Origin of the sequence: Streptomyces sp. 2A115 (assembly GCF_052245575.1) — a bacterium.
Taxonomy (GTDB): domain Bacteria; phylum Actinomycetota; class Actinomycetes; order Streptomycetales; family Streptomycetaceae; genus Streptomyces.
Window position 1 is genome coordinate 1 of sequence record NZ_JBQQCG010000004.1, and the last position, 56,149, is coordinate 56,149.

49 protein-coding genes (1 of these 49 cut by a window edge) are annotated in these 56,149 nt (G+C 70.1%); 14 read left to right on the plus strand and 35 right to left on the minus strand.

Annotated elements, in window-relative coordinates; genetic code table 11:
• From ACTWQR_RS04660 to ACTWQR_RS04685, 6 genes are all read right to left on the minus strand, one after another.
• On the minus strand, positions 1-3,511 hold a 3,511-nt coding region (locus ACTWQR_RS04660; protein WP_443225853.1), incomplete at its 3' end, for a type I polyketide synthase.
• A 72-nt stretch (positions 3,512-3,583) separates the two neighbouring features.
• Positions 3,584-4,414 carry a thioesterase II family protein gene (locus ACTWQR_RS04665; RefSeq protein ID WP_443225587.1) on the minus strand — a complete coding sequence of 277 codons (831 nt, stop codon included), beginning with the start codon at positions 4,412-4,414 and terminating at the stop codon, positions 3,584-3,586.
• Complete coding sequence (locus ACTWQR_RS04670) at positions 4,411-5,535, minus strand: alpha/beta hydrolase (protein ID WP_443225588.1); 1,125 nt, start codon at positions 5,533-5,535, stop codon at positions 4,411-4,413. Before ACTWQR_RS04670 ends, ACTWQR_RS04665 begins: the two co-directional genes overlap by 4 nt.
• Entirely contained in the window at positions 5,532-6,287 is a 756-nt protein-coding gene (locus tag ACTWQR_RS04675) for a 2-oxo acid dehydrogenase subunit E2 (protein ID WP_443225589.1), read from the minus strand. The genes ACTWQR_RS04670 and ACTWQR_RS04675 overlap by 4 nt, the downstream gene beginning before the upstream one ends.
• The gene (locus ACTWQR_RS04680; RefSeq protein WP_443225590.1) at positions 6,284-6,517 is read right to left on the minus strand and encodes a phosphopantetheine-binding protein; all 234 of its coding nucleotides are present in this window, start codon (positions 6,515-6,517) and stop codon (positions 6,284-6,286) included. The genes ACTWQR_RS04675 and ACTWQR_RS04680 overlap by 4 nt, the downstream gene beginning before the upstream one ends.
• 1 nt (position 6,518) lies before the next feature.
• Positions 6,519-7,559, minus strand: coding sequence for a 3-oxoacyl-ACP synthase III family protein (locus tag ACTWQR_RS04685; RefSeq protein WP_443225591.1), 1,041 nt, complete (start codon positions 7,557-7,559; stop codon positions 6,519-6,521).
• A 109-nt stretch (positions 7,560-7,668) separates the two neighbouring features.
• Here ACTWQR_RS04685 and ACTWQR_RS04690 point away from each other — a divergent pair, with 109 nt between their 5' ends.
• On the plus strand, positions 7,669-8,193 hold the full coding sequence (locus tag ACTWQR_RS04690) for a flavin reductase family protein (RefSeq protein ID WP_443225592.1): 525 nt from the start codon (positions 7,669-7,671) through the stop codon (positions 8,191-8,193).
• A 155-nt stretch (positions 8,194-8,348) separates the two neighbouring features.
• Positions 8,349-9,404, plus strand: coding sequence for an LLM class flavin-dependent oxidoreductase (locus ACTWQR_RS04695; protein ID WP_443225593.1), 1,056 nt, complete (start codon positions 8,349-8,351; stop codon positions 9,402-9,404).
• On the opposite strand, the gene ACTWQR_RS04700 is transcribed toward ACTWQR_RS04695, so the two are convergent.
• From ACTWQR_RS04700 to ACTWQR_RS04725, 6 genes are all read right to left on the minus strand, one after another.
• Positions 9,392-10,903: an acyl-CoA synthetase gene (locus ACTWQR_RS04700; RefSeq protein WP_443225594.1), complete on the minus strand. Its 1,512-nt coding sequence runs from the start codon at positions 10,901-10,903 to the stop codon at positions 9,392-9,394. The two genes, ACTWQR_RS04695 and ACTWQR_RS04700, sit on opposite strands and share 13 nt — an antisense overlap.
• Positions 10,904-10,946: 43 nt before the next feature.
• Entirely contained in the window at positions 10,947-11,714 is a 768-nt protein-coding gene (locus tag ACTWQR_RS04705; RefSeq protein ID WP_443225595.1) for a lysophospholipid acyltransferase family protein, read from the minus strand.
• A gap of 236 nt (positions 11,715-11,950) precedes the next feature.
• Positions 11,951-12,721, minus strand: a complete 771-nt coding sequence (locus ACTWQR_RS04710; protein ID WP_443225596.1) for a GNAT family N-acetyltransferase — start codon at positions 12,719-12,721, stop codon at positions 11,951-11,953.
• A 225-nt stretch (positions 12,722-12,946) separates the two neighbouring features.
• Positions 12,947-13,696: a succinate dehydrogenase/fumarate reductase iron-sulfur subunit gene (locus ACTWQR_RS04715; RefSeq protein ID WP_443225597.1), complete on the minus strand. Its 750-nt coding sequence runs from the start codon at positions 13,694-13,696 to the stop codon at positions 12,947-12,949.
• Positions 13,693-15,645: a fumarate reductase/succinate dehydrogenase flavoprotein subunit gene (locus tag ACTWQR_RS04720; protein ID WP_443225598.1), complete on the minus strand. Its 1,953-nt coding sequence runs from the start codon at positions 15,643-15,645 to the stop codon at positions 13,693-13,695. The genes ACTWQR_RS04715 and ACTWQR_RS04720 overlap by 4 nt, the downstream gene beginning before the upstream one ends.
• A gap of 1 nt (position 15,646) precedes the next feature.
• The gene (locus ACTWQR_RS04725; protein ID WP_443225854.1) at positions 15,647-16,318 is read right to left on the minus strand and encodes a succinate dehydrogenase; all 672 of its coding nucleotides are present in this window, start codon (positions 16,316-16,318) and stop codon (positions 15,647-15,649) included.
• A gap of 130 nt (positions 16,319-16,448) precedes the next feature.
• Between ACTWQR_RS04725 and ACTWQR_RS04730 the strand changes: the two genes are divergently transcribed.
• A complete protein-coding gene (locus ACTWQR_RS04730; RefSeq protein WP_443225599.1) occupies positions 16,449-17,333 on the plus strand; it encodes a LysR family transcriptional regulator in 885 nt (294 codons plus the stop codon).
• 110 nt (positions 17,334-17,443) lie between these two features.
• Here ACTWQR_RS04730 and ACTWQR_RS04735 read toward each other — a convergent pair whose 3' ends face one another.
• The 3 genes from ACTWQR_RS04735 to ACTWQR_RS04745 all read right to left on the minus strand — a co-directional run bounded on the left by ACTWQR_RS04735 (position 17,444) and on the right by ACTWQR_RS04745 (position 21,871).
• Entirely contained in the window at positions 17,444-19,588 is a 2,145-nt protein-coding gene (locus ACTWQR_RS04735) for a putative bifunctional diguanylate cyclase/phosphodiesterase (RefSeq protein ID WP_443225600.1), read from the minus strand.
• Positions 19,585-20,397 (minus strand): SAM-dependent methyltransferase, encoded by an 813-nt coding sequence (locus ACTWQR_RS04740; protein WP_443225601.1) that lies wholly within the window; start codon positions 20,395-20,397, stop codon positions 19,585-19,587. Before ACTWQR_RS04740 ends, ACTWQR_RS04735 begins: the two co-directional genes overlap by 4 nt.
• Positions 20,398-20,860: 463 nt before the next feature.
• On the minus strand, positions 20,861-21,871 hold the full coding sequence (locus ACTWQR_RS04745) for an SCO0930 family lipoprotein (RefSeq protein WP_443225602.1): 1,011 nt from the start codon (positions 21,869-21,871) through the stop codon (positions 20,861-20,863).
• 721 nt (positions 21,872-22,592) lie between these two features.
• Here ACTWQR_RS04745 and ACTWQR_RS04750 point away from each other — a divergent pair.
• From ACTWQR_RS04750 to ACTWQR_RS04760, 3 genes are all read left to right on the plus strand, one after another.
• Positions 22,593-22,721 carry a hypothetical protein gene (locus ACTWQR_RS04750; RefSeq protein WP_443225603.1) on the plus strand — a complete coding sequence of 43 codons (129 nt, stop codon included), beginning with the start codon at positions 22,593-22,595 and terminating at the stop codon, positions 22,719-22,721.
• Positions 22,722-22,736: 15 nt separating this feature from the next.
• Positions 22,737-23,501, plus strand: a complete 765-nt coding sequence (locus tag ACTWQR_RS04755; RefSeq protein ID WP_443225604.1) for a bestrophin-like domain — start codon at positions 22,737-22,739, stop codon at positions 23,499-23,501.
• Positions 23,502-23,729: 228 nt separating this feature from the next.
• Positions 23,730-24,251, plus strand: coding sequence for a hypothetical protein (locus ACTWQR_RS04760; RefSeq protein WP_443225605.1), 522 nt, complete (start codon positions 23,730-23,732; stop codon positions 24,249-24,251).
• A gap of 147 nt (positions 24,252-24,398) precedes the next feature.
• Here ACTWQR_RS04760 and ACTWQR_RS04765 read toward each other — a convergent pair whose 3' ends face one another.
• Positions 24,399-24,890 (minus strand): hypothetical protein, encoded by a 492-nt coding sequence (locus ACTWQR_RS04765; RefSeq protein WP_443225606.1) that lies wholly within the window; start codon positions 24,888-24,890, stop codon positions 24,399-24,401.
• A 332-nt stretch (positions 24,891-25,222) separates the two neighbouring features.
• On the opposite strand from ACTWQR_RS04765, the gene ACTWQR_RS04770 reads away from it, so the two are divergent.
• On the plus strand, positions 25,223-25,882 hold the full coding sequence (locus tag ACTWQR_RS04770; protein WP_443225607.1) for a class F sortase: 660 nt from the start codon (positions 25,223-25,225) through the stop codon (positions 25,880-25,882).
• Positions 25,883-25,956: 74 nt separating this feature from the next.
• On the opposite strand, the gene ACTWQR_RS04775 is transcribed toward ACTWQR_RS04770, so the two are convergent.
• Positions 25,957-26,805 carry a polysaccharide deacetylase family protein gene (locus ACTWQR_RS04775; protein WP_443225608.1) on the minus strand — a complete coding sequence of 283 codons (849 nt, stop codon included), beginning with the start codon at positions 26,803-26,805 and terminating at the stop codon, positions 25,957-25,959.
• 299 nt (positions 26,806-27,104) lie between these two features.
• Between ACTWQR_RS04775 and ACTWQR_RS04780 the strand changes: the two genes are divergently transcribed.
• A complete protein-coding gene (locus ACTWQR_RS04780) occupies positions 27,105-27,563 on the plus strand; it encodes a universal stress protein (RefSeq protein WP_443225609.1) in 459 nt (152 codons plus the stop codon).
• A 68-nt stretch (positions 27,564-27,631) separates the two neighbouring features.
• Here the strand turns inward: ACTWQR_RS04780 and ACTWQR_RS04785 are convergent, their stop codons facing one another.
• Complete coding sequence (locus tag ACTWQR_RS04785) at positions 27,632-28,801, minus strand: CapA family protein (RefSeq protein ID WP_443225610.1); 1,170 nt, start codon at positions 28,799-28,801, stop codon at positions 27,632-27,634.
• Between the two features lie 290 nt (positions 28,802-29,091).
• Between ACTWQR_RS04785 and ACTWQR_RS04790 the strand changes: the two genes are divergently transcribed.
• From ACTWQR_RS04790 to ACTWQR_RS04800, 3 genes are all read left to right on the plus strand, one after another.
• Entirely contained in the window at positions 29,092-29,637 is a 546-nt protein-coding gene (locus tag ACTWQR_RS04790; RefSeq protein ID WP_443225611.1) for a sigma-70 family RNA polymerase sigma factor, read from the plus strand.
• A 135-nt stretch (positions 29,638-29,772) separates the two neighbouring features.
• Positions 29,773-30,288: a hypothetical protein gene (locus ACTWQR_RS04795; protein ID WP_443225612.1), complete on the plus strand. Its 516-nt coding sequence runs from the start codon at positions 29,773-29,775 to the stop codon at positions 30,286-30,288.
• 230 nt (positions 30,289-30,518) lie between these two features.
• Positions 30,519-31,175, plus strand: a complete 657-nt coding sequence (locus ACTWQR_RS04800; RefSeq protein WP_443225613.1) for an anti-sigma factor family protein — start codon at positions 30,519-30,521, stop codon at positions 31,173-31,175.
• Positions 31,176-31,222: 47 nt separating this feature from the next.
• Here ACTWQR_RS04800 and ACTWQR_RS04805 read toward each other — a convergent pair whose 3' ends face one another.
• From ACTWQR_RS04805 to ACTWQR_RS04815, 3 genes are all read right to left on the minus strand, one after another.
• Positions 31,223-32,086 carry an Fpg/Nei family DNA glycosylase gene (locus ACTWQR_RS04805; RefSeq protein WP_443225614.1) on the minus strand — a complete coding sequence of 288 codons (864 nt, stop codon included), beginning with the start codon at positions 32,084-32,086 and terminating at the stop codon, positions 31,223-31,225.
• A gap of 47 nt (positions 32,087-32,133) precedes the next feature.
• Positions 32,134-34,209 carry a SpoIIE family protein phosphatase gene (locus tag ACTWQR_RS04810; protein WP_443225615.1) on the minus strand — a complete coding sequence of 692 codons (2,076 nt, stop codon included), beginning with the start codon at positions 34,207-34,209 and terminating at the stop codon, positions 32,134-32,136.
• A gap of 71 nt (positions 34,210-34,280) precedes the next feature.
• Positions 34,281-35,561: a DUF6777 domain-containing protein gene (locus tag ACTWQR_RS04815; protein ID WP_443225616.1), complete on the minus strand. Its 1,281-nt coding sequence runs from the start codon at positions 35,559-35,561 to the stop codon at positions 34,281-34,283.
• Positions 35,562-35,657: 96 nt separating this feature from the next.
• Here ACTWQR_RS04815 and ACTWQR_RS04820 point away from each other — a divergent pair, with 96 nt between their 5' ends.
• The gene (locus tag ACTWQR_RS04820; RefSeq protein WP_443225617.1) at positions 35,658-37,079 is read left to right on the plus strand and encodes a lipase maturation factor family protein; all 1,422 of its coding nucleotides are present in this window, start codon (positions 35,658-35,660) and stop codon (positions 37,077-37,079) included.
• Here the strand turns inward: ACTWQR_RS04820 and ACTWQR_RS04825 are convergent.
• From ACTWQR_RS04825 to ACTWQR_RS04860, 8 genes are all read right to left on the minus strand, one after another.
• Positions 37,067-37,933 carry an amidohydrolase family protein gene (locus ACTWQR_RS04825; protein ID WP_443225618.1) on the minus strand — a complete coding sequence of 289 codons (867 nt, stop codon included), beginning with the start codon at positions 37,931-37,933 and terminating at the stop codon, positions 37,067-37,069. The genes ACTWQR_RS04820 and ACTWQR_RS04825 overlap by 13 nt on opposite strands.
• The gene (locus ACTWQR_RS04830; RefSeq protein WP_443225619.1) at positions 37,918-38,232 is read right to left on the minus strand and encodes an L-rhamnose mutarotase; all 315 of its coding nucleotides are present in this window, start codon (positions 38,230-38,232) and stop codon (positions 37,918-37,920) included. The genes ACTWQR_RS04825 and ACTWQR_RS04830 overlap by 16 nt, the downstream gene beginning before the upstream one ends.
• The gene (locus tag ACTWQR_RS04835) at positions 38,229-39,215 is read right to left on the minus strand and encodes an aldo/keto reductase (RefSeq protein WP_443225620.1); all 987 of its coding nucleotides are present in this window, start codon (positions 39,213-39,215) and stop codon (positions 38,229-38,231) included. Before ACTWQR_RS04835 ends, ACTWQR_RS04830 begins: the two co-directional genes overlap by 4 nt.
• A gap of 8 nt (positions 39,216-39,223) precedes the next feature.
• Positions 39,224-39,979, minus strand: a complete 756-nt coding sequence (locus tag ACTWQR_RS04840; protein ID WP_443225621.1) for an SDR family NAD(P)-dependent oxidoreductase — start codon at positions 39,977-39,979, stop codon at positions 39,224-39,226.
• Positions 39,976-41,319 (minus strand): L-fuconate dehydratase, encoded by a 1,344-nt coding sequence (locus ACTWQR_RS04845; protein ID WP_443225622.1) that lies wholly within the window; start codon positions 41,317-41,319, stop codon positions 39,976-39,978. Before ACTWQR_RS04845 ends, ACTWQR_RS04840 begins: the two co-directional genes overlap by 4 nt.
• 141 nt (positions 41,320-41,460) lie before the next feature.
• On the minus strand, positions 41,461-42,498 hold the full coding sequence (locus ACTWQR_RS04850; protein ID WP_443225623.1) for an ABC transporter permease: 1,038 nt from the start codon (positions 42,496-42,498) through the stop codon (positions 41,461-41,463).
• On the minus strand, positions 42,491-43,990 hold the full coding sequence (locus tag ACTWQR_RS04855) for a sugar ABC transporter ATP-binding protein (RefSeq protein WP_443225624.1): 1,500 nt from the start codon (positions 43,988-43,990) through the stop codon (positions 42,491-42,493). The genes ACTWQR_RS04850 and ACTWQR_RS04855 overlap by 8 nt, the downstream gene beginning before the upstream one ends.
• On the minus strand, positions 43,987-45,072 hold the full coding sequence (locus ACTWQR_RS04860; protein WP_443225625.1) for a sugar ABC transporter substrate-binding protein: 1,086 nt from the start codon (positions 45,070-45,072) through the stop codon (positions 43,987-43,989). Before ACTWQR_RS04860 ends, ACTWQR_RS04855 begins: the two co-directional genes overlap by 4 nt.
• 166 nt (positions 45,073-45,238) lie before the next feature.
• Between ACTWQR_RS04860 and ACTWQR_RS04865 the strand changes: the two genes are divergently transcribed.
• Positions 45,239-45,961, plus strand: coding sequence for a FadR/GntR family transcriptional regulator (locus ACTWQR_RS04865; protein ID WP_443225626.1), 723 nt, complete (start codon positions 45,239-45,241; stop codon positions 45,959-45,961).
• Between the two features lie 103 nt (positions 45,962-46,064).
• Here the strand turns inward: ACTWQR_RS04865 and ACTWQR_RS04870 are convergent, their stop codons facing one another.
• The 6 genes from ACTWQR_RS04870 to ACTWQR_RS04895 all read right to left on the minus strand — a co-directional run bounded on the left by ACTWQR_RS04870 (position 46,065) and on the right by ACTWQR_RS04895 (position 55,647).
• A complete protein-coding gene (locus tag ACTWQR_RS04870) occupies positions 46,065-49,082 on the minus strand; it encodes an alpha-mannosidase (RefSeq protein ID WP_443225627.1) in 3,018 nt (1,005 codons plus the stop codon).
• Positions 49,083-49,150: 68 nt separating this feature from the next.
• Positions 49,151-51,169 carry an endo-beta-N-acetylglucosaminidase gene (locus ACTWQR_RS04875; RefSeq protein ID WP_443225628.1) on the minus strand — a complete coding sequence of 673 codons (2,019 nt, stop codon included), beginning with the start codon at positions 51,167-51,169 and terminating at the stop codon, positions 49,151-49,153.
• A gap of 50 nt (positions 51,170-51,219) precedes the next feature.
• Complete coding sequence (locus ACTWQR_RS04880) at positions 51,220-52,458, minus strand: glycoside hydrolase 5 family protein (protein WP_443225629.1); 1,239 nt, start codon at positions 52,456-52,458, stop codon at positions 51,220-51,222.
• Between the two features lie 33 nt (positions 52,459-52,491).
• A complete protein-coding gene (locus ACTWQR_RS04885) occupies positions 52,492-53,403 on the minus strand; it encodes a carbohydrate ABC transporter permease (RefSeq protein WP_443225630.1) in 912 nt (303 codons plus the stop codon).
• On the minus strand, positions 53,400-54,356 hold the full coding sequence (locus ACTWQR_RS04890; protein WP_443225631.1) for a carbohydrate ABC transporter permease: 957 nt from the start codon (positions 54,354-54,356) through the stop codon (positions 53,400-53,402). Before ACTWQR_RS04890 ends, ACTWQR_RS04885 begins: the two co-directional genes overlap by 4 nt.
• A 7-nt stretch (positions 54,357-54,363) precedes the next feature.
• Positions 54,364-55,647 (minus strand): ABC transporter substrate-binding protein, encoded by a 1,284-nt coding sequence (locus ACTWQR_RS04895; RefSeq protein ID WP_443225632.1) that lies wholly within the window; start codon positions 55,645-55,647, stop codon positions 54,364-54,366.
• A 267-nt stretch (positions 55,648-55,914) separates the two neighbouring features.
• Here ACTWQR_RS04895 and ACTWQR_RS04900 point away from each other — a divergent pair, with 267 nt between their 5' ends.
• Positions 55,915-56,149 carry the beginning of a LacI family DNA-binding transcriptional regulator gene (locus tag ACTWQR_RS04900; protein ID WP_443225633.1) on the plus strand. It continues 809 nt past the right edge of the window, so 235 of the gene's 1,044 nt are visible here — the first part of the coding sequence; the start codon lies at positions 55,915-55,917; its stop codon lies beyond the right edge, outside the window.

Genomic DNA, 56,149 nt, shown 5'->3' on the forward strand with positions numbered 1-56,149 from the left:
AGCACTCCCCCGACCGCACCGCACGCACCGCGAGATCCAACGCCACCAACGACGACGAACACGCCGTGTCCACCGTCAGCGCCGGCCCCCGCAACCCCAGCACGTACGCGATCCGCCCCGACGCCACACTGATGGTGGAACCGGTCAGGAGGTAGCCGTCCGAGCCCGCGCCGCCGCCCTCGTGCAGGCGGGGTGTGTAGTCGGACGCGGTCGCGCCGATGAACACTCCGGTGTCGGAGTCCTTCAGCGTGTGCGGGTCGATACCGGCATGCTCCAGTGCCTCCCACGAGGTCTGGAGGAGCAGCCGCTGCTGCGGATCGAGAGCGAGGGCCTCGCGTGGGCTGATGCCGAAGAACTCGGCGTCGAACTCGGCCACGTCGTCGAGGAATCCGCCCTGGCGGGTGGCAGAGGTGCCGGGCCGTTCGGGGGCGGCGAAGAGGGTATCGAGGTTCCAGCCCCGGTCGGCGGGAAAGTCGCCGATGGCGTCCGTGCCATCGGCCACCAACCGCCACAGATCCTCGGGCGAGGTCACACCACCGGGGAAACGGCACCCCATGCCCACGATCACCACGGGGTCGTCGTCCACCGCCCGCTGCCGCGTGACCGGAGCGGACGGCTCGTCCGTCGCGCTCCGCAGATGCGTGAGGAGGTCGTCGACCGTGGGGTGGGCGAAGAGCGTGGCCGTCGGCAGGCCTCGGCCGAGGGCGGTACTGAGCCGGTCGCGCAGCTCCACCAGGCCTAGCGAGTCGAGCCCGAGGTCCTTGAAGGTGGCGGCGCGGTCGACGCGCGCCGGGTCGGCGAAGCCGAGGACAGCGGCGACCTCGTCGAGGACGTCGTGCTCGAGGTCGGGGGACGGGGACAAGGGCACCGCTGCCGAGGACTCGCCTGCCGGAGACGAAGACCCGGCCGCCGGAGACGGGTGCACGGTTGCCGGAGGCTCGGTCGGCGCCCCTTCCTCATGCTCCGCCTCCAGCCAGTACCGCTCGCGTTGGAACGCGTACGTGGGCAGGTCGACACGCCGTCCGCCTGGTGGAAAGACGGCGTCCCAGTCCGGCTCGACACCGCGGGTGAAGAGCCGTCCGACCGCCTGGTCCGGGTCGCCGTCCTTGCCGAGGACCGGAACGTACGTCGCGGTGCGGTCCGTGATGTCGCGCCCGAGCGCGCTCAGCGTCGTGCCCGGTCCGGCTTCCAGGAAGATTCCCGCGCCGAGTTCCCGCAGCCGCCGCACCGCAGCGTCGAATCGCACCGGCCGGCAGGCGTGCTCCGCCCAGTACTCCGCGTCGGGTGTCTCGACGATCCCGCCGGTCACCGTGGAGACGAACGGGATCCGGGCCGGACCGAACGTGATCCCGGACAGAACCTGGCGGAATTCCTCCAACATCGGTTCCATCAGGGGCGAGTGGAACGCATGGCTCACGTCGAGCCGACGCGTCCGGTGTCCGCGCTCGGCCGCCCGGACGGCGATCTCGTCGAGAGCGGCCAACTCCCCCGAGATGACAACGGACGCCGGGCCGTTCACCGCCGCCACGCCGATCGTGCCCCCGGCCGCCGCCGACAGTTCGGCGGCCTCGTCCTCCGAAGCGCCCACCGCGAGCATGCCACCGCCCTCGGGGAGGGCGTCCATCAACCTTCCCCGGGCCGCGATGAGTTCGGCGGCCGATGCGAGGTCCAGGACGCCCGCGACATGCGCGGCCGCCACCTCGCCGATGGAGTGCCCGGCCACGAAGTCGGGTTCGACGCCGAGTGAGGAGAGCCACCGGTAAGTCGCCACCTCGACGGCGAACAGCGCGGGCTGCGTGTACGCCGTGCGGCTGAGCAATACAGCCTCAGGGCTGCCGGGTTCCGCCCAGAGGATGTCCTCGACACGACGGGAGAGGTACGGGGCGAGAGCCCCGGCCGCCTCGTCGAACGCCGCCCGCCACACAGGCGACTCCTCGTGGGCGCGGCGCCCCATGCCGAGCCGCTGGCTGCCCTGCCCCGGGAAGAGCACGGCCCTGGCTCCCTGGCCGGCGCGCCCCGTGACGACTCCGGCCGCCGAACGGCCTCGGGCGAGTGCCGCGAGCCCCGCCCGCGGGTCGCCGGTGACGGCGGCGCGGTGCCCGAACGCGGTGCGGGTGGTGGCGAGGGAGCGCGCCAGGCCGGTCGGCACGGCGGCGTTCCGCTCGATCGTGTCACCGAGCCGCGAGGCCTGTTCGCGCAGCGCGGCGGCTGTCCGCGCGCTCAGGACCAGCGGAGCGCTCGGGTGTTCGTCCGCCGTTCCGGGGTCCGGGAGCGGGGGTGCTTCGGCCACCACCACATGGCAGTTGGTGCCGCCCATCCCGAACGAGCTGACACCGGCGAGGAGCCGCTCGCCCGTGCGGGGCCAGGCCCCGCCCTCCGTCCGAACCCTGAGACGCAGTTCCCGCATGTCGATGCTCGGGTGCGGCTCGGTGTGGTTGAGCGTGGCGGGCAACTCCCGTCGCGCGACGCCCAGGACGGTCTTCAGCAGTCCGGCGATACCCGCCGCGCCCTCCAGGTGACCGATGTTGGTCTTGACCGAGCCGACCTGCAGGACGGGCCGGTCGGCTGCGGTCCGCGCGAGACCGAGGCCGTGCGCCTCCAGCGGGTCGCCCACCGGCGTTCCCGTGCCGTGCAGTTCGACGTACTGCAATTCCGCGGGCGACACCCCGGCGGCGGCGCAGGCCCTTTGGACAACCTCGGCCTGGGCGTGTGGGCTGGGAACGGTAAGGCCGTCGGTCGTTCCGTCGTTGTTGACGGCACTGCCGAGCAGGAGGGCGTGCACACGGTCGCCGTCCTCGATGGCCGCGTCGAGCGGCTTGAGGAGGACGAGCCCGGCGCCCTCTCCCCGTACGTACCCGTTGGCGCGGCGGTCGAAGGTGTAGCAGTGACCGTCCGGCGACAGACCGCCGAACCGGGCCACGGCGGTGGTGGACTCCGGGCCCACGATCAGGTTCACCCCGCCGGCCAGGGCGAGCCGCGACTCACCGCGCCGCAGGCTCTCGCAGGCCAGGTGGACGGCGACGAGTGAGGACGACTGGGCCGTGTCGACGGCGATGCTCGGGCCACGCAGCCCGAGAACGTACGACACCCGGTTGGCGAGTATGCCCCGGGTGGTGCCGGTGAGGGTGTGGCGCCCGGGCTTCGTCCGGCGCGACAGGGCAGCGTACTCGTCGGCCAGGGACCCGACGAAGACCCCGGTCGCCGTCGAGCGCAGTGAGCCGGGCAGCACACCGGCGTGCTCCAGCGCCTCCCAGGACAGTTCCAGTACGAGCCGCTGCTGGGGGTCCATGGCGACTGCCTCGCGCGGCGAGATCCCGAAGAACTCGGGGTCGAAGGTGTCAATGGCGTCCAGGTAGGCGCCGTACCGGATGCCGGGGTGAGCGGCGGCGAGTTGTGCGAAGGTGTCCGATCCGGCCCTGTCCTCGGGGACTTCCCGGACAGCACTGCGTTCCTCGCGCAGCAGCTGCCAGAAGGCCTCGGGGGTCGGTGCCCCGGGCAGCCGGCAGGCCATTCCGATCACGGCGATCGCGGTCGGCGGGGTCTCCTGTGCGTCCTTGCCGCTCAACTACAGCCTCACTCTCGGTCAGGACAGTTCGGTGAGCACCGCTCGTACGGTGTCCACCACGTCCGGCAGCCGCGGATTCAGGTAGAAGTGGTCGCCCGGGAGCACCCGGAGCCGGAAGCGGCCCGTGGCGTGGTCCTGCCAGCGCCGGGCGTCGGCGACGGGCACCAGAGGGTCGCTGTCCCCGATCAGCGCGGTGACCGGACAGCGCACACGGGCGGCTTGCGTGGGCACGTACGCCTGGAGCGCCCGGTAGTCGGCGCGCAGCGCGGGGAGGATCATGCCGCGCAGATCCGCGTCGTCGAGGACGTCCCGCTCGGTCCCGCCGAGCCGGAGGACCTCCTCGATGAGGGAGGCGTCACTGCGCAGGATCCTGGGATCGACCCGGGTGAGCGCCGGGGCGCGGCCGCCCGAGGCGAGGAGCGCGGCGGGGGCCACCGGGCTCTCTCCTCCTTCCCCGAGCAGGGCGGCCTCGAAGGCCACCAGGGAGCCCATGCTGTGCCCGAAGTACAGAAGAGGCGCCCCGTCATGGCCGGAGGAGGCCTCGGAGATCGCCTCCACCGCGTGGCGGGCGAGTTTCCTGATGTCCTCGACGGGCGGATCGCCGCGGCGTTCGAGGCGACCCGGATACTGCACCGCGAGCACCCGCACGGCGGGGGCGAGAGCCCTGGCGAGCGGAGCGAAGAAGCTCGCCGACCCGCCGGCGTGCGGGAAGGTCACCAGAAGAGGAGCGCCTTCTTCGGCCGGAGCGTACTGACGCAGCCAGTCGGCCGCGCTCTGGGGGCGAGCGGCGGTCGCACTCCCGGACCGCGCCGTCGGCCCGGCCGGCCCGGTGACACCGGCCGGGCTCATCGGGCGCTGCCCGCCCGTCGTATCGCCTCGACGGCGGAGGCGAGCCGCTCCGTGACGGCCGGATCAGCGTCCGGACGCATGAGTTGGACGGCCAGGAGGCTCCACGCTTTGGTTTCGGCGAGGTGCGCCGGGGCACCGTGCACGTCGTCGTGCTCCAAGAGCCGTAGATCGGCCACGTACCGCTTGAGGTACTCGGCGTCGCTCGGCGGGATGATCTCGTCCCGGCGCGCGGTCACCGCGGCGAACGGTACGTCGAGGGCTCGTAGTCGGCTCTCGCCGAGTGCCCAGTCCCTGATGTGCGCGTACACGGTGTCCGCGGGGACGCCCACGAGATGCGCGAGCGTGTCCCGGGTGACCCGCGGTACGTTGCGTTGCCATTCGGCGTCGGTGAAGAAGTCGTGGATCGGGGCGCCGTTGCCGACGATGCCACGGATGCGCGGGTCGGCCAGGGCGGCCCGGATCGCCAGGTGTCCGCTGAAGCTGAGCGCGAGCAGGTAGGTGCGTGTGACGTCCGCCTGCCCGGCGAGAGTGTCGAGGATCGCGGTGAGGAGGCGTTCACTGCCTCGCTCGTAGGGCAGGCCGTTCTCACCGACGCCGGGCAGTTCGGCGACGGCGCCGGCCAGCCCGAAGGAGGTGATCTGGGGCAGGAGGGCGCCCCACTGTTCCTTGGGACTGACGATTCCGCCGGTGATGACCAGAAGCGGCCGCGGGCGCTCGGCCGAGAGGCCGGCCGTCCAGATCCGGACGGGGACTCCGTCGACATCGACCATCACCGGTTCGATGCCGGTCTGTTCACCTTTCCGCCAGCGGTCGAAGGCATCGACGGCCAGGGCCAGGGCGCGGGCTCGGCCGGGGCCATCCACGTAGGGGAAGCGCCCCATGACGAAGTACTGGCCGGCGGTCAGGGTCTGACCCGCGGTGTCCAGTTCGACTCCGGCCCGGATCCATTCGTACGCCCAGGAGCCCGGGCCGTCGCCGGCGTCCTTGGTGATCCGGTCCAGGAGAGGGGCGTAGTGGTCGGCGGGGAGATTCTGCGAAACGGCGTGCGCCACGACGAAGCGCTTGAGTTCGTCCAGGTCGTTGCCTGCGTCGTCCCCCTCATGAGGGGTGATGTCGGTCATGCGGGATACGCCTCCAGAGCGTCCTTGATCTCCGTGAGGACGTCGGCGGCCTCCGCGCCGTCGATGACCCGGTGGTCGAAGGTGAGGGAGACCCGCATGACCGGTGCGACGGCGACCTCTCCGTCGCGGGCCACCGGTCGGTCGGCGATCCGGCCGACGCCGAGCGTGACGGTCGTCCCGCCGACGGAGTGGAATCCGTCGACGGCCCGGTGGCCGAGTGAGGTGACGCTGAAGGTTCCGGTGATCTCCGGACGCCGGTCGAGCAGTCCGGCCAGCGTCCGGAACCGGTCGAGGGCCTCCTGCCACGGCAGGGTCCGCAGGGCGCGGATGCCGGCGAACCGGTCGGCGGTGTCGGGGTCCTCGGCGGCGGCACGGTCCAGGTGGGCCTGAATCCCGTCGAGGGTTTCGTCCTCCAGAGCGGGGACCACAGTGGCGAGGACCACACGGCGGCCGTCGAGAACCCGATCGAGCGTGACCTTGGCGCTGACGGTCTCGTAGGTGGCGACGGTGGGGTCGAGCCGTCCTTGGATGGCGGCGTTCGCCTCCGGGTGCTTGCGCAGGACCCCGGCGGCCGCGTGCACGACGTAGGAGACGACGGAGCGGCGCTCGCCGGCCTCGCGGGCGCGTCGCCGGTCGGCAACGATCCCGGTGGCGTCGACCTCCGTGTCGAGATGGACCGGAGAGAAGTCCCGTATCTGGTCGAGGAAGAAGAGCGTGTGCCTGCGGTGGGTGGGAAAGGGACGCTCGGTCAACGGGTCACCATTTCGTAGATCGAATCAAGACTCCCGGCTTCCAGGAAATCCGGCAGCGAGAGCTGGTTTCCCAGTTCCTTCTCCAGAAGAACGAGAAGAGAAAGGAGGTGAACGGAGTCCCAGCCCGGCAATTCATCGAAACCACGGCCAAGGTCGCCTTCCGCGACATCGATTCCGACCTCGTCGCGCACCAGATCCGCGAAATCCCCTTTGGTGAGGGCAGCCGTCATCTCAGACACTCCCGTGTTGTTCGAGCGCGAGCCCCGCTTTGATCCATTTGCTGGACTCGATGGCGACGGCGATCGCCCGGGACGGGGCGGTCATGCGGGCGAGCAGCCGCTCCAACTGGAAGAAGAGCAGGGCGTTTCCGTTGTTGCCGGTCTCGCCGACGCAGGTGATCTCCTCGGCGAGAGGGAAATCGAGCCGCTTGGTGATCTTGTCGGTCATGGTGACCGACAGCTGCGGAGGCAACAGGTAGCCGACCCCCTCGCGCTCCCAGCCGAGGTCGTCGAGGAGCTCCTGTGCCACCTCGTCGGCGAGCTGGGGCACGAGTTCCTCGATGGCCTTGTAGTCCTCGTCGGCGGGGGCACGGGCGCTGTCGCGGTCGGCGAGTCCGTACCACCGGAGGACCTGGCCGGGTCGCCGGTCGAGTCCGGCGACCCGGGTGAGGACAGTGCGGATCTCCGGGCTGCCGTCGTGACCCTCGGCGGTGAGGACGGCCGCTCCGGCGCCGTCGCCGAACAGGACGTAGTTGACGAGTTCCTCCGGCGGCAGGGCGGCCAGGTCCGTGGTCACGTCGTAGTGCTTGGCGATCACGTCACCGCCGATGACGAGGGCGGTGCGGTACCGGCCGGTGGCCAGCATCGACGTCGCCACGTCGAAGGTCTGTACGGCCCCCGAGCAGCCGGACTGGAGCTGGAACGTCGGAATACCGTCGATGCGCAGCCGGTCGGCGACGACGTTGACGGTGGCCGGCATCAGGGTGTCGGGAGTCGCGGTGCCGAGCACGACGAGGTCGATCTCCTCAGCGGACACCCGGGCGTCGGCGAGCGCTGCGGCAGCCGCGCTCGTGGCGAGGTCGGCGAGGGATTCGCGCGGCTCTCCGGTTTCCAGATCGAGCGCGAGATGCCGGGTCCTGGTGCCTATGAATGTGTCTACCCATTGCTGCCAGAGCCGGTCCATTCCGAAGCGTGCTGCCAACGTCTCGGTATCGATGGGAGCCCCGGGCAGGGCCGTCCCTGCGGCCAGGATGCGCACCGTACGGTCCACCACGGACGTCCTCCTTTCTCTTTCCGTCCGGGACGCTAGGGCCGTGTTCTAAAGCAGCCCTAATTCAGTGGGGCTTTAAAGGGGCTTTAGACGGACCGCCGACCCTGTGCGGGTGACATTCACCGGATCCACGGCCGCGACCGGGCGGCCCGACGCGGACGCGTTCCGCAATGTTCTGAGCCGTTTCGCCACCGGTGTGGTCGCGGTGACAGGACGGGCCGGTGTCGGATTCCGGCCGGTCGGCCTCACCGTCAACTCCTTCACGTCCGTGTCGCTCGACCCGCCGCTGGTCTCGTTCTGCGCCGGCCGCACCAGCCGCACCTGGCCGGTGCTGCGGAACTCCGAGCGGATCTGCGTCAACATCCTCGGCGCGGGTCAGGAGGAGATCTCCCGCAGGCTCGCCAGGAGCGGCGCCGACAAGTTCAGCGCGGTGCCCTGGTCTCCATCGCCGTCGGGGCAGCCAGTCCTGGACGGGACAATCGCCTGGCTGGAATGCTCGGTCGAGGCGGAGCATCCGGCCGGCGACCACCACATCGTGGTGGCTCGGGCCCACGTGCTCGCCACGGTCGACGAGGACAGTCCACTGCTCTTCTACCGGGGCGAGTACGGCCGATTCACTCCTGGCACGGGCGTGTGACCGAATTCGGCCTGCTCCCTGTCAGCACCTCGCGCACAGCGCGACGCATGTTCGAGAACCGCTCCGTCAGGCTGGACAGAGAACTGGGCACCGCGGAAGAAATCAGCGGCGTCACGGTTGAAACAACAAAGTCCAGTTCTTCCAGCGGAGAAGCCATGCAGAACCAGCAAGATCACGAAGCCCGAAAGGACCAGGGCTCTCGTGCAGAGGTGACCCGCTTCTCCGTCCTCGACCGCTCGCGCACCCGGGAGGGGCACGAGGCCCCCGAGGCGCTGCGCGACACTGTGCGGCTGGCACGTGACCTCGAACGGCTCGGCTACCACCGGGTCTGGGTCTCGGAACACCACGGCGTGCCCGGCGTCGCCGGTTCCGCGCCGACGGTACTGGCGGCCGCGGTGGCCGCGGCGACGCACACGATCCGGGTCGGCACGGGCGGGGTGATGCTGCCCAACCACCAACCGCTGGTGGTGGCCGAGCAGTTCGGCGTCCTGGAGTCCCTCTTCCCCGGGCGCATCGACATGGGCCTCGGCCGTTCCGTGGGGTTCACCGACGGCGTACGGAAGGCGCTGGGCCGGGACAAGGACGTCGCCGACGATTTCGCGGCGCAGCTCGACGAACTGCTGGGCTGGTTCCGGGGCACGTCGCCGACCGGCGTCCACGCGCGCCCGGTGGAGGGCCTGGCCGTGCCGCCGTTCGTGCTGGCCATGGGTGAGGGCGCCACGATCGCCGCCCGGGCCGGCCTCCCCATGGTGATCGGCGACCTCAGGAGCCGCGAGAAGATGCGGCGCGGCATAGACCACTACCGCGAGACCTTCCGGCCCTCCCCCTGGGCGCGGGAGCCGTACGTCGTCATCTCCGGCACGGTCGCGGTCGCCCAAACGCCCGAGGAGGCCCGCCGTCTGCTGCTCCCCGAGGCCTGGTCGATGGCGTACTCGCGCACGCACGGCACGTTCCCGCCCCTGCCGCCCGCCGAGCGCGTCGAGACGCTGAGGATGACGGACAAGGAGCGCGGCTTCTACGAGTCCGGGCTCGCCGGACACATCGTCGGCACCGAGGATCAGGTCGCCCACGAGCTGGAGACGGTGATCAAGGAGACGGGCGCGGACGAGGTTCTCGTGACGACCAGTACGTACGACCGGGACGCACTCCTGGACTCGTACCGGAGGCTGGCCCGGGTCGCGGGACTGGCGGCGGCCCCTCAGGGCCAATAGGCCTTCCTGAGCCTGGACTTGGCCAGTTTCCCCGTGGGTGTACGCGGCAGTGCGTCCGTGAAGTCCACGCTGCGGGGCGCCTTGTAGTGGGCGATGCGTTCGCGTACGAAGTCGAGGAGTTCACGCTCGAGCTCGGGGCCGGGATCCGCGTCGGAGGCGGGCTGGACGACGGCCTTGACCGCCTCTCCCATCTCAGCGTCCGGTACTCCGACGACCGCGACGTCGGTGACCTTGGGATGCAGGGTCAGGCAATCCTCGATCTCCTGGGGGTAGATGTTCACGCCCCCGGAGATGATCGTGAACGCCCTGCGGTCGGTGAGGAAGAGATAGCCGTCCTCGTCGACGTGCCCGATGTCGCCCGTGGTCGTCCAGGTGGGGTGTTCGGGGTGCTGTGCCTCGCGGGTGCGGGCGTCGTCGTTGTGGTACCGGAAGGGGAGTTCGTCGCGCTCGAAGTACACCGTCCCCGTCTCGCCGACGGGCAGCACCTTGCCGTCCTCGCCGCAGATCCGCAGCTCGCCGAGGATTCCGTCACGGCCTACGGAACCCGGCTTGCGCAGCCACTCGTCGGGGCCGATGAAGGTGATCCCGTTGGCCTCCGTCGCCGAGTAGTACTCGTACAGAACGGGCCCCCACCACTCCATCATCCGCCGCTTGACCTCGACGGGGCAGGGCGCGGCGGCGTGGACGGCGACCTTCAGCGACGACACGTCGTACGCCTCCCGTACCTCGCGCGGCAGCTTCAGCATGCGTACGAACATGGTGGGCACCCACTGGCTGTGGGTGACCCGGTGGTGTTCGATCGCCGCCAACGCCTCTTGTGCGTCAAAGGAGTTCATGAGCACGACCGTGCCGCCGGTCGCGGTGACGACGGAACAGAAGACGAGGGGTGCGGCATGGTACAGCGGGGCCGGGCACAGGTAGACGGTGTCCTCGCCGAATCCGTACATGGGTTGGAAGAGGAGCTGGAACATGCTCGGCACTTCACGGACGTCGCCTTCGGGAAGCGTCCGTTTGATGCCCTTGGGGCGGCCGGTGGTGCCCGAGGAGTAGAGCATGTCCGTGCCTCGCGGCTGGAGTGCGGGCGGTTCGGGTGAGGCGTCGGCGAGGGCCCGCTCGTAGGAACCGTCGTCGAAGCCCAGACAGAGCTCCGGGCCGGACGCCAACTCCCTTGTTTCCCGCCCGAATTCGGTGAGCGGCCCGGAGACGATGAGGGCTCGTGCGCCGCAGTCGCGGACGATGTAGGCGGCTTCTTCGGCGGTCAGGTGGTGGTTGACCGCGGTGAGGTAGAGGCCTGAGCGGAGGGCGGCCCAGAAGACCTCCAGGACGCGCGGATCGTTGTCGGAGAGGAGCGCGACATGGTCGCCTCTGCGCAGTCCGGCGGCCCGTAGATGGTCCGCGAGCCGCAGTGAGCGCTCTTCCAGCTGGCCGTAGGTGAGAGTCCGGCCGCCGTCCGCGGTGACGACGGCCGGCCTGGCGGGGTCGTACGCTCCGGGATACATGCGGGGACGGTACCCGTGCCGGTGACGGGGTGTCAGGGGTCTGTCACGGGTGTGTGAGCGCTTCCGGCCAGAGCCGGCGGTGGTCGGTTCCGGTGTCGCTCGCCTCCTTCTGGGCGGCTTGGGCGAGGGCCCGCCGGTCCTCGTGGCACCCCGCCCCGAGCGTCGACCGCACCTCGACCTCCGCGACGAGCCCCCGCGCCGACGCCACCCTCCACAGCGACGCGAGCAGCGAGTCGTCGCCGACGAACGCAGGCGCGGTGCTGCCCGCTCCGTCGGCGAACCGGTAGTGGATGCGGACGGGCTGGACGGTCGCTCCGGCGTCGATCGCGGCCTGGAAGACCGCCCGCCGGAAGTGCCCCTGGGTCCGGCCGCACCAGGTGCTGCCCTCCGGGAAGGCCGCCACGGCCGCGCCGGCGCGTAGGGCGTCCGCGATCGTTGCGACCGTGTGCGGGAGCGCGCGCAGCCGGTCGCGTTCGATGAAGAGAGTGCCGCCGCGTGCGGCCGCCGAACCCGCCAAGGGCCATGTGCGGACCTCGGTCTTGGCGAGCATCCGCGCCGGGCGGACGGCCGCGAGCAGGGGGATGTCCAGCCACGAGATGTGGTTGGCCACGAGGAGCAGCCCGCCGCTCGGCGGCGCGGCGCCCGTGATCCGTACACGCACACCGGCGGACCGGACGATCGCCAGGCACCAGCCCCGGACGAGCCGGTCGCGCCGCGCCGCGGGAGCGCGCCCTACCAGCGAGGTGAGGGCTACCCCGATGGCGACCAGGACCGTGACCGTCACGACGCGCAGCACCGCGAGGGGCCACATCGCGCGTGATCCCCGGGATCGCACGCAGGCCCGCGGGGAGCAAGGGGCAGTGGGGAGCCAGGGATTGGTGGCGAGTGACGGCGTCTGGGCGGGGTGGACCGGAGCCGCCGGGGCGGCCGGCACGTCGATGTGCGGCGCCGGCATGCCCACACCGGGCGCCGTCAGTACACGCCCGACGGGCACGCGTACCACGTTCGTGCGCGGTATCCGCACCGCGCCGGCCGACGGGAGCCTCATCACGCCGGCACGAGCGACAGGAAGTGCCGCAGATAGCGCGGGTTGACCCGGCGCATCGACAACAGGACATAAAGGTCGGCGACACCGAAGTCGGGGTCGTGGGCCGGCTCGGCGCAGACCCAGGCGCCGAGGCGGAGGTAACCGCGCAGGAGCGGCGGGAGTTCGGTGCGTGCGGGGCGCACGATGCCCGCGGGGTTCCAGGGCAGGAGGGGCCGGACGCGGTACTCGTCGGGCGCGAGGTACTTGTCCCGCACCCGGTCCCAGGTGCCCGCGGCGAGCGCGCCGCCGTCGGCCAGCGGGATGGAGCAGCAGCCCGCCAGCCACTCGTGGCCGCCCTCGACCATGTAGCGCGCGATCCCGGCCCAGATCAGGCCGATGACCGCGCCGTCCCGGTGGTCGGGGTGGACGCAGGAGCGGCCGACCTCGACGAGCCCGGAGCGGATCCCGGCGAGCGGTCCGAGATCGAACTCGCTCTCCGAGTAGAGCCGTCCGGCGATCGCGGCCCGGTCCGGCGGCAGCAGGCGGTAGGTGCCGACGACCTGCCCCGTCGTGGTGTCGCGGACGAGCAGGTGGTCGCAGTACGCGTCGAAGGCGTCGACGTCGAGGCCCGGCTGCGGGGAGGACAGCAGGGCGCCCATCTCGCCGGCGAACACGTCGTGGCGCAGCCGCTGGGCGGCCCGGACGTCGGCTTCGTCACGGGCGAGGGTGACGGTGTAGCGGGTGGGTGCGGTCGACAGCGGGGGGCTGTCGAGGGTGGAAACGCCGGTCATGGCACTCTCCTGGTCGCGGGCCGGTTCGGCGGAGCGGCAACAGACCGGGGTGCGGTCTGTGCGCTCCTGTTCTTCCGATGCCGATTGGCGTACGCGTGACCTGTGCCGAGAGGCGGGATGTGGGGTTGCTGAATGCCAGGGGGCGCTCGAAGAGCGAGACGGGACCGGGGCTGAGCACCACCCCCGGTCCCGCCCGTTCGCACCTTGACGGCGAACGACGTACGGCTAACGCCTGCCCGACTTGCGGGTCGCGCGCAGCCACTCCTTGTTCATCCCGGTGATGGAGACCAGCGGAATGCCCTTCGGGCAGGCCGTCGCGCACTCTCCGGTGAGCGTGCAGCCGCCGAAGCCCTCCTCGTCCATCTGCGCCACCATGTCCAGCACCCGCGTCTCCCGCTCGGGGGCGCCCTGCGGCAGCACGTTGAGGTGGTTGATCTTCGCCGAGGTGAACAGCATGGCCGCACCGTTGGGGCAGGCCGCCACGCACGCGCCGCAGCCGATGCACTCGGCGTTCTCGAAGGCGAAGTCCGCGTCCGGCTTCGGCACCGGCGTCGCGTGGGCCTCGGGTGCGGCGCCGGTCGGGGCGGTGATGTAGCCGCCGGCCTGGATGATCCGGTCGAAGGCCGACCGGTCGACCACCAGGTCCTTCACGACCGGGAAGGCCGAGGCACGCCACGGCTCGATGTCGATCGTGTCGCCGTCCTTGAAGGACCGCATGTGCAGCTGGCAGGAGGTCGTACGTTCCGGTCCGTGCGCGTCGCCGTTGATGACGAGCGAGCAGGCGCCGCAGATGCCCTCACGGCAGTCGTGGTCGAAGGCGACCGGGTCCTCGCCCTTGAGGGTGAGTTCCTCGTTGAGGGTGTCGAGCATCTCCAGGAAGGACATGTCGGCCGAGATGTCGTCCACTTCGTACGTGGACATCGCTCCGTCGGCGTCGGCGTTCCGCTGCCGCCAGACGCGCAGGGTGAGCTTCATGCGTAGCTCCGCTGAGTGGGGTGGACGTACTCGAAGACCAGGTCTTCCTTGTGCAGGACGGGCGCACCGCCGGTGGCGGTGAACTCCCAGGCGGCCGCGTACGAGAACTCCTCGTCCCTGCGGGCCGCCTCGCCGTCCGGGGTCTGGGACTCTTCGCGGAAGTGGCCGCCGCAGGACTCTTCTCGGTGCAGCGCGTCGAGGCACATCAGCTCGGCGAGCTCCAGGTAGTCGACGATCCGGTTGGCCTTCTCCAGCGACTGGTTGAATTCCTCGCCCGTGCCCGGGACCTTGATCCGCCGCCAGAACTCCTCGCGGATCTGCGGGATGCGCTCCAGGGCCTTGCGCAGCCCCGATTCCGTACGCGCCATTCCGCAGAACTCCCACATCAGTTCGCCGAGTTCACGGTGGAAGGAGTCGGGCGTGCGGTCACCGTCGACGGACAGCAGCAGGTTCAGCCGGTCCTCGGTCTCGGCCAACACCTCCTGCACAAGTGGGTGTTCGGCGGTGACCTTGTCATGGTGCGGATTGCGGGCCAGGTAGTCGTTGATCGTCGACGGCAGGACGAAGTAGCCGTCGGCGAGGCCCTGCATCAGCGCGGACGCGCCGAGCCGGTTCGCCCCGTGGTCCGAGAAGTTGGCCTCGCCGATCGCGAAGAGGCCGGGGATCGTCGTCTGGAGGTCGTAGTCGACCCAGAGGCCGCCCATCGTGTAGTGCACGGCGGGATAGATCCGCATGGGCACCTCGTACGGGTTCTCCGCGGTGATCCGCTCGTACATGTCGAAGAGGTTGCCGTACTTCTCCTCGACCTTCTTGCGGCCCATGCGCTTGATGGCGTCGGCGAAGTCGAGGTAGACCCCCTGACCGCCGGGGCCCACTCCCCTGCCCTCGTCGCAGACGTTCTTGGCGGCGCGGGAGGCGATGTCGCGGGGGACGAGGTTGCCGAACGACGGGTAGATGCGCTCCAGGTAGTAGTCGCGCTCGCCCTCGGGGATCTCGTTCGCCGGACGGTCGTCGCCCTTCGCCTTCGGGACCCAGATCCGGCCGTCGTTGCGCAGCGACTCGCTCATCAGCGTGAGCTTCGACTGGTGCTCGCCGGTGCGCGGAATGCAGGTGGGGTGGATCTGGGTGAAGCAGGGGTTGGCGAAGTACGCGCCGCGCCGGTGCGCCCGCCAGATCGCGGTGGCGTTGGAGTTCATGGCGTTCGTCGAGAGATAGAAGACGTTGCCGTAGCCGCCGGAGGCCAGGACGACGGCGTCCGCGAAGTACGTGTCGATCTTCCCCGTGATCAGATCGCGGGCCACGATGCCGCGCGCCCGCCCCTCGACCACGATCACGTCGAGCATCTCGGTCCGCGGATGCATCTCGATGTTGCCCGCGGCGATCTGCCGGGACAGCGCCTGGTACGCGCCCAGCAGGAGTTGCTGGCCCGTTTGACCGCGGGCGTAGAAGGTCCGGGACACCTGGACTCCGCCGAAGGAGCGGGTGTCGAGGAGGCCGCCGTACTCGCGCGCGAAGGGCACGCCCTGCGCGACACACTGGTCGATGATCTCCACCGAGATCTGCGCCAGGCGGTGGACGTTGGACTCGCGGGCCCTGAAGTCACCGCCCTTGACGGTGTCGTAGAACAGCCGGTGGATCGAGTCGCCGTCATTGCGGTAGTTCTTGGCGGCGTTGATGCCGCCCTGCGCGGCGATCGAGTGGGCGCGGCGCGGCGAGTCCTGGTAGCAGAACTGCACGACGTGGTAGCCCTGTTCGGCGAGCGTGGCACCGGCGGAGCCGCCCGCGAGGCCCGTGCCGACGACGATCACCGTGTGTTTGCGGCGGTTCGCGGGGTTGACCAGCTTGGCCTCGAAACGGCGGGTGTCCCAGCGCTCCGTGACCGGGCCGTTGGGGGCTTTGGCATCGACGACCGGCTCCCCGGTCGTGTACTCGGCGTACTCAGCGGTCATGTCAGCTCACCACTCCGGTCATCACGCCCACGGGTACGGAGATGAAGCCCACCGTCAGCACCAGCGCGAGGGCGTTGGCAGTGGCCTTCAGGATGCGGTCGCGGGTGCGGCTGCCCACGCCGAGGGTCTGCGCCGCGCTCCAGAAGCCGTGCCGGATGTGCAGGCCGAGCGCGAGCATCGCGACCAGGTAGATGACGTTGCCGTACCAGGTGGAGAAGGTGTCGATCACGTTCTGGTACGGGTGTCCGGACTGGAAGCCGTCCGGGTGCACGGTGCCGGTCGTCAGGTCCAGGATGTGCCAGACGATGAACAGACCGAGGATGATCCCGCCCCAGCGCATGGTGCGCGTGGCGTAGCTCGCCTGCCGCTTCTTGTGCACGTACTTGGTGGGGCGCGCTTTGATGTCGCGGCGGCTCAGCTGGTACGCGGAGGTGGCGTGCGCGACGACGGCGGCGACCAGCACCACGCGGATGATCCACAGCGCCCACTCGTAGTGCAGGAAGGGCTCGCCGAGGGTGCGCAGCCAGTGCGCGTAGTGGTTGAACTCGTCCGATCCGAAGAAGATCTTGAGGTTGCCCAGCATGTGGACGACCAGGTACGCCAGCATGATCAGGCCGCTTACGGCCATCACGGTCTTCTTGCCGACGGACGAGTCCCACATGGTGCGCGTCATGGACGGTTTTCGGTCCGTCCGCGTTGCCAGAGCCATGTCACGCACGGTAGGTCCGGGCATGCCGATCGGTCCAAGACATGGTCCGGCTCGATTCCATAGCCAGGGCCTATCGTGGTCCTATGCTTGGGGGATGCAGTTCCAGCAGCTCCAGTACTTCGTGGCGGTCGCCGAGACCCGGCACTTCACCCGGGCCGCCGACCTCGTCCATGTCGCGCAGCCGTCCCTCTCCCAGCAGATCAAAGCGCTGGAACGGGAGTTGGGGGCCGATCTCTTCCTCAGGGCCCGTGGAAACATCACGCTCACGGACGCCGGCGAGGCCCTGCTCCCGCTGGCCCGCCGCATCCTCGCCGACGCGGACACGGCCCGGCACGAGGTCCAGGAGCTGGCCCAGCTGCGCAGTGGCCGGATCCGCCTCGGCGCGACGCCGAGCCTGTGCACGGGCCTGCTGCCGGATGTGCTGCGCGCCTTCCACGACCGGTACCCGGGCATCCGGCTGCTGATCGAGGAGGGCGGCTCCCACGATCTCGTACGGGAACTCGCCCGCGGAGCGCTCGATCTCGCCCTGGTCGTTCTGCCGCTGCCTACCCCGTCGCCCGCGCTGACCACGGTGGAGGTGCTGCGGGAGGATCTGGTGGTGGTGTCGTCACCGGAGGCGCCGGCGCCGGGGCACGGGCGCCGGAGCGTACAGATCTCCGACCTGGAGGGCGAGCGCCTGGTGATGTTCCGCCACGGGTACGACTTGCGCGAGCTGACCGTCGCCGCGTGCCGCGCCGAGGGCTTCGAGCCGGACTTCGCGGTGGAGGGCGGCGAGATGGATGCGGTGCTGGGGTTCGTACGGGCGGGGCTCGGGGTGGCCGTGGTGCCGCGGATGGTGGCCACGCGGGCCGGGCGTGGGTTGCGGGTTACTCCGTTGGCTCGGCCTGGGCTGAGTCGGACGATCGCGTTGGCTCATCGGAGTGATGTGGCTCCGCCTCGGGCGGCTCGGGAGCTCCAGCGGATGCTTCTTGAGCGGTGAGCGTTCTGCTTCCGCGGGCAGGTGGGTACGTGCGGGTCGTTCGTGGCTGGTCGCGCAGTTCCCCGCGCCCCCTGAAGGGGGCGCGGGGACATGCCTCAGCAGAGGTGGGCTCAGCCCGTCGCGTCCACCAGTGCCAGCTCATGCAGTCGATCCGGTGGCCCCGGCCGCGCGTAGTACCACCCCTGGGCCGTGTCGCAGCCCAGTATGCGGAGCTGTTCGGCCTGGGCGCCCGTTTCCACGCCCTCGACCGTGACCGCGAGGTCGAGGCTGTGGGCGAGAGAAACTATCCCTTCGACGATCTTGAGGTCGACGGGGTCGGCGGGGAACTGCTGCATGCCCTGGGTGAAGGAGCGGTCCAGCTTGAGGATGCTCACCGGGAGGCGGCGCAGGTTGGCGAGATTCGAGTATCCCGTGCCGAAGTCGTCGAGGGCGATGTCGACGCCCATCTCGGCGAGCCGGCGCAGCGGCTTGAGGAGGTCGTCGTCGGCGCCGATCAGGGCGGACTCGGTGACCTCCAGGCAGAGCGAGGCCGGTTCGAGGCCGGCGCGCTCCAGGATGTCGACCGTGTCGGAGACCAGGCCAGGGTGGGTCAGCTGGCACGGCGAGAGGTTGACGTTGATGCGGAGCGGACCTGCGGCTGTCGCTACGCCGTGTCGTTCCTGCCACTCTCGGGCCTGGCGGACCGACTGCTCCAGCACCCAGCGGCCGAGCGGGACGATCAGGCCCGTGTGCTCGGCGAGCGGGATGAACTGGTCCGGGCCCAGCACGCCGTGCTGCGGATGCAGCCAGCGGACGAGAGCCTCCGCGCCGCGGACACTGCCGTCCCCGAGGTGGACGAGCGGCTGGTACTCGATGAAGAACTCGTTCCGGTCGAGGGCCGCGGGCAGCGCCGTGGTGAGCCCGTGCCGGGTGATGGCACGTGCGTCGGCCTCGGGGTCGGCGAGTTCGTAACGGTTGCCGCCCGCCGACTTGGCCCGGTACATCGTGATGTCGGCGCTGCGCAGCACCTCCGCCGGACCGCGCTCGCCCGCCGGACCCTCGACGATGCCGATGCTGCCGCGGACCGTCAGTTCCCGGCCGTCGATACGGACCGGGGTGATGAGGGCGTTCATGATGCGGTCGGCGAGCGCGTCGACCTCGCTCTCGGTGTCGGTCCCGGTGGTCAGCGCCACGAACTCGTCGCCGCCGAGCCGGGCGACCATCTCGCCGGGCGCGGTCGCGCAGGCCTGCAGCCGGTCGGCGACCTCGACGAGCAGCCGGTCGCCGGCCGCGTGTCCCAGGCTGTCGTTGATGGTCTTGAAGCCGTCGAGGTCGAGGTAGCAGAGCCCGAAGCGCATGCCCTCGCCCGCGGAGAGGGCCTTGTCGAGCCGCTCGAAGAACAGCGTCCGGTTGGGCAGTCCGGTGAGCGCGTCGTGCGTGGCCTCGTACCGCAGTCGCAGGTTGAGCAGTCGGCGCTCGGTGGTGTCCTCCATGAGAGCGAGCTGGTACTGCGGCTGCCCGTCCGCGTCGCGCAGCAGGGAGACGGTGAGGTTGGTCCACAGGACCGTTCCGTCGGGGCGGTAGAAGGCCTTCTCCGCGTGGTAGTGCTCACGCTCGCCGCGCACCAACTCCTCGTAGAGGCGCCAGACTTGGGGCGCGTCCTCGGGGTGGGTCCAGTCGGTGACGTTGCGCCCGCGCATCGATTGCTCGGTGCCGCCGAACATACGCAGCAGGGCCTTGTTCACCTGTAGGACGTGGCCGTCGAGGTCGGCGATACCGATGCCTATGGCGGCGCCCTCGAACACGGCGCGGAACCGCGCCTCGGTCGCGTGCAGCGCGTCCGCGACGACTCCCTGGGCCTGGAGGGCGGCGCGCGCGATGGCCTCCTGCTCGGTCAGCGTCCGCTCTCGCAGCGCCTGCGCGAACCCGGCGGCCATGGCGTGCTGCAGCCGCGCCGAGCGGGCGCGCAGGTCCTCCTGGGACCCGTCCTCGCCGCAGTAGAGCACCAGGTAGGCGTCGACGCAGTCGAGCGTGCGGCTGAGGGCCTCCGGCTCGGTGCAGTGAGCGTCGATCAGGGCGGCGCCGACCGCCTGGCCCTCGGCCGCGTCGAACGTCCTGGCTCGCAGCGCCTCGCTCAACCGGCGGGCGAGCGGCACGAGGCGCAGCTCGAACTCCGGCCGGGTCAGTGACGTCGCGGTCACCGGGAAGATCGCCCGGCTCCAGATCGTCGCGAACCTGCGCAGTCTGTCCTCCGGCCCGTCCGGCTCCGCGGTCACGCCTTGCGCCCCACGCCCGCGAAACCGGAGTAGGAATACGGATCCTCGTCCTCCGGTGCCGTATCGGGCCGCCAGTTCGGCGGCGGCACCAGTCCGGGTTCCACCATGTCGTACCCCTCGAAGAACCGCGCGATGTCCTCGCGCGAGCGCATGATCAGCGGGTTGCGGATGTCCTTGTAGACGTCGACGGTGCCCTCGGCCCGCTCCGGGGGGAGCGGGATTCCCTCGTACGAGGCGTGCGTGACGACGAACAGGCTGCCGGGCGCCAGTGCGTCCCTCAGCTCTGCCACTGCCCCGTACGGGTCGTCCTCGTCCTCCACGAAGTGAAGTATGGCAACGAGGAGAAGTGCGACTGGCTGATTCAGGTCTATCAGGCGCTGAATCTGAGGGCTCGACAGGATCTCCTGGGGCTTGCGGAGATCGGCGGCGACGACGTCCGCGTTCTCGTTGCCGTCCAGGACGGTCTTGCTGTGCGCGACGGCGACCGGGTCGTGGTCGACGTACACGACGCGTGCGCCGGGGCTCGCGCTCTGGGCCACCTCATGGGCGTTGCCGAAGGTGGGTATGCCCGAACCGATGTCCAGGAACTGGGTGATGCCCTCGTCGGCCGCGAAGCGCACGGCACGGCGCATGAACGCCCGGTTCGCCTGCATGATCTTGGGAAGTCCCGGCATGAACTCCATGGCCCTTCGGGCGGCCTCCCGGTCGACCTCGAAGTTGTGCGATCCGCCCAGGTAGTAGTCGTAGATGCGGCTCACGCTCGGCACCGAGATGTCGATGCCACGGGGGGCCCAGGCGGGACGCTCCATCTATCTCTCCAAGGCGTAGGCGATCCGGTGTTCGAGCTGAGGCTACTGATCGCCCGCCAACGGAGCGAGCAGAAACGGAAATTGACCGTCCGTTCCAGGTCACTGCCACCGGCACGTGCCGAATTGCTGTTCCTTACGAAATCGCACCGAAGCATTCCAAAGAGCTCCGAAGAATTGCACAGAGTTACGAAGAGTGGGGACGGGATCCGACGAGATGTGAAAAAGCCGTTTCGCCCCCTCCATGCGGTGCGGAGGGGGCGAAGCGGTGGTTGTGCGCACTTGTTCCGTTCTTCCGGCACTCTCCTTCTCTGCGCTTTCACAACATCTGTGCGCGTTCACAACCTTCCGCGCTCTGTGCGGCCCTCCCCTCCGCGCCTCGCGATCGGGTGTGCCTGGGTGACCAACCTGGGGAAGTGGTCGCCTACTTGGGCTACTGGCTACTGGCTACTGGCTACTGCTGGGACTACTTGGGCTTGCCGAGCGGCTTGCCCTCCGGCGAGATGGCGTACCACGTGCCGCCGACACCCTGGCCGTTGGTGTCGCCGGGCTTCTTGTCACCCGCGAAGGTGTAGAGCGGCCAGCAGTCGATGCTCTGCTGCTTGAGGCCGTCGGGGCGGTTCAGGACGACGTAGCCTCGCCGGCCGTCGTTCTTGTTGTCGATGCCCTTGGTGTCGGCGGCGGCCACCGGCTCGACGACCGGCCACTTCTCCAGGCACGCGCCGACACAGGCCGACTTCATCGGCCAGGGGGTGTCCTTCTCGAAGCGGTAGACCGTCATGCCGTTCTTGTCGACGACGACCTCTCCGAGCTCGGGGTCGTTGCGAGTCGACAAGCCGGGCAGGTCGGCTGCCTCTGCGCCACCGCCGGCCTCTGCTCCACCGCCGGCGGCGGCCGCGCCGCCGCCGGCAGCCTTCTTGCCGTCGGGAGCCGACGCGTACCAAGTACCGCCCACACCCTGGCCGTTGACGTCACCAGCCTTGGTGTCCTTCGCGTACCGGTACAGCGGCCAGCCGCCGACGGTCAGCTGCTTGGTGCCGTCGGCACGGGTGACCTCGCCGAGCAGGGACTTGTCAACGCCCACGGGGGCGGTGGCGCCCGAGGCCGGGACCGGGGGCCAGGTCGTGGCGCACTCACCGTCACAGGCCGACTTGGGCGGTTCGGCCGTGTCCCTGTCGAAGCGGTAGAGCGTCATGCCCGCACTGTCGGTGACCACATCGCCGAGCTTGGCGGTGTCCGCCACGGCAAGCTGACCGGCGGTCTGCGCCTGCGCGCCGGCGCCCTGTCCCGCACTGGGAGCGGCGCTGGTCCCGGATTCGTAGCCGCTGCCTGATCCAACGCCGTTCGCCGCGGGTGCCGCGCCAACGTTCTGGCTACCGGTCGACTGGCCCGCATCTTCCTGACCGCACGCCGTCGTCAGCACCAGCACTGCCGCAGCTGACGCTACGAGTGAGGCGCTCCGCCAGGAGGTCTTCATTGGTAACTCCCGCTGTCTGCTTAGGTGTTGCGGCGCATCCACTGCGCCGCGCATGGCCCTAGGTACGGGCGGGAGTGCCGTGAGTGTTCAAAGGGCGCACAAATTTCTTTCTGGTAACGCCTGGGAGCTCTGCTCAGCGTGGGGCGGCCGCCGTCGGAAGTGGGGCCGCCGCGAGCCCGGCTCGGCGCACGGTTCGGCAATCGCGTGAGGCTCCGTTGTCCCTCCTTCGGGGCAATCCCCCCGCACTCGGGCGTGCGCGGGACCGCGGGAGCCCATGATCTTCGTCGTGCCTCGACCATTACGAACCCGATTCGCCCTCGCCATACGCCTGCTGACGCTGCTCGCACTGGCCTGGATGCTCAGCGGCGCGCCGACTCCGGCAGCCGCCGACTCCTGCGCGTATGCCTCCACCGGCTCCGTCGGGACAGCCGCGGTCGCGGTCGCGGGGACCTGCCCGACTCCGACGCCGACCCCCACTCCGACGCCACCCCCGCCCAGCCCGAGTCCGGAGCCCTCTCCCCCGCCGAAGCCCGTGCCCAGACCGACGCCGACGCCCGACCCGCCACCTCCGCCCCCACCACGGCCTGCCCCGGCCCCGCCGGTTGTTCGCCCGCCCGTTCCAGTGACGCCACCGCCGACTCCCGCCGCACCGCGCCCGGCGGCTCCCGAGCCGGCACCGAAGCCGAAGCCCACCGCGCGTCCCGAATCATCGCCGACTCCGGTGAGTTATCCGCCGTACCGCGTCCGGCCGCGCAAAGCGCCGCCCCGCGGCGGCCCGTCCCTGGTCTCGCTCACCCTGCTCGTCACCGCACCCGCGGTGCTCGCCGTCGCCGCGCTGCGCCCCCGCTGACCCCTGGAGGAATCCTTGTCGGAATGGCTTGTTCTCGCCCTCGCGATGGGGGCCGCGTCCGTCGTCGTCCTCATCGTCACCGTCCTACGGCACCACACGGCCCCCGAGGACGACGACCCGTCCGAGACTCCGGACGTCATCGAGTACATGACGATGATGATCGGCGTGGTGTACGCCATCGTGCTCGGCCTGGCCATCGCCGGGGTCTGGGAGGCCCGGGGCGTCGCCCAGGACCACGTCCAGACCGAGGCGCACGCGCTGCACGAGATCTCCGAGCGCGTACGCGTGTACCCGCCCGAGGTGCGCGACCGCATCCGGGACGACGTCAACACCTATGTCGGCCACGTCGTCACCACCGAGTGGAAGACCATGGCCGACGACGGTCACGTGACCGAACGGGGCACCGAGCTGCTCGCCCGGCTCCGCCACGACGTCACCGACTACGAGCCGAAGTCGGACTTCGAGGCCCAGGCCTATCAGCCGCTCCTCGACCAGATCACCGCGGCGGACGAGGCACGCAATTCGCGCGCCGAGTCCACAGAACCGACCATGCCGGGCGTCGTGTGGTTCGGCCTCATCACCGGGGCCGTGGTCACCGTCGGGCTGATCTTCGCCCTGCAGATCCGCCGCACGCCGCGTGAGGTGATCCTCGCCGGTCTGTTCGGTGCCCTCATCGCCTTCCTGCTCTTCCTGATCTGGGACTTCGACGCGCCCTACAGCCGCGGGATCACAGCGACCGCCGATCCGTTCCTGACGCTCTTCCCGGCGGCCGGGAAGTAACCGACCCTCACCGGGACGGGCGCCGCGCCGCGCCCGTCCCCCAACCGCAGGCATCGGTACCCGGTTCGGCCGACACCGTTACCCCATTCGCGCGACTGCGATCGCGCCCGCGCCCGTACCTTCCTAGCGTTTCGATCATCGAGGTGCATTTACGGCGCAAAAGGTTCAGCTACGGCGCGCAAGCGGAAAAGGTCCGCGGCTGCTCCTCGGGGACCCGGAGGACTCACCATGCGCGTCATACGCGTCGCTTCGGCCGCACTGCTGGGCGCCACCGCCCTGACCCTCACCGCGCCCGCCGCCGTCGCCCGGGACGACGGGGACCGCGACATCACCTCGTTCGGCTTCAACGTCGCGCCCACGACCATCGCGGCGGGCGGCCGCGTCACGCTGTCCGTCAACGGCTGCGACTCGGACGCCAAGGTGTCCTCGGGCATCTTCGACACGGTGACGATTCCCAAGGGGCACCGCTCGGCCACGGCCACCGTCGACTGGGACGCCAAACACGGCGCCGTCTACAAGGTGACGTTCCGGTGCGGAAACGAGTCGGGGCATACGGACCTCACCATCGCCACCGGCCGCCCGAGCAACCCCACGCATGTCCCCGTCCACCGGGGCGTCAAGGCCGGCGCCGGCGGTACCGCCGGCGGCCTCGATCTGGGTGAGATCGGCCTCGGAGCCGCACTCATCGCGGGATCCGTAGGCACCGCTTTGTACTGGTCGCGGCGACGCGCCGGCGAGAAGGTCAGCTGAATCACCGGAACGGTTCTTCGCCCCGGACCCCCTCAAAAGGGCCGGGGCGAAGGGCTGTACACGTGCGATCCGATGGGGACAGCGGCCAGTTTTCTGTGAACGGTCCGGTTCCTCCGAACGATCCGGCCTCCGACGGGAAGAGGAGGGTCAGATCTTGTTCTCGGAGCGGCGGCGCATCCAGAACACCCCGCCGCCGATGAGCGCGAGGCCGACGAGCCCACCGCCGATCGCGATGTCGGTCGGCGTGGCTCCGCTGGAGCTGCTGCCGCCGAGACCACCGCGGACACCGCCGATGACGGTGAAGGCCTGGGGCTTGGTGAGGGTGCCCGTGCCGATGCAGTTGACCGTGATGTCGTACGACCCGGGAGTCGCGTTGCTGTTGATGGTCGCGGTTCCCTTCGACGTCTCGTTTTGGCTGCCAGGGACCGGCGAGAGGTCCGTCTTCGGGAACGCGTTGGACGTCATGGTGCCGCCCTTCGGGCACCCGTCGACAGTGACCGTCAGCTGCCCGCCCCGGGCAATGACGCTGGGCATGGCGACGATGTTGCTCGGACTGTCCCAGGCCGCGGCCACGGGAGCGGTGAGTCCGAGGGTGGCGACCGCTGTCGCAGAGACGGCCAGGGCACGAGTGGTACGCATGTGATCCTCCGCGGAAGGCGCCCCGGGAGCCGTCCCCGGGTCGATCGGCGAGAAAACGCCTCCCAGACAGACCCTCAGTTGCCTTGCACGGGGCCGCATTTCGAGAATGGTCCGTCCTGGTGAGAGGACACGCCGAGAGAAAGGAACACATTCGGATATTGCCGCAGGTCACGGACCGTCAGAAATTTCCTGCGGGCGGCAACTCGGATGGCGCACGGCAGTCCGGCCCGCCACCCGTTCGCACTTCTCCCGTCGCCCGGCGAGCGTGCTGCGCTTAGCGTTCTCGTATGCGCGATTGACGGGGCGACGGCCGCGTCGAGAGGGGTTTGCGAATGTTTGGCTCCGAGCTGGCCGAAGAGGAGGAGCGCCCCAAGAAGCGTGCTCCTTGGGGCGTGATAGCGCTTGTGCTGCTGACCGGCCTCGCTCTCATCCGAAATGGTTCGGGAGAGTTCGACGTGGGGCCGCCGCAGCCCGCGACAGCCGCCGCGGCGGACAGCCGCACCGGCGGCGAGACCCGGCCGGCTCCGCTTCCACTGTCGTTCTCCGTGGTCGACCGCATCCGGATCCCGGCGATCCAGGTAGACGCCCCCGTCATGCCCGTGGGCCTCGACATGGAGGGCTGGGTGGACGCGCCGCCACCGGAGGACCCGAATCTCGCCGGCTGGTTCTCCGGCGCGGTCTCCCCCGGCGAGAAGGGCACCGCCGTCATGGTCGGCCATGTCGACAACCAACAGGGCCCCGCCGTCTTCTACGGCCTCGGGGCCCTCAAAAAGGGAAACTTCGTAGAGGTCCAGCGCCAGGACGGAAAGGTCGCCGTATTCGAGATCTACGGCATCGAGGTGTTCGATAAGAACAACTTCCCCGGAGACCGAGTCTACGGAAACGCCGGAACCCCCGAATTGCGGGTCATCACCTGTGGGGGCGGTTTCTCCAAGCAGAACGGCTACGACGGGAACGTCGTCGCGTTCGCCCGCCTGACTGAGGTTCGCTGAGCGTTCCGGCCGGGTGGGCGAAAGCCCGCGGTATCAATGGGATCCCCTTGCAAATCCCCATTGATACCGCGGGCTCAGGTGTACTGACGCCGAGGCACGGTGACGTGATAACCGGAGTCCAGCAGCCGCGGCAGATAGTCACGCAGCGCCCGTACGCTCTGCGAACGGTTGCCGCCCGCGTCGTGTGAGAGGACCACGACGCCGGGGGCCGCGCCGTTGATGACCCGGCGCTCGATGGTGTCGGAGCCCGGCGCCCTCCAGTCGAGGGTGTCGACGGTCCAGCCGAGCGGCTCCATGCCGAGTTCGGCACAGAGTCGGAAGGCAGCACGGTTCCAGCCCCCGTACGGCGCCCGGAACCAGGCGGGCCGCTCGCCGTACGCCTCCTCGATGATGTCGCTGGTCCGCTCGATCTCGGAGCGGATCGCGTGCGGGGACAGCCGGGTCAGCAGCGGGTGGGACCAGGTGTGGTTGCCGACGACGTGCCCCTCTTCGGCCATCTCGCGCAGCATGTCCTTGCCGTCGACGGCCCTCTCGCCGCACACGAAGAACATGGCGCGCACGTCGTGGGCCTTGAGGGTGCGCAGGATGTCCGGGGTGTAGCGGGGGTCGGGTCCGTCGTCGAAGGTCAGCACCATGCTGCGGCCGTGCCCGGACATGCGCAGGAACGGCTCGTGCCGTACGAGGGGCCGTGCGGGCCTGGTGCGCGCGGGGCCGTATCCGGCGATGGGCTGGAGACGGTAGGCGGACGGCTTCAGAGCCGCCCGGTTCGCCTTCGCGCCCGCGGCGGGAGCGGCGGCGGACCGACCTGGGGGGTCCGGGTCGGCGGTGAGCAGATGTGCCGCGCCGGCCGCTCCCGCCGCTCCCAGGACGGCGGCACCGGCGAGCAACGCCCGGCGCCGCGAGAGGAACTGATCCTTGTTCATGAGTAATCAGTCGCCCCGCTGGGGACCGACACAGCACACTGACACCGGTCCGGGCGTACGAAAGCACCCGTTGAGAGCAGCTGGCAGCGGCTCAGTGGCGGCGTAAGGCGCCCCGGGGCGGCCGTATCGGACCCGTCGTGCCCTTCGGGGCTGCGGCCTCGACTCCTTCGGCGCTCCTGCCTCGGCGCCGGCACCCACGCTCTCGACTGCGGGAAGAGCCGGGCCGGGCCGCCTGTCGAGCGCGGCCGGACCCGGTCCCCGGCGGCGGTGGGACCCGCCGGTACCGATAGCCTCGCGCCGTGACGGAACAGCACTCCCGGTTCGAGCGGGGCACGGACGGGCCGAAGGTCATCGTCGTCGGCGTGGACGGCTCCGAGTCCTCCTTTCGCGCGGCCTCCTACGCCGCGGGCCTGGCCCGGCGGCAGCGGGCACTTCTCGCCATCGTCTACATCCAGCCGGTGATGACGGCGGGCGCCGCGCTCGGAGCCCCGGTCGCCGAGACGACCGACCAGATCGCCGAGGAGCTGGTCCGGGAGATCCGGGAGGCGACCGAGCAGGTCAAGGGCATATTCGATGTGCGCTGGGAATTCCACACCCTCCGCGGCGACCCGTACAACGGGATGGTCAAGGCGGCGGACCAGCTCAAGGCGGACGCCGTCGTGGTCGGTGCGTCCGAGCAGGCGGGGCACCGGTTCGTCGGCTCGGTGGCCATCCGGCTGGTGAAGGCCGGGCGCTGGCCGGTGACCGTGGTTCCGTAGCCCGTAGCCCGTAGCCCGTGATCCGTAGCCCGTGATCCGTGATCCGTAAGCCCTGCAGCGTGGGGCGGCTACTTCGCCATCACGAGCCCGTCCTCGGCCGCGCCCCGGCTGAGCACGACCCGGCGGATCCGGTCACGTACGGCGGTCACGTCGGCGCCCTGGTCGATCGCGCTGTTGAGGTTGACGACGCGGCCGGAGCCCAGGTCGAACCACTGCGGGACGAACTCGGCCTTCTCCACCTGCCAGCGGCCGCCCGGCTTGTCCGGCGGGGCGAAGGTGAAGCGGCCGATCGTGCTCTCGTTGCCGCGCGGGTCCTTGGCGCCGCCGTGGTTGACCATCGCGCCGGCGATCTGGTCGCCCATGCCGTAGATCACCCAGGTGCCGTTGACCTTCTGGTACGCCTGCGGGACGTGGGCGTGGGTGCCGAGGATCAGGTCGATGTCGGGGCGGCCGTCCGTACGGGCCTCGGTGAGCCGCTTGCTCAGCCGCAGTTGCCGGGTGTCCGGCTCGTCCTGCCATTCGGTGCCCCAGTGCATGGAAAGGACCACGACGTCGGCGCCCGCCTTCCGGGCGGCCCGGGCGTCCGCGACGATCCTGTCGGGGTCGATCAGGTTGACGGCCCAGGGTTTTCCGGCCGGGAGCGGAACGCCGTTCGTGCCGTACGTGTACGCGAGGTGGGCGACCTTGGCGGCGCCCGCCTGCAGGATGGCGGGCGCACTCGCCTCGGCCGCGCTGCGTGCGGAGCCGGCATGCCGTACGCCTGCCCGGTCGAGCGCGTCGAGGGTGCGGTGGATGCCGGCGGAGCCGTCGTCCAGGGTGTGGTTGGAGGCGGTCGAGCAGCCGTCGTAGCCGGTCGCGGCGAGGCCCTCGGCGACCTGCGGCGGGGACTTGAAGGTGGGGTAGCCGGTGTAGTCGCCGTCCGCTCCGTACACCGTCTCCATGTGGCAGATCGCCAGGTCGGCGCGGGCCACGACGGGTCTGACGCCCGACAGCATGGGGCGGAAGTCGTGGCCGTAGCCGCCGGCGTCGGCGTGCGCCTTGTCGATGATCGAGCTGTGCGGGAGGACATCCCCGGAGGCGACGAGCGTGAATCGCTTCGCCGAGGCTCCGCCGCCGACGGGGTTCCCGCTGCGTTTCGGCGCGTCCTGTCCTTGACAGCTCACGACGGCCGCGAGGCACATGACCGCGAGAGCCGTTGCCGCCCGCCGGGTGTGCAGTGTCTTCGGTCTTCCCGGCATCTCCGATGTACCTGACATTCTCGACCTCGCTTCGACGCATGCGGTCATATGTAAGTACGAACCGATATGTATCCACATGCAGGCATCGGTGGGAGTCAAGAAGGCGCCACTGCGACTCACCCGTCCGGCGCTTCCCGGCGGTTGAGTCGTAGGGCGAGTCGAGAAGCGGAGGCGGAGCCTTCCGTCCCGGTTGACCGTTCGTCGTACCGTTCGCCGACTGGTTCGACCGTCCGCCGACGATCCGTGTCCGCACTCTGTCCCGGGCGAGCGTGCTGCGTTGGCATACGGCCATGACGGCCGCCACCACCATGACCAGCAGGACGACCGCCGAGCACGAGCTGGCCGAATTGCAGCGGGAGCACGGCGCGCCGCTCTTCGCCCTGATGCTGAGGCTCTCCGACGGGGACCGCCAGCGCGCCGAGGATCTGGTGCAGGAGACGTTCGTACGCGCCTGGCAGCATCCAGAGGCACTGCGCGCCGACGCCTTCGACTCCGTACGGCCCTGGCTGCTGACCGTCGGGCGACGGCTCGCCATAGACGCGCGGCGGGCCCGGCAGGCGCGGCCCGCCGAGGTCGGGGACGCCGTGCTGGAGAGCGCGCGGGTGTGCGCCGATCACGCGGAACGCTCCGCGGCGACCCTCGATGTGCGCGAGGCTGTGAAGACACTCACTCCCGAGCACCGTGAAGTCCTGGTGCAGGTGTATTTCCGGGGGGCGAGTGTTGCGGAGGCCGCGGCGGAGCTCGGGATTCCGCCCGGTACGGTGAAGTCTCGCGCGTACTACGCGCTGCGCGCCCTGCGCCGGGTTCTTCCGGGATACGCGGCCGACCTGCGGTGAAACCGAGGGTTGGGTCAAGCCTCCGTAAAGCGCCTGCTGTGGATCATGGTTGAGCAATCAGCTGTCTTCATCCGTGTTCCGGACTGAGGGCCCGGGGTCGGGCGACGCGCACGCACCGGAGGAAGGCAGGAAGGGATGCTGCACAGAGGTCAAGAGAGCACGGACGGCACCGGCGGCGGTGAACTCACCGTCCCTATGGCGTGGCTGTACGCCGAGTACATCGCCGACGAGCTGCTGCGGACCGGCGAGCTGATGCCGCCCACGTCCTTCGAGTTCCGCGCCGGGCGCGACGCCCTGGCGCTCACCATCTTCTTGTCGGACACGAGCGGTGAGCTGTCCGGCATCCGGGTCGTCTCGCAGCTGGAGACGTGGCTGTCGCTGACGGCGTACGACCAGCCGTGGCAGGACTGGGTGCGCGAGCGCATGGCCGGGCTCGCCGCCGATGCGGTCGAATCAGGTGGTCCCACACCGGATCTGGACCTGGCGACGGCGGCCTGGCGCTGGCTGGAGGAGACCGAGTTGCTCGCGCCGGACCTGGACGCGGTGCCGGGCGGTGGTCCGGTGATCGGGGAGGACGACGGGCCGAAGGTGTGGACGCCGGCCTGGCAACTGGGGCTACCGCTGGGACATCTGGCGATCCATCTTTTCTGACCGAAGCTGCGGGGCGACTCTGATCGAAGCTGCGGGGCAACTGTCCCGGTCGGCTCCGCCAACCAGTTTTGCCGACAAGTTTTTCTGAACCCCGACCAATCCGAGAGCCCTGCCGCTCCGAATCTCCTGATTGGTTTCCGGACGGGGCTTGAGTGATTCGGCGGTCTCCTGCGTACCGGTGGGCAAGTAGCTACTCCCCGCACACACACCATCGGCACCGAGGATTTGGTATGAGGTCGCTGGAACGCCACCGCGACGTCGGAGCGTACGCGCTCGGCGTGCTGGACGAGGCGGAAGCCTTCCGCTTCGAGGACCACCTCATGGAGTGTCCCCAGTGTGCGGTTCAGATACGTGAACTGACACCCACCACACGGTCGTTGCGGGCGTATGCCCAGGCGACTCCGCGTTCGGTGCACCCCATGACCCAGGCCGGCCCGGCTCTGCTGGACCGGCTGATCGACGACATCGCCTCGGCCCGCCGGAGCGGGCGCAGGCGCTGGCTGTTCGCGGTCGCCGCCTCGGTGGTGTTCGCGGTGGGCGGGCCCGCGGTCGCGGCCCTCTCCGGAGGCGAGGGCTCGAACGGCGAGCGAATCGCCGCGACCGACCCGGGGACGGGGGTGTGGGCCGAGGTCACCACCCTCAACCGGGCCTGGGGCAGCGAGGTGGACCTGAAGGTCAAGGACTCCTCCGGTCCCCGGCCCTGTGAGCTCGTCGCCGTCGGCCGCGACAACTCGGAGGAGGTCCTGTTGAGCTGGACCGTACCCAAGGACGACGGGCAGCCCCCCTCCGCCATGCAGGGAGCGGCGGCGATGCACCCCGACGAGATCGCCCGGTACGAGGTGCGCACGAGGGGCGGCGACCGGCTGGTGACGCTCAAGGCTCCCTGAGTCAGGGCGTCTTACCGACTGTCCCCTGGCCCCCTAATCGGCCTACGTCACTTCAGGAACTTTGACATCCTGCGGTCCGCGAGGGGCTTGCCGCCCGTCTGGCACGTGGGGCAGTACTGGAGGGACGAGTCGCTGAAGGAGACCTCGCGGACGGTGTCGCCGCAGACCGGGCACGGCTCACCGGTGCGGCCGTGCACGCGCAGGCCGCTCTTCTTCTCGGCCTTCAGGCGGCCCGCGGAGAGCCCGTGGGAGCGCTCGACGGCCTCGGTGAGGGTGGCGCGCAGCGCCTCGTACAGCCGCCGTGTCTCTTCGGGGGTCAGGGCGGACGCGAGCTTGAAGGGGGACATCTTGGCGGCGTGCAGGATCTCGTCGCTGTAGGCGTTCCCCACTCCCGCGATCAGGCTCTGGTCGCGCAGCGCGCCCTTGAGCCGGCGGCGCTCGCCTTCGAGGAGCTTCGCGAAGCGGGTCTCGTCGAAATCGTCGGCCAGTGGGTCCGGGCCCAGGCGGGCGACGCCGGCGACCTCGGCCGCCTCCCGTACGACATACACCGCCAGCCGCTTCTGGGTGCCCGCCTCGGTGAGGTCGAAGCCCTCGCCGGTCTCCAGGGCGACGCGCATGGCGAGCGGGCCCTTCCCCGGGCGGGGCGGGCCGTCGGGGAGCCGGTCCTTCCACTGGAGCCAGCCCGCGCGGGCCAGGTGCGTCACGAAGTGCGGGCCGCCGTCCGTCTCCAGGTCCAGGAACTTGCCGTGCCGGTGCACGGCCGTGACCTCGCGGCCTTCGAGAGCGGTGAGCGGTGGGTCGTACGTCTTCAGGACGCTGATCGCGACGGGCAGCACGCGCACGATCTCGTGGCCGACGAGGTGCTCGGTCAGGAAGTCCTTCAGCGCTTCGACCTCAGGCAGTTCCGGCATACGTCCAGAGTGCCACCCGGCACCGACAGCGCCAGGTGTGACGGGTCTCAGTCCGCTTCCGGAACCATGAACTCGCACCATACGCACTTGCCGCCGCCCCGGGCCTCCACGCCCCACTGGTCCGCGAGACTGTCCACCAGGAGCAGCCCTCGCCCGGAGACCCCCGACTCCCCCGCCTCGCGGCGTCGCGGCAGCGCGCTGGACGCGTCCTCGACCTCGACGCGCAGGCGCCGATGGGAGCCGGTGAGGACGCGGAGGGTGACGACCGCGGAGCCTTCGGTGTGCATCAGGGCGTTGGTGATCAGTTCGTCGGCGACCAGCTCGATCTCGTCGACGCGCTCCCGGGCGCCCCAGGCGCCCACGGCGGTGCGGATCATGTGCCGGGACTCGGTGAGCGCCTCGGGGTCGCCCGGACCGACGTGCTGCTGGAGCCGCCCGCCGGAGCGCTGCGCGTCGAGGCCGCGGCGGCGCAGCAGGAGCAGCGCGACGTCGTCGTCACCGCCGCGCTCTTCGGCCACGTCGATGAGGCGGTCGGCGAGGTCGCGTACGTCGTCGGGGCCCGTGGAGATGAGGGCGCGGAGGGTCTGCATGCCGTCGTCCAGGGAGATCCCGGGTTGTTCGACGAGGCCGTCGGTGCACAGGAGCAGAGTCTGGCCCGGGTCGAGTTCGATGGTGCTGACGGGGTATTCCAGGCGCCCGAACTCGGCGGACAGACCGAGCGGCAGGCCCCCTTGGACGGGAAGTCTGCGGCAGCTGCGGTCCGTGTCACGGAGCAGCGCGTCCAGATGGCCCGCCCGGACGAGCTGAACCACGCCCGTGGACAGGTCGGCCTCCGCGTACAGGCAGGTCGCGAAGCGCTCGGTGTCGAGTTCGTGCAGGAAGACGGAGGCGCGGGCCATGACGGTGGCGGGGGTGTGGCCCTCGGCGGCGTAGGCGCGCAGGACGATGCGCAGCTGGCCCATGACGGAGGCCGCGTGGGTGTCGTGGCCCTGGACGTCGCCGATGACCGCGCCGACCCGGCCGCCGGGCAGCCTGATCACGTCGTACCAGTCGCCGCCGATGTCCCGGCCGAGGGAGCCCGAGCGGTATCGGACGGCTATGTCGGCGCCGGGGATGCTGGGTATGGAGCGCGGCAGCATGGCCTGCTGGAGGCCTTGGGCGAGGTCTTTCTCCTGCTCGTAGAACATGGCCCGCTGGAGGCTCTGCGCGATGCTGCTGCCGAGTGCGACGAGGACGTTGCGCTCCTCGGTGGAGAAGCCGCGCCGGTCGTTGTAGAGCAGGCCCATCGCGCCGATGGGCCGGGCCTGCGCGATGAGCGGCAGGTACGCGGCCGCGGTGATGTCGAGGTCGGTGATGTGCGGCCACAGCAGCGGATACGACTTGGCGAACTCCTCCGGCGACTCGATGAAGCGCGGGGCGAGGGTACGTACGACGTCGCTCATGGGGTACTGCTCGTCTATTCGGGTGACCAGGGTGCCAGGCACGAAGCTGCCCTCGGGTCCTTCGGCGACCAGCCGGATGCGGCCGGCCTCGACCAGGCCCATGACCAGGCTCGTCGCGCCGAGGTGAGTGACCCCGTGGGTGTCCTTGAGGACGTCGATGACGTCCTGGACCGTGTGGGCGTGAGCGAGCGCCGCCGTGATGATCTGCACGACGTTCGTCTGCTGGCGGCGGGCCTCGTCCAGGGCCGCCTGCTCACGGCGGGCCTCGGCCTCGCTCAGTTCCTGGGTGGCGTCGCGGATGATGCCGATGATGCGGCGCGGCCGGCCCGTCTCGTCGCGCTGGATGTAGCCCTGGGTGTGGGTCCAGTGCAGGGAGCCGTCACGGCGCCGGACGCGGAAGTACGCCCCGTAGTTCTCGCTGCCGTCCTTGATGGCCCGGGAGACGTGGGTGTCGAGACGGCGGGCCTCCGTCGGGAGCACCCGTGGGGTCAGTGTCTCGGGGCGGCCGTCGTACTCGTCGGGGCGCAGGTCGAAGATCTCGTGGGCCAGGGCGTCCATCTGCATGATGCCGCTGTCCAGGTCCCAGTCGAAACTGCCCATGTGGTTGAGCGCCAGGATCGGGTCCGGGTGGGCGGGCCAGTCGTCCGGGAGTGACAGGGCGCTCGCTCCCCGATCAACCATGCGCCCACCTTGCCAGGGTTTGACCGAATATTCGACTCCTGGGAGGCCGGTGAAAATCCCGCACGGGCCGCTCAGCCGACGAACGCGCCGGAAGCGCTGTACGCGCCCGGCTCGTCGGGGATCAGGCCGCCGCCGTCGGGCACGTCGGGGCCCTCCGGCACGGCGTCGGGGCCGACCTCGCTCTCCGGGGAGTCCAGGGGCGGCTCGGGCGGCTCGCCGCCGGGCTCGTCGGGCACCGTCTCCGTCTCCGTCTCCGTCTCCGGGGTCGTGTTCTCGTCCGGGGGCGGGAGCGGCTCGTCGCTGGGCGTCTCCGGGGTGGTCGTGACGGTGGCCGTGGGGCAGTCCGAAGGGCCGGGGGACGTGGTGTCCGTGGGCTCGTCCGCCGGAATGTCGTCCGTGGTGCCCGGCGTGACGGTCACGGTCGGCGTCACGCAGCCGGTCGGGGACTCGTCCGGGCTCAGGGGCTCGTCCGGGCTGGCCGGGGACTCGTCGGGCGAGGACTCGTCGGCCGACGGGGACGACCTGTCGGGACTCGGGCTCCGTGGGTCGATCACGGGCGGCGGGACGATACGGTCTTCGCCGCCGTCGTGGTCGCCGATCTTCCGCTCGATCCAGGTGCGGCTCTCGATGTTGATGATCGTGACGTCGACGATCACCTGTGGGGCAGGGGTGACCACGATGACCCTGGTGGACCGATAGCCGGGCCAGGGGCGGCCCTGGCGGCCCGGCGTTCTCTCGAAGGCGACGGGCGGCTTCAGCGGGTTGCCGCAGGCGCAGCGGACCCGCGGTACGCCGCGGTTGTCGACGAGGACGGCGGTGCCCGCCTGGAGCACGGACTGGTAGCCGGTCGCCCGCCCGTCCCGGAAGCCGTGGTTGGTGACCCTCGTGTCGGCGCGCAGCACGACGGGGGTCAGGCCGCGCAGATAGTCCGGGATGCCGGACCGGAAGACGCCCACGGACTGCGCGAAGGCGCGCGCCTTGGCCTGGTCCGCGGTGAGGAAGCCGATCTGCCGTTCGACGTCGCAGCTGCCGACGCGCTGTGTGCCGCTGTAGAGGCCCGGTGTACCGCCCGAGATGGACCGAACGTCTTCCGCCGTGGGGGAGGCGCCGCCGGTGGGCGTCGGACGAGGCGTGCGCGTGACGGGTGGCGGGGTCGCGGTGGTCTGTGCCGTGGAGCCGGTGAAGGGGTCCGGGCCCTGGGCGGCGACGGGCTGGAGGAAGAGTTCGCCGTCGGGGGTGTCGGACGCCTCGTCCCCGTCGCCGCCGCAACCTGCGACGACGAGCGCCACCGGGAGCACACAGGCCGTGACGAGGGTTCTGGTGGGTATGTGCACCGCGATCTCCCGTTTCAAGCCGGGCAATATGTCCACTATTGTCTGCGCCGGTTTTTGTCGCCACGCAAGCCGGGTCACACAGCGTCACAATGGGAGGGAAGGGAGCACTCGACGGTGGAGTGGTTCACAGCCCCCGAGTACTGGACGTGCCGGCTGGTCTTCCAGCGGGCACTGGCCGTGATGTATCTCGTCGCGTTCCTGGGCGCGGCGCTGCAGTTCCGTGCGCTGATCGGCGAGCGCGGCATGCTGCCGGTGCCCCGGTTCGTGACGCGGGTGCCGTTCCGGCAGGCCCCGAGCGTGTTCCACCTCCAGTACTCCGACCGTTTCTTCGCTGCCTGGGCCTGGACGGGCTGCGCGGTGTCGGTGGCACTCGTCGCGGGCCTGGACGGCCGACTCCCGCTCTGGGGCGGCATGTTGCTGTGGCTCGTCCCCTGGGTGCTGTACCTGTCGATCGTGAACGTCGGCCAGACCTGGTACGGCTTCGGCTGGGAGTCCCTGCTCCTCGAGACCGGCTTCCTCGCCGTCTTCCTGGGCAACGACGAGGTCGCCCCGCCGATCGTGGTGCTCCTCCTGCTGCGCTGGATCCTGTTCCGCGTCGAGTTCGGGGCGGGTCTGATCAAGATGCGCGGCGACGAGTGCTGGCGCAAGCTGACCTGTCTCGACTACCACCACGAGACCCAGCCGATGCCGGGTCCGCTGAGCTGGTTCTTCCACCATCTCCCGAAGCCGTTCCACCGGGCCGAGGTGGCCGCCAACCACTTCACTCAACTCGTGGTGCCCGTCCTGCTGTTCGCTCCCCAGCCGATCGCGACGGCCGCCGCGTCCCTGATGATCCTCACTCAGCTCTGGCTGGTCCTGTCCGGGAACTTCTCCTGGCTGAACTGGATCACGATCGTCCTCGCCCTGTCCGCCATGGAGCTTCCGGGCACGGCCCCGGACGTCCCCGAGGCGCCCCTCTGGTACGAGATCGTCGTCCTCGCCGTCGCCGCGCTCCTGCTGGCCCTGAGCTACCGGCCGGCCCGCAACCTGGTCTCCCGCCGCCAGGTCATGAACCGCTCCTTCGACCCGCTGCATCTCGTCAACACGTACGGGGCCTTCGGCAGCGTCAGTCGCGTCCGCCACGAGGTGGTGGTCGAGGGCACCGCGGACGAGGTGCCCCGGGAGGAATCGGACTGGAAGGAGTACGAGTTCAAGGGCAAGCCGGGCGATCCACGGCGCTGGCCGCGCCAGTTCGCCCCGTACCACCTGCGGCTCGACTGGATGATGTGGTTCGCCGCGCTCTCCCCCGCCTACGCCGGGTCGTGGTTCGGCGGTCTGATGGAGCGGCTCCTGGAGAACGACCGGGACACGCTGCGGCTGCTGCGCCGCTCGCCGTTCCCGGCGGACGCGCCGCCCCGGTACGTCCGGGCCCGTCTCTACCGCTACCGGTACACGACCTGGCGCGAGCTGCGGGAGACGGGCGCCTGCTGGGAGCGGACGTATGTGCGGGAGTTCCTGCCGCCGACGCGGCTGGACGCGGTGGCTCAGAGGCGGTAGACGCGGGTCGCGGTGCCCGCGAAGACCTCTTCCCGCTCGCTCTCACTGAGTTTCTCGGTCAACAGGCTGGTGGTGTGGGCGACCTCGGCGTACGAGGCGGCGAGGGTGCACACCGGCCAGTCGGAGCCGAACATGATCCGGCCCGGGCCGAAGAAGTCCAGCACCGTGTCCGCGTAGGGCTCCAGGTCACTCGCCCTCCAGCCCTTGAGGTCGGCCTCCGTCACCATTCCGGACAGCTTGCAGACGGTGTTGGGCAGCGCGGCGAACGCGCGGATGTCGGTGGTCCAGGGTTCCCGCTCGCCGGAGGCGATGGGCGGCTTGCCCAAGTGGTCGAGTACGAAGGTGAGTCCGGGGTGGTGCTCGGCCGCCTTCACGCAGGCCGGGAGCTGGTGCGGCAGGACGACCAGGTCATGGACGAGGCCCGCCGCGGCGACGGCCGCCAGTCCTCGGCGTACGTCCTCACGGAGCAGCCATTCGGGGTCGGGCTCGCCCTGCACCTGGTGGCGGATGCCCTTCAGGTACCGGCCGCCCGGCAGCTCCCGCAGGCGGGCCAGCTCGTCCGCGACCTCGGGGCTGGTGAGGTCCGTCCAGCCGACGACTCCCCCGATCAGCTCGCTCTCCTCGGCGAGCGCCAGGAACTCCGGGGTCTCCTCGGCCACCGTGATCGTCTGCACGAGGACGGTTCGGGTGACACCGGCCGCACGTGCTTCCGGCTCCAGGTCCGCGATGCCGAAGTTCCGTCTGAGCGGGGCGAGTTCGGGGCCGGTGATCCAGTCCTGGTCCCGTACGGAGAGGTCCCAGACGTGATGGTGGGCGTCGACCTTGAGGGCGGTTCCGGTCACGGCAGCTCCCATACGACGGGCAGGCCCGCGTCGGCGCCCTCGCCGGAGTAGTCGTGCACCACGTCCAGCAGTTCCGCCATCCGCGCCTGCCAGGCGATGTTGACCGGCAGCTTCTCCAGCTCGGCGAGCAGCCGCGCATAGTCCTCGCACTCCAGGACGTGGAAGAGGTCGGTGCCGCTGCGCCAGATCGTCCAGGACGTGGCTCCGGAGGCCCGGATCGCGTCCGTGAGCTCCTCGGGGACCTCGCGGTGGGCGGCCTCGTACTCGGCGATGCGGTCGGCGCGGACTTTCGTGTGGAGCGCGATCCTCATGAAGATTCCTCGGCGGGTACGGGGGCGTCGGCGGGCAGCAGGCCGGCGTCCCGGAGCTCCTGCCAGAAGGCCGGGGGCACGGCCTTCGCGAACTGCTCGGCGCAGTCGCGTACTTCGTGCGGTGACCTGGCTCCCACGAGGACGCCGGCGACGGCCGGGTGGGCGGTGCAGAAGGCCAGGGCGGCTGCGCGCAGGGTGGTGCCGTGCCGGTCGGCCGCCGCCTTGAGGGCAAGGGCACGGTCCAGCAACTCGGGAGGCGCGGCCGCGTAGTTGTACGTCGCTCCGGGCTTCGGGTCGGCCAGCAGGCCGGAGTTGAAGGCCCCGCCGATCACGACCGACGTCCCCCGCTCCCGCGCGGCCGGCAGCAGTTCGGTCAGTGCCCGCTGGTCGAGGAGGGTGTAGCGGCCGGCGCACAGCACCACGTCGACGTCCGTGTCGCGGACGAAACGGGTGAGCATCTCGGCCTGGTTCATGCCCGCGCCGATCGCGCCCACCACGCCCTCCGAGCGTAGTTTCTCCAGAGCCGGATAGCCCTCGTGGAAGGCCTGTTCGGCGTGGTCGTCCGGATCGTGCAGATACACGACGTCCACCCGGTCGAGGCCGAGGCGCCCCAGGCTGGCCTCCAGGCCGCGGCGTACGCCGTCCGCGCTGAAGTCCCACACGCGGCGGTGCGTGGCGGGCACGGCGAAGCCGTTGGCCAGGTCGTCGCCGCCCGCGTCGATGGGTTCGAGGCGGCGGCCCACTTTGGTGGAGATCGTGTACGCCGAGCGGGGGCGCTCGCGCAGGGCCTCCCCGAGGCGTCGTTCGGACAGGCCGATGCCGTAGTGGGGCGCGGTGTCGAAGTACCGGATGCCCGCGTCCCAGGCGGCGCCGACGGTCTCGTGCGCCTGCTCGTCACTGACCTCGGTGAAGAGGTTGCCGATGGCGGCGGCGCCGAGGGCCAGGGCCGTGACCTCGACGCCGCTGGCGCCGAGGCTGTTCATCGGCCCGCTCACTGGCCCGCCGGGCGCAGCCGCAGCCCCTGCATTCCGCCGTCCACGGCGAGGGCCGTTCCGGTGGTCGCTCCGGACAGCGGGCTCGCCAAGTAGGCGACGGCGCCCGCGACTTCGGGAGCCGAGACGAGGCGGCCGGTGGGCTGCCGGGCCTCCAGGGCGGCCCGTTCGGCGGACGGGTCGGGTGCGGCGTCCAGGAGGCGGCCGACCCACGGGGTGTCGACGGTGCCGGGGTTCACGCAGTTGACGCGGATGCCCTCGCGGACGTGGTCGGCGGCCATCGCGAGAGTCAGCGACAGGACCGCACCCTTGGACGCGGAGTACAGGGCGCGCTGCGGGAGGCCGGCGGTGGCGGCGATGGAGCAGGTGTTGACGATCGCCGCGTGCGAGGACTCGCGGAGATGGGGCAGGGCGGCGCGGGCCGTGCGCACCATGCCCAGGACGTTGACGTCCAGGACCCGGTGCCACTGGGCGTCGTCGTTGTCCTCGACGGTGCCCTGGGCGCCGATGCCCGCGTTGTTGACCAGTACGTCGAGTCCGCCGAGATCCGCGACCGCGGCGGCGACGGCCTGGCGTACGGAGGCGTCGTCCGTGACGTCCGCCTGGTAACCGAGCAAGGGCTTCTCGACGCTCGTCGGGTCCAGGTCGAGTACGGCGACCTGGGCGCCGCGCGCGGCGAGGAGTTCCGCGGTGGCCCGGCCGATGCCGGAGGCGCCGCCCGTCACCAGGGCCTTGAGGCCCTCGAAGTCACTCATGCCGCCTGTCCCTTCTGCCGGTCGAGGTCGGCGGCCCAGAACGTGCCGCCTGGGAACGTGAACTCCGTGATGGACTCGGACCGCATGGTGGCCGAGAAGCCCGGGGTGGTGGGTGCCATGTAGTGACCCTCTCTGATCACCACCGGGTCGAGGAAGTGGTCGTGCAGATGGTCGACGTATTCGATGACGCGGTCCTCGGTGGTGCCGGCGACGGCGACGAAGTCGAACATCGAGAGGTGCTGGACGAGTTCGCACAGACCGACGCCGCCCGCGTGCGGGCAGACGGGGACGCCGAACTTGGCCGCGAGCAGCAGGATCGCGAGGTTCTCGTTGACGCCGCCGACTCGGGCCGCGTCGATCTGCAGGACGTCGATGGCTCCGGCCTGGAGCAGCTGCTTGAAGATGATCCGGTTCTGCACGTGCTCGCCGGTGGCGACCTTGACCGGCGCGACCGCCTTGCGGATCGTGGCGTGGCCCAGGACGTCGTCGGGGCTGGTGGGCTCCTCGATCCAGTACGGGTCGAACTCGGCCAGCGCCTTGGTCCACCCGATGGCCTCGTCGACGTTCCAGCGCTGGTTGGCGTCGATGGCGATACGAATGTCGGGGCCGACGACCGCGCGGGCCACCCGGCATCTGCGGGTGTCGTCGGCAAGGTCCGCGCCGACCTTCAGCTTGATCTGGGTGAAGCCGTCGGCCACGGCCTGGCGGGCCAGCCGGGTGAGCTTCTCGTCGGAGTAGCCCAGCCAGCCGGGCGAGGTGGTGTAGCCGGGAAAACCGCGCTCCTTCAGCAGCTCGACGCGCTCGGCGGCACCCTCCCGGCCCTGGCGCAGCAGCTGGAGCGCGTCCTCGGGGGTGAGGACGTCCGCGATGTAGCGGAAGTCCACCTGCGAGACGAGCCATTCGGGCGTGGCGTCGGACAGCAGCTGCCACAGGGGCTTTTCGGCTCGCTTGGCGGCGAGGTCCCAGACGGCGTTGACGACGGCGCCGATCGCCATGTGCATCACGCCCTTCTCGGGGCCGAGCCAGCGCAGTTGGCTGTCTCCCGTCAGGTCCAGGGCCAGCGACCCAGGGTCCGCGCACAGCTCCTCCACCGACCGCCCAAGGACATGCGGGCGCAGCGCCTCGATCGCGGCGACCTGGACATCGTTGCCCCGCCCGATGGTGAAGGTGAAGCCGTGCCCCTCGGCACCGTCGGCCGCGTCCGTGCGCAGCACGACGTAGGCGGCCGAGTAGTCGGGGTCCGGGTTCATCGCGTCGGAGCCGTCGAGCTCGCGCGAGGTGGGGAAGCGGATGTCGTAGGTGTCAACCGCGGTGATACGGGGTGCGGCAGATGAGGACACAGAAGTGCCTTTCGGTCAGGGACAGGGAAGCAGACTGCTGAAGTCCGGTGAGGTATCGCGCCCCTGAGGAGGCCGCAGGCCTCTCAGGGGCGCGGGGAACTGCGCGACCAGCCACAACGAACCCGCAGCTTCAAACCGCACCTAGTCCTGCGCACGGCCGGTGGTCACACGGGCAATCATGAGAGCAACCAGAATGATTCCTCCGTAAATGGCCTGAATCCAGAACGACGGGACCTGGGCGAGGGTGAGCAAGTTCTGGACGACGCCAAGAAGGAGGACGCCCGTAAGGGCGCCGAACATCGTGCCCTTGCCGCCGTCGAGGCTGATGCCGCCGATGACCGCGGCCGCGAACACCGTGAAGATCATGTTCTGGCCCTGGTTGGCGTTGATCGCGCCGACGTAGCCGGTCTGCAGCAGCCCGCCGACCGCGGCGAGCGTCCCGGCGACGACGAACACGCCGAGCATCACGCGGTCGACGCGGATACCGGCCGCGCGTGCCGCGTCCGCGTTGCCGCCGATGGCGTACAGGGCGCGCCCCCAGCGGTGGTACTTGAGGATGAACCCGGCGACGCCGAACGCGGCCGCCGCCAGCCACACCGAGATGGGCACGGTCAGGAAGGTGGTGGTGGCGAGCGTGTAGAAGGCGTCGGGCATCCCGAACAGCGTCTTGCCCTCGGTCGCGCCGACCAGCAGACCGCGCAGGACGATCAGCATCGCGAGCGTCACGATGAACGCGTTGAGCTTGAACTTCACCACGAGGATGCCGTTGAAGCCGCCGATGACCGCGCCCACGACAAGGATCGCGAGCAGGGCGACTCCGGCGGGCAGTTCCGTGCCCCAGCCGGACTGCGCGGCGGGCAGCAGCAGGAGTGCGCCGACGGCGGGCGCGATGCCGACGACCGACTCCAGGGACAGGTCGAACTTGCCGGTGATGAGCACCAGTGACTCGGCCAGCACCACCATCGCGAGGGCGGCCGAGGCGCCCAGGATGGAGATGATGTTCTGCTCGGTGAGGAACGCGTCGTTGACGAACGCGCCGAGGACGAACAACACCAACAGCGCGGGTACGAGGGCGAGTTCGCGCGCCCTGCGCAGGAGGACGGACTTGGCGTTGCCGGCGGTCTTCACCGACTTTACGGGGGTGGCGGTCGAGGCCGACGGGGCCTTCGTGTCAGCCATGGTCCACTCCTTCGATGGAGGCGATGAGCTCGTGGTCGCGCCAGCCCGCCGGATGTTCGGCGACGACACGGCCGTGGAAGAGGACGAGGACGCGGTCGCAGCGGCGCAGGTCGTCGAGTTCGTCGGAGACGACGAGGACGGCCGTGCCGTCGTCACGGGCACTGTCCATCCGGGCCAGCAGGGACTCCTTGGACTTCACGTCTACACCCGCGGTGGGATTGATGAGGACGAGGAGTCGCGGGTCGGAGGCGAGGGCGCGCGCCATGACGACCTTCTGCGCGTTGCCGCCTGAGAGGTCGGACACGGGCTGGTCGGGGCCTTCTGTGTGGATGTCGAGGCGCTCGATCAGCTCGTGGGCGAACCCGCGTTTGCGGTCGGTGGCGACGAATCCGTACCGGCCGAGGCGGTCCAGGACGCTCATCGTCGCGTTGTCGCCGACGGTCATACCGAAGACGAGGCCCTGGCCGTGCCGGTCGCGGGGGACGCAGCCGACACCGGCCCGCAGAGCCGCTGTCACATCGCCGAACGGCAGCTGCTTGCCGTCGAGTTGAGCCCTGCCTCCGGTCGGGGTGTGCAGCCCCGCGAAGGACTCGGCGAGCTCGATCTTGCCGCTGCCGCTGGATCCGGCGAGACCGACGACCTCCCCGCCGCGGACGGTGAGATCGACGCTCTCGTACGACTCCGAAGTGAGCCCCTGGGCTTCGAGCACGACGGGCGCGCCGGCCTCCACCTGCGCCCGGGCGGCCTTCTCCTCCACGGCGGCCAGGGACTCGCCCGCCATGGCCTCGACCAGCGCCGCCCGGGGCAGTTCGGCGACCGGCGCGGTGGTGATCCAGCGGGCGTCGCGCAGGACGGTCACGGTCTGGCAGACCTCGTACACCTCCTGGAGGTGGTGCGAGATGAACAGGAACGTGACGCCGGACTCCTGGAGCGCCCGCATGCGCGTGAAGAGGCGCTCGATCTCGCGGTTGTCGAGCTGCGCGGTCGGTTCGTCGAGGACGATGAACCGGGCCCCGAAGCTCAACGCCCGGGCGATCTCAACCATTTGGCGGTCCTCGACCTTGAGGTCGGCGGTCCGCGCCTCCGGGTCGACGTGGACGTCCCAGGTCTCCAGGACCTCCGCCGCCTCGGCCTTCAGCCGGCGCCAGCTGATGAAGCCGCCGCGGCCCACGGGCTGCCGGTTGATGAAGAGGTTCTCGGCGACCGACAGCTCGGGGACGACGGTTGGCTTCTGGTAGACGCAGGCCACCTTGCGGCGCCAGGCGTCGCGGTCGGCGAGCGCGGGCGCGGGCTCGCCGTCGAATCGGACCGTGCCCTCGTCGGGCGCCTGGAGGCCGGTGAGGACGGTGACGAGGGTGGACTTGCCCGCGCCGTTGCGGCCGACGAGGGCGTGGGACTCGCCCGCGTGCACGGTCAGCCGTCCGTCGGCGAGGGCGACGGTGGGCCCGTACCGTTTGGCTATCCCCTGGGCCTCAACGAGTGGTGTGTTCATTTGACGGTGTTGCCCCAGAGGTCGGGGTCGTCGACGTTGTCCTTGGTCACCAGCGGCGCGGGCAACTGGTCCTCGAGGATTCCGCTGGGCAGCTTCACGATCTCGGAGTCGTGGTCGGTCGGACCGGGCTTGAACGTCTTCCCCTCCATCGCCGCCTTGATGTAGTACATGCCGTACTTGGCGTACAGGTCGGCGGGCTGCGAGACGGTCGCGTCGATCTGGCCCTTGCGGATGGCGTCGAACTCCTGCGTGATGCCGTCGTTCGAGACGATCGTGATGTGGCCCTTCTCGCCGGCCTTCTTCAGCAGCCCCTTGGACTTGAGGGTCTGCAGCGTGGGCGCGAGGTAGACGCCGCCCGCCTGCATGTAGATGCCCTTGATGTCGGGATTGGCGTTGAGCAGCGTGTCCAGCTTGGAGGCCGCCGTGTCGGACTCCCACTTGGCCGGGATCTCCAGGACCTTCAGCTTCGGGTAGTTCTTCTTGACGCAGGTCCGGAAGGCCTCGGAGCGGTCCCGGCCGTTGACCGAGGCCAGGTCGCCCATGATCTGCACGACCTTGCCGGACGGGATCTGCTTGCCGAGGTACTCGCAGGCCTTCTCGCCGTACGCGACGTTGTTGGCCCGCACGACCATCGCGACCTTGCCCTTCTCGGGCGCCACGTCCACGGCGACGACCGGCACCCCCTTGCGCTCGGCCTGGTCGAGCCCGGCGGAGATCGCGGCGCTGTCCAAGGGGGCGACGACGAGGCCCTTCACGCCCTGGTTGAGCTGGTTGTTGATGTCGGTGATCTGCTGCGAGGGGTCGCTGTTGGAGTTGACGGTCTTGAGGGCGTCGACACCCTCGGACTTCGCCATCTTCGGCACGTAGTCGTTGTACGACTGCCAGAACGGCGAGGTCAGCAGGGGCAGGATCACGCCGACCTTGCCGCTGCCGCCGCCGTCCCCGCCGCTGTCGGAGGCGACGTTGTCCTTCGTGCTGCCGCATGCCGCGAGCACGAGGGTGGCGCAGGCGGTCGCGGCCGCCGCACGTATTGCCCGCGACGTGGTTCGTCCGTTCCGGTTTCGTACGGTTCTGCCGGCCATCTTTCGGCTCCTCATTGAGCGTGGTCGAGCTGGTGCCACGCATATTTATCAGACCACTTCCCTCTCACAACACCCCTAGACGGCAATTTCTCGCCGTTTGGATGCGTAGTGGTCCGACCACCTCAGTGGTTAGACTGCGGCGCACCCGGCAACAGGAGGACGTGGCGTGAACGAGAGCCTGCCCCAGGGGACGACGGCCGCCCCCCAGAAGGGCACCGTGACGCAGCGCGCCATCGACCAGATCAAGGCGATGATCGGCGAGGGCCGCCTGGAGCCGGGCGCGCGGCTGCCGACCGAGCGAGATCTGGCGTCCCAGCTGGGCATCTCGCGCAGTTCGATGCGTGAGGCGATCCGGGCGCTGACGGTCCTGGGCGTCCTGGAGGCCCGGCACGGGTCCGGGATCTATGTCACGCAACTGGAGGCCGGCGACCTGCTGGAGACCTTCGGGGTGGTCGCGGACCTCTCGCGCGGTCCCCGCCTGGTCGAGCTGCTCGAAGTGCGGCGGATCCTGGAGTCGACGGCGACCGCGCTGGCGGCCGCGCGGATCACGTCCGACCAACTGGCCGAGGTGGAGAAGCACTTGACGGCCATGAACGCGACGGACGACCCGGAGGAGATCCTCTCCCACGACCTCGCCTTCCATCGCGCCATCGTGGCCTCGGCGGGCAACGACACGATGGCGGCGATCCTGGAGGGCCTGTCCTCACGCACGTTCCGCGCCCGGGTCTGGCGCGGCTACCAGGAGGAGGGCGCGTTCGAGCGCACGCGGCGGGAACACGCCGCGATCCATCGGGCGCTGGTCGCCCATGACCCGGAGGCGGCGCGGGCGGCTGCCGCCTCGCACGTGGGTGAGGTGGAGCAGTGGCTGCGGGCCCAGCTCCAGCCTTAGGGCTGGAGCTGGGTTCGAGGTGATGAACCCGCGGGCCGGTGGGGGCTTGTCGCGCAGTTCCCCGCGCCCCTAGAGGCATCGCGCCCTTACGGGGCGCGATGCCTCAGGCGCGCTTCAGGCGCAGCGTCACCAGTTCGAACGGGCGCAGCTTCAGCGTGATCCGGTCGCCGTCGCGCTCCGGTGCGGCGGCCTCGGGCAGCGGCCGTTCCAGCAGGTCCGTCACCGTCACGGCAGCGACCTCGAAGCTCGCCCTGAGGGTGGCCCGGCTGCGACCGCCCCGCGACTCGTGGAAGCGGACGATCACGTCGCCGCTGCCGTCGTCGGCCAGCTTCACCGCGGTGATCACGACCGCGTCCTGCGCGACGACCACCAGGGGCGCGACCTCCGAGGCCCCGCCGACGACCTTCCGCTCGGGCAGGTTGATCCGCCACCCCTCGCGCACCGCGTCACCGATCCCGGCACCGGGCACCAGCGCGTGCCGGAAACGGTGGACCCCCTGGTCGGTCTCGGGGTCGGGGAAGCGCGGGGCGCGCAGCAGCGAGACGCGGACCGTGGTGGTCGTACCACCGTCGTCACGCACCTTTCGCGTGACGTCATGGCCGTACGTCGAGTCGTTGACGACGGCGACGCCCCAGCCCGGCTCCTCCATGTGGATGAACCGGTGGTTGCAGGCCTCGAACTTGGCGGCCTCCCAGGACGTGTTGGTGTGCGTCGGCCGGAAGAAGTGCCCGAACTGCGTCTCGGACGCGTACCGCTCGGCGTGCACGTCGAGCGGGAAGGCCAGCTTCAGGAACTTCTCCGTCTCGTGCCAGTCGACCTCGGTGCCGATGTCGAGCCGCCACTCCCCCGGCGCGAGCGACAACACCTGCGTGACCCGCGACGCGCCGAAGGACCGCACGATCCGGACCGAGACGCCGTCCTCGCCGGGGGCTACCTCGTCGGCCTCGACCAGGTCGGTGACGGTGTTCCGGTAGAACTCGTCGACGTCCCAGGCGTCCCACATGTTGGGGAAGTCGGGGTGGAGCTGGAGCAGATTGGCCGCCTCGCCGGGCGCGAGGGTCTCGCGGTCCGCGGCGAGGTCGAACGCGGAGACCACGAGTCCGCGTGCGTCGATCTCGATCCGCAACCGACCGTTGTCCAGCACATAGCCGCCGTCCGTGCGCGGCACCAGCGAGCACTCGCCCCCGACGGCCGGGGTCCGCGCGCCGCCGGCGGGCACCCCGTCACGGGTGTGCGGCGCCGAGTTGAAGACGAGGGCGGTCCTCCCCTCACCGGCCAGCGCACGCTGGGCCGCCTCGATGACGCCGTTGAGTCCCTCAGCGACGGCCTCGTACGTCCTACGTGCCTCCCGGTGCACCCAGGCGATGGACGAGCCAGGCAGGATGTCGTGGAACTGGTGGAGCAGCACCGTCTTCCACAGCCCGTCCAACTCCTCGTACGGGTAAGGGAATCCGGCCTTCACAGCCGCGGTGGCCGCCCACAGTTCGGCCTCGCGCAGGAGGTGTTCGCTGCGGCGGTTGCCCTGCTTCGTCTTCGCCTGGCTGGTGAGCGTGGCGCGGTGCAGTTCCAGGTACAACTCGCCCACCCAAACAGGGGCGTTGGGGTACTCGGCCGCCGCCTTCTTGAAGAACTCCTCCGGCCTCTCCCACACCACGGTCGCCGAGCCTTCGAGATCCCGCATTCGGGCCGCCTTGGCGACCATCTCGCGGGTCGTGCCGCCGCCTCCGTCGCCCCATCCGGTGGGCGCGAGGGAGTGCCGGGCGACGCCCTTGTCCTTGAAGTTGCTTGCCGCGTGGGCGATCTCGCTGCCCTTCATGGAGCAGTTGTACGTGTCCACGGGCGGGAAGTGGGTGAAGATCCGCGTGCCGTCGATGCCCTCCCACTGGAAGGTGTGGTGCGGGAACTTGTTGGTCTGCGACCACGAGATCTTCTGGGTGAGCAGCCACTTGGAGCCCGCCGCCTTGATGATCTGCGGCAGTCCGGCGGCGAAGCCGAAGGTGTCGGGCAGCCACGCCTCGTCGTTCTCGATGCCGAACTCGTCCAGGAAGAACCGCTTGCCGTGTACGAACTGACGGGCCATCGCCTCCGAGCCCGGCATGTTCGTGTCCGACTCCACCCACATCCCCCCGGCCGGCACGAACCGCCCGTCGGCCACCGCCTTCTTCACCCGGGCCCACACCTCGGGCCGGTGTTCCTTCACCCAGGCCCACTGCTGCGCCTGCGACATCGCGAAGACGAAGTCCGGTTCGTCCTCCAGCAGGGCCGTCATGTTGGACGTGGTCCGGGCGACCTTGCGTACGGTCTCGCGCAGCGGCCACAGCCACGCCGAGTCGATGTGCGCGTGGCCGACGGCGCTGATGCGATGGGCGGAGGGAACGGCGGGGGCCGACAGCACGCCTTCGAGGTGCGAACGGGCCGCGGCGGCCGTACCGCCCACGTCCTGGAGGTCCACGGCGTCGAGGGCCTTCTCGACCGCCCGCAGAATGTCCCAGCGCCGCGCGGACTCCACCGGCAGCTCGGCCATCAGCTCGCCGAGCACCTCCAGGTCGAGGACGAGCTCCCACACCGTCTCGTCGAGGACGGCCAGGTCCATCCGCTCCAGCTTGTACTGCGGTTCGCTGCCCGCCGTCTCCTGGTCGCCCAACTGCGTGGGCAGGAAGGGGTGGTAGTCGAGGATGACGGGGTTGGACGCGGCCTCGATGTGCAGCCGCACCTCCTCACCGCCCTCGACGGGGGCACCGATCCGCACCCACTGGTTGCGCGGGTTGAGGCCCTTCACGGGGGTCCCGTCGGTCCTGTAGACGAGGCCCTCGCACTGGAAGCCGGGCATGTTCTCGTCGAAGCCGAGGTCGAGGAGCGCCTCGACGGTCTTCCCGGCCCACTCCCGGGGCACGGTCCCGGTCACGCGGAACCAGCTGGTGCCCCACGGAGCACCCCAGCGTGCGCCCACCTCGATCGGCTCGGGAGAGGCCGCAAGCCCCTCGGCGACCGGCACCGGCTCGCCGGGCGCGTGCCACACCGCCACCTCCAGCGGTACGGACTCGGGGTACACGGCGGGTCGTATGCGCTCGTCGAGGACGCGCTTGAGACGGGCTTCGACCAGGCTGCGGTCGTCATGCATGCGGGGTGCTCCGTAACTCCGTTGTGCGGGTTATTGCTGGGTGCCCGTGGTCACCCGGGGTGCGACGGTCACCAGCTGTGGGTGACCGTCGCAGGGTCCGACGCGGTGTAAAGCTCCCCCACGGCCCGGAGTTCGAACCGCGCCGTCTGCTCGCCTCCTTCGGGCGTCAGCCCTCCAACGAAGAAGGCCCGCTGGGCAGTTCCTCCGAGGAAGCGCCGGGTGCCGTCCGGCAGAACCCGGTGCAGCGTGTACTGGCGTACTCCGCCGCCGGAAGGAGTACGCCACGCGAAGCGCAGATCTCCTCCCGAGGCACCGGTCACACGCAGGTCGGCCGGGGTGGCCGGGCTCTGGGCGGCCCCGTCGCGTACGGCGATGCCGCCGAGCCGCCACTTCACGGCGCCGCCCCGCCCGGTGAGCCGGACGCCGAGACCGTGCACCGTGCCGTCCTCCAAAAGCCCGGTCAGCCGTACGGTCGAGGTTTCCCAGCTGCCGCCCCCGGCGACCGGGAAATACGTGTACGCGTACGGCTGACCCGGACCCGACGGCTCGGCGGTGGCGACGGCCAGCTCGACGGTCACGTCCCCCGAGTCGACACGATGGGTCAGTTCGACGACCGTGTCCCCGGAGAGCGGAAGCCTGGTCGCGTACAGGTCCAGCGTGGCGGGCGCGTCGAGGGTGCCGGCGACCAGGACGCTGCTTCCGCCGCGCCATGCGTCCGCGAAGTCGAAGGTGACGGAGGGACGTTGGCCCGTGGTCCGCACGACCCAGCGTCGGGACGGCAGTCGGTCCTGGAGGCCCAGGTGGTTCCAGGGCGCGGTCGAGGTGACCTTTCCGTCCTCGTACCAGCGCAGTCCGTGCCCCGTGTTGAAGACGCTCGCGAACGGGACCTCGGTCACCGTCGAGCGGTCGGCGACTGAGACGGCGGGCGCGCGCCAGGTGTCGCCGGGATCGGGCCGTGCCGGATCGAGCGAACGCCCGCTCCAGAACCGGTCGTCGGCGGCGTGGAAGTCGCCCGGAGTGCGGCCGGCGGGAAGGTGATTGCGGGTCCACTCGGGTCGGTAGAAGCCCACCGAGACGACGTGCGCCGAACTGCTCGGCACCATCGCGTCCCAGTTCACGGACGAGTTCCAGCCGTTGGACTCCACGTCGACGCCCGCCCACAACTCGTAGCGGCTGCGCCCGAGTTGACCGGCGGTTTGTCCCGAGGAGGCGAGGCTGCTCGAAGACCAGCGGAAGTCGACGAACATGGAGTCGGCGGCCTGGAAGAACACCCTGTTCTGGTTGTTGAGCGCGCCCTGCCAGCTCACCGAGCCGCTCACGGTCATGGAGTCGTACCAGGTGACGCGCTGCCCCTTGGCCGCGGCGAGCGCCTTGAGCTGCGTGAGGAAGCCGAGTATGTCGGTGGCGAGGGCCGCGTTCCCGCCACCGGTCTCGGCGTTGACGAACCAGCCGTCGAAGCCGTACGCCTCCGCGACCGCGACGAGTTGGGCCGCCAGTGGGTAGCGCCCGGCCGCGTCCTTCTGCACCAGGTCGCGGGTCCACTGCAACTGCCCGCCGTACGCGGCCGGCGGCAGGAAGACGTTCCCGAGTACGGGCACGCCGTGCCGGTGGGCCGCGTCCACGATCGGCGCGTTGGGCGCGAGGATCAGCCCTTCGCCCGAGGAGCCGCCCCAGAAGACCAGCTCGTCGACGTACGACCAATGGGTGAGGGCGTAGTAGTCGGCGGTGGCGGATCCCTGCGACGGGTTACTGGCCGTGGGGCCGAAGGAGACCAGGGACTGGATACGGGCCTGGCCCGAGCGTGCCGTCGTGTTCGCCGGGGTCGGGGTGAACCGCGCGGCGAGCGGCACGGACGCCGCGTTGAACGCCAGGTCGGCGTCGTCGGCGGCACTCCAGGCCTTCAGGCTGCGCCATGTGATGCCCGCGCCCGGGGAGCCCGAGGGCAGCGAGTCCGGGTACCAGTAGGAGGCGTACGGCGGGGGTGCGGCGGCGGCCTTCGGCTTGGCGGTGGCGGGTGAGGCCGGGAGCAGGGCTGCCGTGGCGCCGGCTCCGGTGGCCAGCAGGACGGTGCGTCTGGTGGGGTTCACGAGCAAGTGCCTCCTGATGGGAGTTCCTTGAGGGAGTTTCCTGGTGGGAGTTACGGAACCTGGTCGGGAGTGACGACTTCGGTGATGCCACGCGCGGCTAGGTGTTGCTTGTCGTCCGCGCGCGAGTCGAGGACGGTGGTCGGACGGGCGCCGTCGGCGGTGAGCCGGAAGAACGCCTCGAAGGTGGTACCGCCGGGGGCGCAGACCGAGCGGACCGCAGGGCTGTCGGGCACGACGAGGGCCGTGGTACGGGTCTTCGGCGCGTACGGCGCGGATGCGTGCTCGCGGGCCATGCGTGCCAGCGCCCGGGCGCTGTCCTTGGGCCGACGGTCGTTGGTCAACAGGCCGAGCCCGTATTCGAGTTCGGGAAAGTCGACGAGGTCGCGGGACACGTCGTGGGAGCACCACCAGGTGATGCCCCACAGGTCGGTGCAGTCCAGGGCGTTCGCGACGGTCGCTTCCGTGAAGGCGGCGGCGTGTTCGGCGGGGACGAGCGGGGCCGGGGCACCGACCTCCTGTAGCCAGACCGGGCGCCGGGGGTCGTCGGCCCATGCCTTGCTCAGCTCGACCAGGTACGCGGCGTGGTGCTCGGTCGCCACTCCGGTACGTCCGTGCCGTTGGGCCGTGCCGTTGAAGACCCACGAGTGCACGGCGGTGACGGCACCGCGCCGGGCGGCCTGGGCCGGGGTGAACGGCATGTCGTCCTGGTACCAGGTCGCGTCGTACTCGGCGTGCAGATGGAGCTTGCCGGGCGCGCCCTTCTCGCACGCCGCGAGCATCCGCTCCAGCCAGGCGTCGATCTGAGCGGGCTCCGCCCGATCGGGGTCCGGGTGAGGGCCCGCCGAGAACTGGTTGACCTCGTTGCCGACGGTCATGCCGATGAAGTTGGGCCGGTCGGCGAGGGCGGCCGCGAGGGTCCGTAGATACTCCACCTGCCCTTCGATCACTTCGGGGTCCGTGAAGACGTTCCGCCGGTGCCAGGTCTGCGTCCACGCCGGCAGAAAGTCGAAACTCGACAAATGCCCTTGCAGACCATCGACGTTGACGTCAAGGCCTCGCTCCGCGGCCGCGTCCGCGAGGTCGACGAGCTGGTCCACGGCACGCGGGCGGATCAGCGAACGGTTCGGCTGGAAGTACGGCCAGATCGGGAAGACCCGGATGTGGTCCAGGCCGAGCGCGGCGATGGAGTCGAGGTCGGCGCGTACGGAGTCGAGGTCGAAGTCCAGCCAGTGGTGGAACCACCCTTCGCTCGGGGTGTAGTTGACGCCGAAGCGCACGGCAGAAGGCATGCGGGAGTCCTTGGAACGGGGAACGGGCGGGGGTCAGCCCTTGACGGCGCCCTCGCCGACGCCGCGGAAGAAGTACCGCTGCAGACAGGCGAAGAGGGCGATCAGCGGTGCCACGGCGATGATCGTGCCGGCGGCGACGAGCCGTTCGTCGTTGGCGAAGGTGCCGTGCAGATAGTTGAGGCCGATGGTCAGGGTGAACTTGTCCGGGTCACTGAGCACGATGAGCGGCCACAGGAAGTCGTCCCAGGCGCCCATGAAGGCGAAGATCGCGACGACGGCGAGAGTGCCCTTCACCGAGGGCACGGCGATCCGCAGGAACCGCTGCCACGCGTTCGCTCCGTCGACGTAGGCGGCCTCCTCGATCTCGTACGGGAGGTTGAGGAAGGCGTTGCGCATCAGCAGGACGTTCATCGAGGCGATACAGGCGGGCAGCAGCACGCCGATGAGGGTGTTGTTCAGGCCGAGATCACGCATCGTCGTGAACTGGGCGATGATGATGCTCTCCACGGGCACGAGCATGGCGAGGATGAACACGAGCGTGGCCACCTTGCGGCCTCGGTAGCGCAGCCGGGCGAGGGCGTAGCCGGCGAGGGCCGCACCGACGCAGTTCGTCACTACGTTGGCGGTGGCGACCTTCAGTGAGTTGAGGGCGTAGTCCCATACGGGGATGGTTTCGGAGACGCGCTCGTAGTTGTGCAGGGTCGGGTCACTGGGCAGGAACTTGGGCGGTGAGCTGAAGATGTCCTCTGTCGGGCCCTTCAGGGACGTGGACAGCTGCCACAGGAACGGCCCGACGGTCAGCGCGAGGACCGCGAGCAACAGCAGGTAGCGCAGGGCGAGTTCCCACACCCGGATACGGCGGCCCTGCTCATCGGTGACGCGTTTGGGGCGGCGCGGTGTGTCCACCGCGGCCGGCGCCTCACGCACCTTCTCGGCGACGCTCACGCGTCCTCCTTCCGGTCGGCGCGCAGTACGAGCAGCATCAGCGCGACGGTGACGACGAAGACGACGACCGAGATGGCGGAGGCGTAGCCGACGCGTCCGGTCAGACCGGTGCCGGTGCGCTGCACGAGCATCACGAGGGTCGTGTCCTCACCCGCCGGGCCGCCGTCCGGGCCCGCCATCAGGTACACCTCGGAGAACACCTTGAAAGCGTTTACCGAGGAGAGCGCGCCGACCAGCACCATGGTCGAGCGGACGGCCGGCACGGTGACCGTGAAGAAGCGGCGCACCGCGCCCGCGCCGTCCACCGACGCGGCCTCGTGCAGTTCTCGCGGCACGTTGGCGAGCGCGGCCAGATAAATGATCATGTAGTAGCCGAGGCCCTTCCAGACCGTGACGGTCATGGCGCTCAGCAGGAGCAGCCACTGGTCGCTGAGGAAGCCGACCCTGCCGACACCGATCGCCTCCAGCACCGCGTTCACCAGGCCGCGTTCGTCCAGCAGCCAGACCCAGATCAGGCCGACCACGACGATGGACGCGACGACCGGCGTGTAGAACGCCGACCGGAAGAAGGCGATGCCGGGGATGTTCTTCTGGACCAGCAGCGCGAGCAGCAACGGCAGCAGGACGAGCGCGGGGACCACCCCGAGGACGTACAGCGTGCTGTTGCGCAGGCCGATCCAGAACATCTCGTCCTGCAGCAGCTCCCGGAAGTTGGCCAGGCCCACGAACTCGCCGGGGATCAGGGTCCGGCGGTCGGTGAAGGAGTTCACCACTGTGGAGACGAACGGGTACAGGACGAAGACGCCGGTGATCAGCAGCCCGGGGGCGGCGAACAGCCAGGGACTGGTGGGGAGATGGCGCCGCACCCGCGAACCGGGGCGTGGGCCTCGTGAAGCGGGACGTCGTCCCCGCGAGGCAGGGCGGGTCTCCCGCGGGACAGTGGAACTCGCCATGGTCGGTTCAGCCCTGCTGCTGAAGCAGTCGGTCACAGGCCTTGACAGCGTTGTCGAGCGCCGCCTTGGGGCTCTCCTTGCCTTGCAGCGCCTTGGCGACGTTGTTGCGCAGCTCGGTCTTCATCTGCTCGCTGAACAGGACCGGGGTGTAATTGACCGCGTTCTTGAGGGACTTGGCGGCGGCGACCCGGACCCTGGTCTCGTCCGTCCCGTCCTCCTTGGTGAAGTACGGGTCGTCCAGCGAACCGGCGGTGCTCGGGAAGATCGCGACCTTCTTGGCGAACGACATCTGGTTCTGCGCGTCGGTGACATAGTGCGCGAAGGCGACCGCGGCAGGCGTCCGCTTGGTCTGCGCGTTCACCATCACGCCCATGACGTACATGTTGACCTTGCCGGTGCTGGTGATCTGGTCGGTGATGCCGATGTTCTTGTAGAGGCTCGGCGCCTGCTTCTTGAAGTTGCCGAGGTCAAGCGCACTGCCCGGGTTCATGGCGACGGCCCCGGTGAGGAACTTCTTGCCGGACGACTCCGGGGTCGCGGTCAGCGCCTGCGAGTCGAGGGCCTTGGCGTCGTACAACTCCTTGTACTTGGTGAGGAGTTCGACTCCCTTGGCGTCGTTGAAGGTGAAGGCGGTGCCCTCGTCGTTCATCAGCGGCACGCCGTAGCGCCCGAAGTCCTCGATGGTGGGCACGTTCGCGAGCGTCGCGACCTTGCCGTCGCTCTTCTCCGCCAACTCCATCGCGCTGTCGAAGAGCTCGTCGTAGGTCTGCGGGGGCTTGGAGGCGTCGAGCCCGGCCTCCTTGAACAGCGACTTGTTGTAGAACAGCGGGCCGGTGTTCAGGTACCAGGGGAAGGCGTACGTCCCCTCCATGCCCGGTATCCCGTGGCTCGCCCACGCGCCCGGCAGGTACTCCTTCTTGTACTTCGCGGCCGCCTTGTCGAGGTCGAGCGCGAGTCCCGCCTTGGCGAGCGGGGCCACGAGGTCCGGCGAGACGTTCACGACGTCGGGCAGGGTACCGCCGGCCGCGTCCGCGCTGATCTTGTCGGCGTAGCCCTCGGCGGGCTGGTCGACCCACTTCACCTTGGTGCCGGGGTACTCCTTCTCGAAGTCGGCGATCACGCCCTCGAAGTACGGCTTGAAGTTGGCCCTCAGGTTCCAGGTCTGGAAGGTGATGTCGCCCTCGACCTTGCCGGAGGCGTCCGTCGAGCCGGTGTCGTCACCCCCGGAGCCACAGGCGCTGAGCGGCAGGGCCAGGGCGACGACAGCGGCGGTGAGTGCTCTGCGAGGCATGCGCACAGTGACCGGTCTCCTTTGCGGCGGGGGTCGGCGAGAGGTTGGCGAACAGTGCCGGGGCAGACCTTGCATCCAACGCCTGGGGGAAGTCAATGCATTCGCTGGACCGTAATTCTTCGGTCAGGCAAAGCTGCAGGTCAGCTGGCTCTAACGACTCCAATTAATCTCTTTACTAATGCGCTTTAGGTGCCGTCACTCAAGCGCTTTAGTGAGCGATGACGTACGGTACGCTGAGCGCCGCAGGTCACGGGGAAAGGGGCACGTGTGTCAGCCAAGCGGTCTCCCGCGCGTCGACCGACGATGAAGGACATCGCGCAGCGCGCCGGGGTCTCCGAGAGCGCGGTCTCGTTCGCGCTCAACGACCGGCCGGGGGTCTCCGAGATCACCCGGGACCGGGTGCGCCGAGTCGCCGAACAGCTGGGCTGGCGGCCCAGCACGGCCGCGCGCCAACTGTCCGGCGAGGGCGCGGCGACGGTCGGCCTGGTCGTGGCCCGCCCCG

What these genes read in the sequence shown, in the direction of transcription:
- ACTWQR_RS04870 (WP_443225627.1), bottom strand. Translation starts at nt 49,082, where the DNA reads ATGCATGACGACCGCAGCCTGGTCGAAGCCCGTCTCAAGCGCGTCCTC.
- ACTWQR_RS04665 (WP_443225587.1), bottom strand. Translation starts at nt 4,414, where the DNA reads ATGAGCCCGGCCGGTGTCACCGGGCCGGCCGGGCCGACGGCGCGGTCC.
- ACTWQR_RS04700 (WP_443225594.1), bottom strand. Translation starts at nt 10,903, where the DNA reads ATGTATCCCGGAGCGTACGACCCCGCCAGGCCGGCCGTCGTCACCGCG.
- ACTWQR_RS04720 (WP_443225598.1), bottom strand. Translation starts at nt 15,645, where the DNA reads ATGACCGCTGAGTACGCCGAGTACACGACCGGGGAGCCGGTCGTCGAT.
- ACTWQR_RS04730 (WP_443225599.1), top strand. Translation starts at nt 16,449, where the DNA reads ATGCAGTTCCAGCAGCTCCAGTACTTCGTGGCGGTCGCCGAGACCCGG.
- ACTWQR_RS04855 (WP_443225624.1), bottom strand. Translation starts at nt 43,990, where the DNA reads ATGAACACACCACTCGTTGAGGCCCAGGGGATAGCCAAACGGTACGGG.
- ACTWQR_RS04745 (WP_443225602.1), bottom strand. Translation starts at nt 21,871, where the DNA reads ATGAAGACCTCCTGGCGGAGCGCCTCACTCGTAGCGTCAGCTGCGGCA.
- ACTWQR_RS04710 (WP_443225596.1), bottom strand. Translation starts at nt 12,721, where the DNA reads ATGACCGGCGTTTCCACCCTCGACAGCCCCCCGCTGTCGACCGCACCC.
- ACTWQR_RS04740 (WP_443225601.1), bottom strand. Translation starts at nt 20,397, where the DNA reads ATGGAGCGTCCCGCCTGGGCCCCCCGTGGCATCGACATCTCGGTGCCG.
- ACTWQR_RS04890 (WP_443225631.1), bottom strand. Translation starts at nt 54,356, where the DNA reads ATGGCGAGTTCCACTGTCCCGCGGGAGACCCGCCCTGCCTCGCGGGGA.
- ACTWQR_RS04895 (WP_443225632.1), bottom strand. Translation starts at nt 55,647, where the DNA reads ATGCCTCGCAGAGCACTCACCGCCGCTGTCGTCGCCCTGGCCCTGCCG.
- ACTWQR_RS04880 (WP_443225629.1), bottom strand. Translation starts at nt 52,458, where the DNA reads ATGCCTTCTGCCGTGCGCTTCGGCGTCAACTACACCCCGAGCGAAGGG.
- ACTWQR_RS04860 (WP_443225625.1), bottom strand. Translation starts at nt 45,072, where the DNA reads ATGGCCGGCAGAACCGTACGAAACCGGAACGGACGAACCACGTCGCGG.
- ACTWQR_RS04760 (WP_443225605.1), top strand. Translation starts at nt 23,730, where the DNA reads ATGCGCGTCATACGCGTCGCTTCGGCCGCACTGCTGGGCGCCACCGCC.
- ACTWQR_RS04725 (WP_443225854.1), bottom strand. Translation starts at nt 16,318, where the DNA reads ATGACGCGCACCATGTGGGACTCGTCCGTCGGCAAGAAGACCGTGATG.
- ACTWQR_RS04790 (WP_443225611.1), top strand. Translation starts at nt 29,092, where the DNA reads ATGACGGCCGCCACCACCATGACCAGCAGGACGACCGCCGAGCACGAG.
- ACTWQR_RS04835 (WP_443225620.1), bottom strand. Translation starts at nt 39,215, where the DNA reads ATGAACAGCCTCGGCGCCAGCGGCGTCGAGGTCACGGCCCTGGCCCTC.
- ACTWQR_RS04770 (WP_443225607.1), top strand. Translation starts at nt 25,223, where the DNA reads ATGTTTGGCTCCGAGCTGGCCGAAGAGGAGGAGCGCCCCAAGAAGCGT.
- ACTWQR_RS04800 (WP_443225613.1), top strand. Translation starts at nt 30,519, where the DNA reads ATGAGGTCGCTGGAACGCCACCGCGACGTCGGAGCGTACGCGCTCGGC.
- ACTWQR_RS04670 (WP_443225588.1), bottom strand. Translation starts at nt 5,535, where the DNA reads ATGACCGACATCACCCCTCATGAGGGGGACGACGCAGGCAACGACCTG.
- ACTWQR_RS04840 (WP_443225621.1), bottom strand. Translation starts at nt 39,979, where the DNA reads ATGAGTGACTTCGAGGGCCTCAAGGCCCTGGTGACGGGCGGCGCCTCC.
- ACTWQR_RS04805 (WP_443225614.1), bottom strand. Translation starts at nt 32,086, where the DNA reads ATGCCGGAACTGCCTGAGGTCGAAGCGCTGAAGGACTTCCTGACCGAG.
- ACTWQR_RS04705 (WP_443225595.1), bottom strand. Translation starts at nt 11,714, where the DNA reads ATGTGGCCCCTCGCGGTGCTGCGCGTCGTGACGGTCACGGTCCTGGTC.
- ACTWQR_RS04765 (WP_443225606.1), bottom strand. Translation starts at nt 24,890, where the DNA reads ATGCGTACCACTCGTGCCCTGGCCGTCTCTGCGACAGCGGTCGCCACC.
- ACTWQR_RS04775 (WP_443225608.1), bottom strand. Translation starts at nt 26,805, where the DNA reads ATGAACAAGGATCAGTTCCTCTCGCGGCGCCGGGCGTTGCTCGCCGGT.
- ACTWQR_RS04830 (WP_443225619.1), bottom strand. Translation starts at nt 38,232, where the DNA reads ATGAGGATCGCGCTCCACACGAAAGTCCGCGCCGACCGCATCGCCGAG.
- ACTWQR_RS04795 (WP_443225612.1), top strand. Translation starts at nt 29,773, where the DNA reads ATGCTGCACAGAGGTCAAGAGAGCACGGACGGCACCGGCGGCGGTGAA.
- ACTWQR_RS04850 (WP_443225623.1), bottom strand. Translation starts at nt 42,498, where the DNA reads ATGGCTGACACGAAGGCCCCGTCGGCCTCGACCGCCACCCCCGTAAAG.
- ACTWQR_RS04810 (WP_443225615.1), bottom strand. Translation starts at nt 34,209, where the DNA reads ATGGTTGATCGGGGAGCGAGCGCCCTGTCACTCCCGGACGACTGGCCC.
- ACTWQR_RS04695 (WP_443225593.1), top strand. Translation starts at nt 8,349, where the DNA reads ATGCAGAACCAGCAAGATCACGAAGCCCGAAAGGACCAGGGCTCTCGT.
- ACTWQR_RS04825 (WP_443225618.1), bottom strand. Translation starts at nt 37,933, where the DNA reads ATGGGAGCTGCCGTGACCGGAACCGCCCTCAAGGTCGACGCCCACCAT.
- ACTWQR_RS04715 (WP_443225597.1), bottom strand. Translation starts at nt 13,696, where the DNA reads ATGAAGCTCACCCTGCGCGTCTGGCGGCAGCGGAACGCCGACGCCGAC.
- ACTWQR_RS04680 (WP_443225590.1), bottom strand. Translation starts at nt 6,517, where the DNA reads ATGACGGCTGCCCTCACCAAAGGGGATTTCGCGGATCTGGTGCGCGAC.
- ACTWQR_RS04785 (WP_443225610.1), bottom strand. Translation starts at nt 28,801, where the DNA reads ATGCCGGGAAGACCGAAGACACTGCACACCCGGCGGGCGGCAACGGCT.